Annotated in this window: 52 protein-coding genes and 2 tRNA genes (2 of these 54 running past the window's edge); 19 read left to right on the plus strand and 35 right to left on the minus strand. The window is 69.2% G+C overall.

Annotation, left to right across the window (positions count from 1 at the left end):
• From FHX78_RS16940 to FHX78_RS16960, 5 genes are all read right to left on the minus strand, one after another.
• Positions 1-61: the 5' portion of a class E sortase gene (locus tag FHX78_RS16940; RefSeq protein ID WP_229923912.1), read on the minus strand. 683 nt of this gene lie to the left of the window's left edge; only the first 61 of its 744 coding nucleotides appear in the window; its start codon is at positions 59-61; its stop codon lies off the left edge, out of view.
• A gap of 13 nt (positions 62-74) precedes the next feature.
• On the minus strand, positions 75-1,208 hold the full coding sequence (locus FHX78_RS16945; RefSeq protein WP_145868293.1) for a class E sortase: 1,134 nt from the start codon (positions 1,206-1,208) through the stop codon (positions 75-77).
• The gene (locus tag FHX78_RS16950; RefSeq protein ID WP_145868294.1) at positions 1,205-1,843 is read right to left on the minus strand and encodes an aminodeoxychorismate/anthranilate synthase component II; all 639 of its coding nucleotides are present in this window, start codon (positions 1,841-1,843) and stop codon (positions 1,205-1,207) included. Before FHX78_RS16950 ends, FHX78_RS16945 begins: the two co-directional genes overlap by 4 nt.
• Positions 1,840-2,001, minus strand: a complete 162-nt coding sequence (locus FHX78_RS16955) for a hypothetical protein (RefSeq protein ID WP_176726179.1) — start codon at positions 1,999-2,001, stop codon at positions 1,840-1,842. Before FHX78_RS16955 ends, FHX78_RS16950 begins: the two co-directional genes overlap by 4 nt.
• Positions 2,002-2,220: 219 nt before the next feature.
• A complete protein-coding gene (locus FHX78_RS16960; RefSeq protein ID WP_145868295.1) occupies positions 2,221-3,000 on the minus strand; it encodes a DUF881 domain-containing protein in 780 nt (259 codons plus the stop codon).
• Between the two features lie 141 nt (positions 3,001-3,141).
• On the opposite strand from FHX78_RS16960, the gene crgA reads away from it, so the two are divergent.
• Entirely contained in the window at positions 3,142-3,396 is a 255-nt protein-coding gene (gene crgA / locus FHX78_RS16965; protein ID WP_145868296.1) for a cell division protein CrgA, read from the plus strand.
• Positions 3,397-3,675: 279 nt separating this feature from the next.
• On the opposite strand, the gene FHX78_RS16970 is transcribed toward crgA, so the two are convergent.
• Complete coding sequence (locus FHX78_RS16970; RefSeq protein WP_145868297.1) at positions 3,676-4,563, minus strand: rhomboid family intramembrane serine protease; 888 nt, start codon at positions 4,561-4,563, stop codon at positions 3,676-3,678.
• Positions 4,564-4,667: 104 nt separating this feature from the next.
• Positions 4,668-5,195, minus strand: coding sequence for a peptidylprolyl isomerase (locus FHX78_RS16975; protein WP_145868298.1), 528 nt, complete (start codon positions 5,193-5,195; stop codon positions 4,668-4,670).
• 338 nt (positions 5,196-5,533) lie between these two features.
• Between FHX78_RS16975 and FHX78_RS16980 the strand changes: the two genes are divergently transcribed.
• On the plus strand, positions 5,534-6,235 hold the full coding sequence (locus tag FHX78_RS16980; protein ID WP_145868299.1) for a DUF5324 family protein: 702 nt from the start codon (positions 5,534-5,536) through the stop codon (positions 6,233-6,235).
• A gap of 144 nt (positions 6,236-6,379) precedes the next feature.
• Here the strand turns inward: FHX78_RS16980 and FHX78_RS16985 are convergent, their stop codons facing one another.
• The gene (locus FHX78_RS16985; protein WP_308439672.1) at positions 6,380-7,984 is read right to left on the minus strand and encodes an MFS transporter; all 1,605 of its coding nucleotides are present in this window, start codon (positions 7,982-7,984) and stop codon (positions 6,380-6,382) included.
• Between the two features lie 62 nt (positions 7,985-8,046).
• Between FHX78_RS16985 and FHX78_RS16990 the strand changes: the two genes are divergently transcribed.
• Complete coding sequence (locus FHX78_RS16990; protein WP_229923913.1) at positions 8,047-8,412, plus strand: winged helix-turn-helix transcriptional regulator; 366 nt, start codon at positions 8,047-8,049, stop codon at positions 8,410-8,412.
• Positions 8,413-8,425: 13 nt separating this feature from the next.
• On the opposite strand, the gene FHX78_RS36800 is transcribed toward FHX78_RS16990, so the two are convergent.
• Both FHX78_RS36800 and FHX78_RS16995 read right to left on the minus strand, forming a co-directional pair.
• Positions 8,426-8,581 carry a hypothetical protein gene (locus tag FHX78_RS36800; RefSeq protein ID WP_167531780.1) on the minus strand — a complete coding sequence of 52 codons (156 nt, stop codon included), beginning with the start codon at positions 8,579-8,581 and terminating at the stop codon, positions 8,426-8,428.
• Between the two features lie 390 nt (positions 8,582-8,971).
• Positions 8,972-9,044: transfer RNA gene (locus FHX78_RS16995), tRNA-Ala, on the minus strand.
• Between the two features lie 181 nt (positions 9,045-9,225).
• Between FHX78_RS16995 and FHX78_RS17000 the strand changes: the two genes are divergently transcribed.
• Both FHX78_RS17000 and FHX78_RS17005 read left to right on the plus strand, forming a co-directional pair.
• Entirely contained in the window at positions 9,226-9,774 is a 549-nt protein-coding gene (locus tag FHX78_RS17000) for a helix-turn-helix domain-containing protein (protein ID WP_145868300.1), read from the plus strand.
• Positions 9,775-9,942: 168 nt separating this feature from the next.
• Positions 9,943-11,526, plus strand: coding sequence for a serine/threonine-protein kinase (locus tag FHX78_RS17005; protein WP_145868301.1), 1,584 nt, complete (start codon positions 9,943-9,945; stop codon positions 11,524-11,526).
• Between the two features lie 63 nt (positions 11,527-11,589).
• Here FHX78_RS17005 and FHX78_RS17010 read toward each other — a convergent pair whose 3' ends face one another.
• On the minus strand, positions 11,590-13,038 hold the full coding sequence (locus FHX78_RS17010) for a hypothetical protein (RefSeq protein ID WP_145868302.1): 1,449 nt from the start codon (positions 13,036-13,038) through the stop codon (positions 11,590-11,592).
• A gap of 139 nt (positions 13,039-13,177) precedes the next feature.
• Positions 13,178-13,306: a DLW-39 family protein gene (locus tag FHX78_RS17015; RefSeq protein WP_003999697.1), complete on the minus strand. Its 129-nt coding sequence runs from the start codon at positions 13,304-13,306 to the stop codon at positions 13,178-13,180.
• A 339-nt stretch (positions 13,307-13,645) separates the two neighbouring features.
• Here FHX78_RS17015 and FHX78_RS17020 point away from each other — a divergent pair, with 339 nt between their 5' ends.
• Positions 13,646-14,014 carry a DUF6344 domain-containing protein gene (locus tag FHX78_RS17020; protein ID WP_145868304.1) on the plus strand — a complete coding sequence of 123 codons (369 nt, stop codon included), beginning with the start codon at positions 13,646-13,648 and terminating at the stop codon, positions 14,012-14,014.
• Between the two features lie 266 nt (positions 14,015-14,280).
• Positions 14,281-14,469 (plus strand): hypothetical protein, encoded by a 189-nt coding sequence (locus FHX78_RS17025; protein ID WP_145868305.1) that lies wholly within the window; start codon positions 14,281-14,283, stop codon positions 14,467-14,469.
• 97 nt (positions 14,470-14,566) lie between these two features.
• Here the strand turns inward: FHX78_RS17025 and FHX78_RS17030 are convergent.
• From FHX78_RS17030 to dnaA, 9 genes are all read right to left on the minus strand, one after another.
• Positions 14,567-14,643, minus strand: a tRNA-Ile gene (locus tag FHX78_RS17030).
• Between the two features lie 121 nt (positions 14,644-14,764).
• Entirely contained in the window at positions 14,765-15,511 is a 747-nt protein-coding gene (locus FHX78_RS17035; protein ID WP_145868306.1) for a DUF3566 domain-containing protein, read from the minus strand.
• Between the two features lie 18 nt (positions 15,512-15,529).
• The gene (gene gyrA / locus FHX78_RS17040) at positions 15,530-18,127 is read right to left on the minus strand and encodes a DNA gyrase subunit A (RefSeq protein ID WP_145868307.1); all 2,598 of its coding nucleotides are present in this window, start codon (positions 18,125-18,127) and stop codon (positions 15,530-15,532) included.
• A gap of 42 nt (positions 18,128-18,169) precedes the next feature.
• On the minus strand, positions 18,170-20,230 hold the full coding sequence (gene gyrB, locus FHX78_RS17045) for a DNA topoisomerase (ATP-hydrolyzing) subunit B (RefSeq protein ID WP_189908566.1): 2,061 nt from the start codon (positions 20,228-20,230) through the stop codon (positions 18,170-18,172).
• A 433-nt stretch (positions 20,231-20,663) separates the two neighbouring features.
• Positions 20,664-21,206 carry a DciA family protein gene (locus FHX78_RS17050; RefSeq protein WP_145868309.1) on the minus strand — a complete coding sequence of 181 codons (543 nt, stop codon included), beginning with the start codon at positions 21,204-21,206 and terminating at the stop codon, positions 20,664-20,666.
• Positions 21,203-22,324, minus strand: coding sequence for a DNA replication/repair protein RecF (recF, locus tag FHX78_RS17055; protein WP_145868310.1), 1,122 nt, complete (start codon positions 22,322-22,324; stop codon positions 21,203-21,205). Before recF ends, FHX78_RS17050 begins: the two co-directional genes overlap by 4 nt.
• Before the next feature lie 73 nt (positions 22,325-22,397).
• The gene (gene gnd, locus FHX78_RS17060) at positions 22,398-23,273 is read right to left on the minus strand and encodes a phosphogluconate dehydrogenase (NAD(+)-dependent, decarboxylating) (protein WP_145868311.1); all 876 of its coding nucleotides are present in this window, start codon (positions 23,271-23,273) and stop codon (positions 22,398-22,400) included.
• Positions 23,274-23,401: 128 nt separating this feature from the next.
• Positions 23,402-24,532, minus strand: a complete 1,131-nt coding sequence (dnaN, locus tag FHX78_RS17065) for a DNA polymerase III subunit beta (protein ID WP_145868312.1) — start codon at positions 24,530-24,532, stop codon at positions 23,402-23,404.
• Between the two features lie 1,156 nt (positions 24,533-25,688).
• Positions 25,689-27,671 (minus strand): chromosomal replication initiator protein DnaA, encoded by a 1,983-nt coding sequence (gene dnaA, locus FHX78_RS17075; RefSeq protein WP_145868313.1) that lies wholly within the window; start codon positions 27,669-27,671, stop codon positions 25,689-25,691.
• Between the two features lie 375 nt (positions 27,672-28,046).
• On the opposite strand from dnaA, the gene rpmH reads away from it, so the two are divergent.
• From rpmH to FHX78_RS17125, 9 genes are all read left to right on the plus strand, one after another.
• Entirely contained in the window at positions 28,047-28,184 is a 138-nt protein-coding gene (rpmH, locus tag FHX78_RS17085; RefSeq protein WP_003956500.1) for a 50S ribosomal protein L34, read from the plus strand.
• Between the two features lie 21 nt (positions 28,185-28,205).
• Positions 28,206-28,577, plus strand: a complete 372-nt coding sequence (gene rnpA / locus FHX78_RS17090; RefSeq protein WP_145868314.1) for a ribonuclease P protein component — start codon at positions 28,206-28,208, stop codon at positions 28,575-28,577.
• On the plus strand, positions 28,574-28,948 hold the full coding sequence (gene yidD, locus FHX78_RS17095; RefSeq protein ID WP_145868315.1) for a membrane protein insertion efficiency factor YidD: 375 nt from the start codon (positions 28,574-28,576) through the stop codon (positions 28,946-28,948). Before rnpA ends, yidD begins: the two co-directional genes overlap by 4 nt.
• 3 nt (positions 28,949-28,951) lie before the next feature.
• Positions 28,952-30,229 carry a membrane protein insertase YidC gene (yidC, locus tag FHX78_RS17100; protein WP_145868316.1) on the plus strand — a complete coding sequence of 426 codons (1,278 nt, stop codon included), beginning with the start codon at positions 28,952-28,954 and terminating at the stop codon, positions 30,227-30,229.
• A gap of 15 nt (positions 30,230-30,244) precedes the next feature.
• Positions 30,245-30,757 (plus strand): Jag family protein, encoded by a 513-nt coding sequence (locus FHX78_RS17105; protein ID WP_145868317.1) that lies wholly within the window; start codon positions 30,245-30,247, stop codon positions 30,755-30,757.
• Positions 30,758-30,877: 120 nt separating this feature from the next.
• The gene (gene rsmG, locus FHX78_RS17110) at positions 30,878-31,597 is read left to right on the plus strand and encodes a 16S rRNA (guanine(527)-N(7))-methyltransferase RsmG (protein ID WP_145868318.1); all 720 of its coding nucleotides are present in this window, start codon (positions 30,878-30,880) and stop codon (positions 31,595-31,597) included.
• A gap of 334 nt (positions 31,598-31,931) precedes the next feature.
• A complete protein-coding gene (locus tag FHX78_RS17115) occupies positions 31,932-33,008 on the plus strand; it encodes a ParA family protein (RefSeq protein WP_145872031.1) in 1,077 nt (358 codons plus the stop codon).
• Positions 33,005-34,105: a ParB/RepB/Spo0J family partition protein gene (locus tag FHX78_RS17120; RefSeq protein ID WP_145868319.1), complete on the plus strand. Its 1,101-nt coding sequence runs from the start codon at positions 33,005-33,007 to the stop codon at positions 34,103-34,105. Before FHX78_RS17115 ends, FHX78_RS17120 begins: the two co-directional genes overlap by 4 nt.
• Before the next feature lie 310 nt (positions 34,106-34,415).
• On the plus strand, positions 34,416-35,033 hold the full coding sequence (locus tag FHX78_RS17125; RefSeq protein WP_145868320.1) for a GNAT family N-acetyltransferase: 618 nt from the start codon (positions 34,416-34,418) through the stop codon (positions 35,031-35,033).
• Positions 35,034-35,118: 85 nt separating this feature from the next.
• On the opposite strand, the gene trxA is transcribed toward FHX78_RS17125, so the two are convergent.
• From trxA to FHX78_RS17160, 7 genes are all read right to left on the minus strand, one after another.
• The gene (trxA, locus tag FHX78_RS17130; RefSeq protein WP_004985946.1) at positions 35,119-35,451 is read right to left on the minus strand and encodes a thioredoxin; all 333 of its coding nucleotides are present in this window, start codon (positions 35,449-35,451) and stop codon (positions 35,119-35,121) included.
• A gap of 44 nt (positions 35,452-35,495) precedes the next feature.
• Positions 35,496-36,464, minus strand: a complete 969-nt coding sequence (trxB, locus tag FHX78_RS17135) for a thioredoxin-disulfide reductase (protein WP_145868321.1) — start codon at positions 36,462-36,464, stop codon at positions 35,496-35,498.
• A 182-nt stretch (positions 36,465-36,646) separates the two neighbouring features.
• Positions 36,647-37,564, minus strand: a complete 918-nt coding sequence (locus tag FHX78_RS17140) for an anti-sigma factor family protein (protein WP_145868322.1) — start codon at positions 37,562-37,564, stop codon at positions 36,647-36,649.
• Positions 37,561-38,286 (minus strand): RNA polymerase sigma factor SigM, encoded by a 726-nt coding sequence (gene sigM / locus FHX78_RS17145; RefSeq protein ID WP_145868323.1) that lies wholly within the window; start codon positions 38,284-38,286, stop codon positions 37,561-37,563. Before sigM ends, FHX78_RS17140 begins: the two co-directional genes overlap by 4 nt.
• Positions 38,287-38,315: 29 nt before the next feature.
• Positions 38,316-40,007, minus strand: a complete 1,692-nt coding sequence (locus tag FHX78_RS17150; RefSeq protein ID WP_145868324.1) for a protein kinase family protein — start codon at positions 40,005-40,007, stop codon at positions 38,316-38,318.
• Between the two features lie 141 nt (positions 40,008-40,148).
• Positions 40,149-42,470, minus strand: coding sequence for a murein biosynthesis integral membrane protein MurJ (gene murJ / locus FHX78_RS17155; RefSeq protein ID WP_145868325.1), 2,322 nt, complete (start codon positions 42,468-42,470; stop codon positions 40,149-40,151).
• 44 nt (positions 42,471-42,514) lie between these two features.
• On the minus strand, positions 42,515-44,902 hold the full coding sequence (locus FHX78_RS17160) for a DUF6049 family protein (protein ID WP_145868326.1): 2,388 nt from the start codon (positions 44,900-44,902) through the stop codon (positions 42,515-42,517).
• A 198-nt stretch (positions 44,903-45,100) separates the two neighbouring features.
• Between FHX78_RS17160 and FHX78_RS17165 the strand changes: the two genes are divergently transcribed.
• Positions 45,101-46,567, plus strand: coding sequence for a CCA tRNA nucleotidyltransferase (locus tag FHX78_RS17165; protein ID WP_229923916.1), 1,467 nt, complete (start codon positions 45,101-45,103; stop codon positions 46,565-46,567).
• Positions 46,568-46,675: 108 nt separating this feature from the next.
• Here FHX78_RS17165 and FHX78_RS17170 read toward each other — a convergent pair whose 3' ends face one another.
• From FHX78_RS17170 to FHX78_RS17185, 4 genes are all read right to left on the minus strand, one after another.
• The gene (locus FHX78_RS17170) at positions 46,676-47,182 is read right to left on the minus strand and encodes an LppU/SCO3897 family protein (protein WP_145868327.1); all 507 of its coding nucleotides are present in this window, start codon (positions 47,180-47,182) and stop codon (positions 46,676-46,678) included.
• Between the two features lie 124 nt (positions 47,183-47,306).
• On the minus strand, positions 47,307-48,569 hold the full coding sequence (locus FHX78_RS17175; RefSeq protein ID WP_145868328.1) for an MFS transporter: 1,263 nt from the start codon (positions 48,567-48,569) through the stop codon (positions 47,307-47,309).
• Between the two features lie 78 nt (positions 48,570-48,647).
• Positions 48,648-49,730, minus strand: coding sequence for an inositol-3-phosphate synthase (locus FHX78_RS17180; protein WP_145868329.1), 1,083 nt, complete (start codon positions 49,728-49,730; stop codon positions 48,648-48,650).
• Positions 49,731-49,777: 47 nt separating this feature from the next.
• A complete protein-coding gene (locus tag FHX78_RS17185; RefSeq protein WP_145868330.1) occupies positions 49,778-50,461 on the minus strand; it encodes a PadR family transcriptional regulator in 684 nt (227 codons plus the stop codon).
• Positions 50,462-50,857: 396 nt separating this feature from the next.
• On the opposite strand from FHX78_RS17185, the gene FHX78_RS17190 reads away from it, so the two are divergent.
• Together FHX78_RS17190 and FHX78_RS17195 are read left to right on the plus strand one after the other, a co-directional pair.
• Positions 50,858-53,476 (plus strand): transglycosylase domain-containing protein, encoded by a 2,619-nt coding sequence (locus tag FHX78_RS17190; RefSeq protein ID WP_373313018.1) that lies wholly within the window; start codon positions 50,858-50,860, stop codon positions 53,474-53,476.
• Between the two features lie 98 nt (positions 53,477-53,574).
• A complete protein-coding gene (locus FHX78_RS17195; protein WP_145872034.1) occupies positions 53,575-55,083 on the plus strand; it encodes a glycosyltransferase family 87 protein in 1,509 nt (502 codons plus the stop codon).
• A gap of 91 nt (positions 55,084-55,174) precedes the next feature.
• Here FHX78_RS17195 and FHX78_RS17200 read toward each other — a convergent pair whose 3' ends face one another.
• The 3 genes from FHX78_RS17200 to FHX78_RS17210 all read right to left on the minus strand — a co-directional run.
• Positions 55,175-56,206 (minus strand): alanine racemase, encoded by a 1,032-nt coding sequence (locus tag FHX78_RS17200; protein WP_145868331.1) that lies wholly within the window; start codon positions 56,204-56,206, stop codon positions 55,175-55,177.
• Between the two features lie 85 nt (positions 56,207-56,291).
• The gene (gene femX, locus FHX78_RS17205; protein ID WP_145868332.1) at positions 56,292-57,413 is read right to left on the minus strand and encodes a peptidoglycan bridge formation glycyltransferase FemX; all 1,122 of its coding nucleotides are present in this window, start codon (positions 57,411-57,413) and stop codon (positions 56,292-56,294) included.
• A 165-nt stretch (positions 57,414-57,578) separates the two neighbouring features.
• Positions 57,579-57,671, minus strand: the 3' end of a protein-coding gene (locus FHX78_RS17210; protein WP_145868333.1) for a hypothetical protein. 222 nt of this gene lie beyond the right edge of the window; the window shows 93 of its 315 coding nt (coding positions 223-315); its start codon lies off the right edge, out of view; it ends in the stop codon at positions 57,579-57,581.

The following is a 57,671-nucleotide window of genomic DNA, read 5'->3' on the forward strand; positions in this document are numbered from 1 at the left end:
GGCGGCGCGCCGCGGGCGGTGGGGACGCGGGCGTGTCGGTGTGTTCTGCGGTCGCTGCCACGTTTCCTCTGCCCTTAACTGACGAGCGCATCCGGCTTGCCCTTGCTGCGCGGCCGTTCCTCGTCCATCTTGCCCCAGACGATCATGCGGTACTTGCTGGTGAACTCCGGCGTGCAGGTGGTCAGCGTGATGTAACGGCCCGGGCCGGTGAAACCCGATCCCTGGGGGACCGGCTCCAGCACGCTGATGTTGCTCGGCGAGGTGACCGGCAGGATCGACGCCATCTTGTAGACGTAGTAGGTGTCCTGCGTCTCCACGACGATCGGGTCTCCCGGCGCCAGCCGGTTGATGTAGCGGAAGGGCTCGCCGTGCGTGTTGCGGTGGCCCGCGAGCCCGAAGTTGCCGGTCTTCGCGTCCGGCATCGCCGTCTTCAGCGCACCCTCCGCGTAGTGGCCCACCATGCCGCGGTCGAGCACCCGCTTGCTGTCGATGCCCTCCGCGATCGGCACCACCACGTCCAGCTTGGGGATGTGCAGCAGCGCGAAGCCCTGACCCGGCTCGAAGGCCCCCGGCCTGCGCTCGCCGCTCGCCCAGTCGTCCTGGAGGTCGCTGACCTCCTTGCCGGCCTGCGCGTGGGCCCGCACGTTCGTCCACCACAGCTGGTAGGTGACGAACAGCAGCATCAGCACGCCGGTGGTGATGAACACCTCGCCGATCGCCCGGCTCGCGAGGACCGCGGGGCTCGCCTTGCGGGCCCGTGCCTGCCGACGCGCCTCGACACGGGACAGCGGCGCCCGTGACGCCCCTCCAGACGCCTCTGAGGCCCCCTCGCGGCCCTCGGGCACCCCGGGCCCCCCGTCGGCCTTGCGAGAGCCTCCACGGCGCCCGTGACGCTTCTTGGCGGCCTTCCGGCGGGCCGCCCGGCCACCGGGCGCCGCCGCGGCAGACGGCGCGGCGGCCTCACGCGCCCCGCGCTCCGGCGGCTCGGGGATGCGCAGCGCCACGGTCTCCTCGTCGACCGGCGGCAGATACGCGGTGCTGTCGGCGGCGCCCGTGTAGGGATCGGGGGCGGGCGCCGCGCCGTCGTACCAGCCGTCCCCCAACGCACCCGGCTCCCCGTACGGCGGCCCGCCGTACGAGGTGCCCTGGTCACCGGCGCCGCCGTAGGCGTCCGCGCCGGACTCGCGCTCGGGGCGCAACGCGGTCACGCCGTGGCCCTGCCCACCACCGGGGCGAGCCCCGCCGACCTCGCCACCGCGCCCGCGTCGCCGCACTCCACCAGCCAGTTGGCCAGCATCCGGTGCCCGTGTTCGGTCAGTACCGACTCGGGATGGAACTGCACGCCCTCGACCGGGAGTTCACGGTGCCTCAGGCCCATCACGATGCCGTCCGGCGTCCTGGCCGTGACCTCCAGCTCCGCCGGTACCGTGGCCGGCTCGGCGGCCAGCGAGTGGTAGCGGGTCGCCGTGAACGGTGAGGGCAGGCCCGCGAAGACGCCCTTGCCCCCGTGTTCCACCGGCGAGGTCTTGCCGTGCAGCAGCTCGGGGGCACGGTCCACGACACCGCCGTACGCCACCTGCATCGACTGCATGCCGAGGCAGACGCCGAAGACCGGCACGCCGGTCGACGCGCAGTGCCGCACCATGTCCACGCAGACCCCGGCCTCCTCCGGAGTGCCCGGGCCCGGGGAGAGGAGCACCCCGTCGAAACCGTCCTGGGCGTGTGCCGTCGAGACCTCGTCGTTGCGCAGGACCTCGCACTCGGCGCCCAGCTGGTACAGGTACTGGACCAGGTTGAAGACGAAGCTGTCGTAGTTGTCGACGACGAGAATGCGCGCGCTCACTGGTTGTCCACCGTCACATCGTTGAAGGGCAGCAGCGGCTCGGCCCACGGGAAGACGTACTGGAAGAGGACGTAGACCACGGCGATGATCAGTACGAGTGAGATGAGTGCCCGCACCCATCCGTTACCCGGCAGATGCCGCCAGATCCAGCTGTACATGCCGTCCCTTCCGTCGTACCACGGCACCAGACCCACGCCGTACGCCACCAGACTAACGGCGCAACGCCTCCGGTTTCCCGGCCTCCACAGGCTCCGTGGGGCCGGACGGGACCGGTCTTGGGCACCCACTGGTACGTGGCCGCGGGCCGATCGCCTCGATGTCCGGCGTTGTTCCACGTGAAACATGACCGCGGGCGGCATGAGAGCGCGGTGCGGCGGCTAATCCTTGGGCTGGGCGTAGTGCAGGTCAACGGTTCCCGAGTAGCCGGGCAGCGTCACCGGCCCGTTGTCCTCGACCTTCCAGCCGAGCCCGTAGACGTTGACGTAGACCATGTAGTTCTGGATCGCCGGCGAAGCGCTGAGCGCCTTCTTCAGCTTCTCCGGATCACCGACCGCCGTGATCTTGTACGGCGGTGAGTAGACCCGGCCCTGGAGGATCAGGGTGTTGCCGACGCAGCGCACGGCGCTGGTGGAGATCAGCCGCTGGTCCATGACCTTGATGCCCTCGGCTCCGCCCTGCCACATGGCGTTCACCACGGCCTGGAGGTCCTGCTGGTGGATGACCAGATAGTCGGGCTGGGGCTCGGGGTAGCCGGGGAGCTTGGCGGTGGCGTCCGGCGGGGCGTCGTTGAGGGTGACCGTGATCGCCTCGCCCTTGAGCTTCTGGGTGCCCGCGCGTTTCTCCAGCTCGGCGAGTTTGTCGTCCTCGGCCTTGGTGCTGCCGTCGTCGCGCTCGGCGAGGGCCTCTATGTCCTTGCGCAACACGCCGTTGGACTCGTCGAGCTCGCCGTTCTTCCGGCTGCGCTCGTGGATCAGGTCGGAGAGCTTCAGCAGCGAGTCGTCCGTGCGGATGTTGGTGCCCTTGGCCGTGTCGAAGCTGGTGAAGAAGATGAGTCCCGCGAGGGCGAAGACGCCCGCGGTGAGGATCCGCACGGGCCGGAAACGGCGTCGGCGGCCGGGACTGGATTCCCTCCCGGGGAAGTCGGCAGAATTGCTCAACGTACCCTTATCTCCTTCGGCGCCGCGGAAGCACTACGCTAACGGACGCCCGGGGGAGCGCTCAGAGTCCCCTTGTACGCTGCCCCGAGCCCGACCCAGTTCCCTGCGCGGCCACGCAGCGCATCGACAGGAGAGACCCTCGTGCCGAAGTCACGTATCCGCAAGAAGGCCGACTACTCGCCGCCGCCGGCCAAGCAGGCGACGGCCCTGAAGCTGACCAACCGCGCCTGGGTCGCACCGGTGATGCTCGCCCTGTTCCTCATCGGCCTGGCCTGGATCGTCGTCTTCTACGTCACCGACGGCTCGCTGCCGATCGATGCTCTCGGCAACTGGAACATCGTGGTGGGCTTCGGGTTCATCGCCGCCGGCTTCGGCGTCTCGACGCAGTGGAAGTAGCGACCTCCGCACAGTGAGCACCGCCCTGCCCAGAGCTGCCGTCAGCTCTGGGCAGGGTTATCCCCTGAGTTATCCACAGCCGTTGTCCACATGTGGACAGGCAGCTCGATCTGTGGATAACCCTTCAGAGGTTGACGCTGGTGTGACAGAAACACCGGCAACCGAATTCCTGTTCGCCAATGGCCTGACCTGCGGAAACAGCGGTCGACGGCCGCGCGGACGGATGTTCCCGCACCGTGTGCACAAGATCCGCCACCGTCTGTGGACAAACACCGGTGCTCAGGTGAGCTGGGCCGTCCTCAGCAGGGTCATCAGGACGACCAAGACCAGCACCAGCGCACAGGTGCCGTACTGCACCAGCGCCCGCCGCTCACGCGGGGCATGGACCATGGCGTACCCGATCACGACACCGGCGACGAGCCCACCGATGTGGGCCTGCCAGGCGATGTTGCTCCAGCCGAAGGTGAAGATCAGGTTGATCACCAGCAGGGCGATGATCGGCCGCATGTCGTAGCGGAGCCGCCGCATCAGTACGGCGGTCGCGCCGAACAGCCCGAAGATGGCGCCGGACGCGCCGAGCGAGGCCGTGGTCCCCGAGGCGAGCAGATAGGTCAGCCCGCTGCCCGCCAGGCCCGAGATCAGGTACAGCGCGAGATAGCGGGCACGGCCGAGCGCCTGTTCCAGCGGTCCGCCGAGCCACCACAGGCTGAGCATGTTGAAGCCGATGTGCCAGATCTCCTCGTGCGCGAACATCGAGGTGACCAGGCGGTACCACTCGCCCCCGGCCACGCCCTCGGTCGGCAGGAACGGCGCCGGCGGCCACTCGCCGATGAGGTAGAGGTCGCGCAGCAGCGAGGGCCTGATCTGCACGGCGATGAACACCGCGACATTGATCCCCAGGAGGACCTTGGTCAGCAGCCGGGGGTCGGCGGCGACGGTGCCGCCGGCGATCGTGCGCGGCATGGCGGCGTCGGGCGCGTGCCCCGTGCCCGAACCTCCGCGGACGCAGTCCGGGCACTGGAAACCGACCGAGGCGTCGACCATGCACTCGGGGCAGATCGGCCGCTCGCACCGGGTGCAGCGAATGCCGGTCTCACGATCCGGGTGGCGATAGCAGACCGGGACGCTCCGGGCGTCCTGCGGGCTGCCGGCAGCCTGGTCGTCCATGGGATCCCCTAGGTCGTGTGGAAAAGCCCCGCCCCGCCCATCCTTACGGATGAGCGGGGCGATTGGTTCCCTTCGGGGTGCTCTCGCGCTCCGGGGACGAGGGCTCAGCCCTCGCGGATCTCGACCGACTCGATCACCACGTCGTTCACCGGACGGTCGGTGCGCGGGTTGGTCTGCGTGGCCGCGATGCTGTCGATCACCTTCTGGCTGGCGGGGTCGGCGACCTCACCGAAGATGGTGTGCTTGCGGTTCAGCCACGCCGTCGGGGCGACGGTGATGAAGAACTGCGAGCCGTTGGTGCCCGGGCCGGCGTTGGCCATCGCCAGCAGGTAGGGCTTGTCGAAGCGCAGGTCGGGGTGGAACTCGTCCTCGAACTGGTAGCCGGGACCGCCGGTGCCGTTGCCCAGCGGGTCACCGCCCTGGATCATGAAGCCACTGATCACCCGGTGGAAGACCGTGCCGTCGTAGAGCTTGTCCGTGGACTTCTTGCCGGTCTGCGGGTGCGTCCACTCCCGCTCGCCCTTGGCGAGCTCGACGAAGTTCTTGACCGTGATGGGCGCGTGGTTCGGGAAGAGCCGGACCTCGATGTCGCCGTGATTGGTCTTCAGGGTGGCGTTGAGCTGCTCAGCCACGATGTGCCTTCCGTTGTCTTTCCGTGACTCCCTGATCCTCGCACGGACGGGGCGCTCAGTCGCCCGGCGCCCGTTGACTGGGGGGCAACCGGGCCCTTCCTGTTGCGGAAAACGGGCCGATCGCACCCGGGGCGGGGGCGTATGGCGGCGATCCGTGGCATTGTCGACGACAAGCTCCTGTTGTCCGTGGTTCATCCGCTATTGCACCTGATGCCACGATCGATCAACTTCATCGGCACCCGTATGCCCGTCCGCGCATGCCCCGTGGCGACGCGACAGGCATGATCCGTAAAAGGGTGGAAAGTCGAAATACCGTACGCCACCGAGGAGGAGGAACCGTGACCCGCATTGACAGCGTGCGCGCCGCGACCGGTTCGGCGAAGGACAGCGTGCTGCACGCCGCGGAAGTGGTGGCGCCCTACGCCGACACGGCCAAGATCAGGGCCGCGCACTACGCACAGGAGGCCCGCGTACGGCTGGCGCCCAAGGTGACGCAGGCCGCCGGCCAGGCCCGCCTCCAGTACGGCGCCCACGTACAGCCCTATCTGAACCAGGCCCGGACGCATGTGCCGTCCAAGGTCGACAAGGCCGCCCAGCAGGCCGCCGTCCGCACCCGTCAGGCCGCGCGGCAGGCGGCGGACTACTCCCGGCCGAAGATCGAGCAGGCCGTGGCCGCCGCCGGGCCCGCGACGGAAGAGGCCGCAGCGCGCAGTGCGGCCGCGCTGGCAGCGCTGCGCGGCCAGGTCTCGGCCCGGCAGATCCAGAAGCTGGTGCGCAAGCAGCAGCGTCGGGCGAGGGCCGGCCGTGCCGCGAAGGTGGTCCTGCTGGTGGGCGCCGTGGCCGGAGGCGCCTTCGCCGCCTGGAAGTGGTGGGACAAGCAGGCCAACCCGGACTGGCTGGTGGAGCCGCCCGCGGCGACCGACGCCTCGGGTGCGACCCAGCTGACGTCCGTGGACGGCACCGACCGGTCCACGCTCGACCCCGAGGTCGAGGCCAAGGAGGCCGAGGAGGATGCCTCCCGGCGCGACGAATCGCCCTGACACGCAGTAGCGCCAACGGCGCGGTGGGGCAGAAGACGTGAGCGTCTTCTGCCCCACCGCGCCGTTTCACGTGAAACAGAACGGGTGCGGAGCCCAGGGGAGCCGCCCCCGGCCGCTGAGGCGCCTGCCTGGCCGGTGCATCCGTCAGTCCTCGGCCGCGCGCTTCCCCACCTCACGTGGGCGCAGCAAGACAGCTGCCATGAAGGCGGTGACGATGAGGCCACCCGCTGCGATCACCGCTACGGCCGTGAAGCCGCGGTCGTACGCCTGTCGGGCGGCGTGCAGCACGGCGTCCGCGGTGTGGGACGGCAGGTGTGCCACGAGGTCCTCCGCTGCGGCGAACGACTCCTCGGCGGTGGCGTGTTCGTCCGGTCCGAGGCCCGGTACCGCGGGCAGGCCGGTGCGGTAGACGGCGGACAGAACGGTGCCGAGGACGGCGACGCCGAGGCCCGCGCCGAGTTCGAAGGACGTCTCCTGGATGGCGGCCGCCTCTCCGGAGCGCTCGGGCTGTGCGGCACTCATGATGGCGTCAGCACCCAGGGTCATCACGATGCCGGCACCGTATCCCGCGCCGAGCAGGGGCAACAGGAGCATGCCGTAGTGGGCGGTGTCGCCGACGACGGCGACGGCCGCGAAAGCGGCGGCGAAGAGGGAGAGAGCTCCGGTGAGAGCCCAGCGGTCGCCCCACCGGTTCGCCGCCCAGGGCGCTGTGATCGCACCGATGGCGTTGGCGGCGGCCAGGGGCATCAAGGAGAGTCCGGCGTCCAGCGGCGAGTAATCGCCCACCTGTTGCAGCCATTGGGTGAAGAAGAAGAGCAGGGCGACATAGCTGCCGAAGCAGCCGATGACGCACAGGGCGGCGGTGCTGAAGCGGCGTTCGCCGAAGAGGGAGAAGTCCAGCAGCGGCTCCGCCAGGCTCCGCTGACGGCGTATGAAGGCGTACAGCAGTGCGGTCCCGCCAACGGCCGTGCCGAGGACGGCGGTGTTCACCCCCGCGTGTTCACCGGCCTGCTTGAGCGCGTACACCACGCCTGCCAGGCCGGCGACGGACAGCACCACGCCGACGAGGTCCCAACGGCGCGGGACGGGGTTCCTCGACTCCGGGATGACGCGGGCGCCGACGGCCAGGATGACGACGATCACGGGGACGTTGACCAGGAAGACGGCGCCCCAGCCCCACCTCTCGGTGACCAGCCCGCCGACGAGCGGCCCGATCGTCGCTCCCACGCTGTGCGCGGAGGTCCACACCCCGATGGCGAGGGCCCGCTCGCGGTCGTCCGTGAATACGACCCTGATGATCGCCACGGTAGAGGCCATGATCATCGCCGCGCCCGCGCCGAGTGCCGCGCGCGCGGCGACGAGTTGCACGGTCGACGTCGAAAAGGCGCACGCCGCCGAGGCGAGGGCGAAGGTGAAGAAGCCGCTCAGCACCATGCGGCGCCGGCCGATGCGGTCCCCCAGCGTGCCGCAGGTCACGAGCAGCGCGGCGAGCGCCAGCGAGTACACATCGACGATCCAGAGCAACTGCGCGGCGCTGGGCCGGAGGTCCCGGCTCATGCTCGGTACGGCGACATGCAGCACAGTGAGGTCGATACCGCACAGCAACAGGCTGCCCGACACCACGGCCAGGACCAGCCACCGCTGCCCCGGCGAGTTCTCAGATGGTTTACCCGGTGCCTTCCTTGTTGCGCGCTCCGGTACCGACGCTTCCCCGTTCACCACGATCTCAGTTTCAGTACGTACCGACACCGGCTACAAGTACGGTCTTTTTCGTCCCCTAGTACCACTCCGTATACCCATGGAGGTCAGCTGTGCGTTCCAGCGTCGAAGACGCGCCGGACTACTGTGCGATCGAGTTCGCCATGGAAGTTCTCGGGGGCCGTTGGAAACTGGCCATTCTGAAGCAACTGGCCTCAGGAACACACCGCTTCGGTGAACTGAAGCGCGCGATGCCGGCCATCACCCAGCGCATGCTGACCCGTCAGCTGAGGGAACTGGAGGCCGACGGCCTGGTGACGCGGACCGTGTACCGGGAGGTTCCGCCGCGGGTCGAGTACACGCTGACTGACGTGGGGCACAGCCTGGACTCCATCACGGAACAGTTGGACACATGGGGCCGTTGGTACCGCGAGACGGTGCGCCGTGAGGACCCGCCCGGCCCTCGCCCGGCTGCGTGAGCAGGGGGCCACGTCACAGCGTCGTACGCATCTCGTCGTACGCGAGGCGGGCCGCGTGGCCGCGGACCGGCTCGGCGGGTCTACCGATGTTCACGTCGAGCAGCGCGGACCAGTGACCGTCCGGGAAGAATGCGCCGACGGGCCCAAGCAGCAGGAACCTGCACGGCACCGACCGATCGTCGCCATGGCGTCGTGGCCGTCGCCGCAGTCGGCGGTATCGGTCCTTGGGGCAGCTTCCTCTCGGCGGGCGCAGGGGCCACCAAGGGTCCCGCAACACCGACTGTCCATGCTGACCGGTCGGTGCACACGCTCACCGTCACCGACCCGGGTCCGGGGTTTCCGCGCACCGTGCAGACCGCGCGGTTCCACCGGTGACGCCGGTCATCGCCCGTCCGTAGGAGCCCAGGGGATCACCGGGAGAGCACGGAGGGATCGATGATCGTCTACACCCCGTGAAGATCAGGACCTCCGCCGCCCGCCGCTTCCCTCGTGGTGCGCCCACGTACGCACGACAACGCCCCCTGAACCACGTTTCCGCAGATCAGAGGGCGTTCACCGGTGGAGCCTAGGGGAGTCGAACCCCTGACATCTGCCATGCAAAGACAGCGCTCTACCAACTGAGCTAAGGCCCCGGAGGAAAGCATCCACCTGGGAGAACGACATCCTGGTGGGCGCCCGAGACCAGAGTACCGGGTCCCCCCGGGGATTCCGCAAAAAGATTGGGGGTCCCCGTGACCGACCACTCTCCGTAAGATGCTCGGCGTGGTTCGCTACAGCGAACCGCGGTTCATGGGGAAGCGATGGGGAGACGCAATGGACGCCGCACAGCAGGAAGCCACCGCCAGGGCGCGGGAACTGCAGCGGAATTGGTATGGGGAGCCACTGGGGGCGCTCTTCCGTAAGCTCATAGACGACCTGGGTCTCAACCAGGCGCGTCTCGCGGGGGTACTGGGACTGTCCGCACCGATGCTGTCCCAGCTGATGAGCGGCCAGCGGGCGAAGATCGGCAATCCCGCGGTGGTCCAGCGGGTGCAGCTGCTGCAGGACCTGGCGGGGCAGGTCGCGGACGGCAGTGTCAGCGCGGCCGAGGCGACCGAGCGCATGGAGGAGATCAAGAAGTCCCAGGGGGGATCGGTGCTGAGCAACACCACGCAGACGACGAGCAGTTCGGGAGCGCCCACGGTCAAGCGGGTGGTCCGCGAGATCCAGTCCCTGCTGCGCTCCGTCGCCGCCGCCGGCGACATCATCGAGGCGGCCGACACCCTCGCCCCCACCCACCCCGAACTGGCAGAGTTCCTCCGGGTCTACGGCGCCGGGCGTACCTCCGACGCGGTCACGCATTACCAGTCCCACCAGAGCTGATCCCTTACCGCGCGGCCGGATGGGGGTTCGGCCGCACGGGACGCGTGGACGACGGGCGACGCGTCGGCGGACCGGGGAGACGGGGGATTCAGGGGAACGGGGGAGTCGTGGCGCGCGTCGAGGGGGAGTCACAGGGGGACACCGCAGGGGGAGGAGCGACGCACAGCCATGGGTGAGGTCTTCGCCGGCCGGTACGAACTGGTCGACCCGATCGGACGCGGCGGCGTCGGCGCCGTCTGGCGCGCCTGGGACCACCGCCGCCGCCGTTACGTGGCCGCCAAGGTCCTGCTGCAGAGCGACGCCCACTCCCTGCTCCGCTTCGTCCGCGAGCAGGCCCTGCGGATCGATCACCCCCATGTCCTCGCCCCATCCAGCTGGGCCGCCGACGACGACAAGGTCCTGTTCACCATGGACCTGGTCACCGGCGGTTCGCTGGTCCACCTGGTCGGTGACTACGGCCCCCTGCCACCGGCCTTCGTCTGCACCCTGCTCGACCAGCTGCTGGCGGGGCTCGCCGCGGTGCACGCGGAAGACGTCGTGCACCGCGACATCAAACCCGCCAACGTGCTCCTGGAAGCCACCGGCACCGGCAGGCCGCGGCTGCGGCTGTCCGACTTCGGCATCGCGATGCGGATGGGCGAACCCCGGCTGACCGAGACCAACCTCGTGGTGGGCACGCCCGGTTATCTCGCGCCGGAGCAGATGATGGGCTCCGAACCCGACTTCCCCGCCGACCTGTTCGCCGTGGGCCTGGTGGCGCTGTATCTGCTGGAGGGCGCCAAACCGGACGCCAAGGCCCTCATCCAGTACTTCGCCGACCACGGGACACCGCGCGCGCCCCAGGGCATCCCCGAGCCGCTGTGGCAGGTCGTGGCCACGCTGCTCCAGCCGGATCCGCAGGCGCGGTTCCGCACGGCGACGGGGGCGCGCAAGGCGCTCGCCGCGGCCACGGAGCTGCTGGCGCCGCCCGGCCCCGACGACGAACTGATCGAGATCTTCGACCAACTGGGCCCGCTCCCCCCGGGCTTCGCCGAGGACGGTCCGCTGAAGAGGGCCTCCGGTGTACGGCCGGGCGGGGCCGGTACGGCCACGGGGGGACACCATCCGGGGGACGAGCGGGACTCCCTGCCGGGCACCGGCCGGACGGACAGCCGGGGAGCGGGCCCGGTGTCCGGACCGGCCGGGAGGGACGACGCCGTCTCCGTGCCCGCCCGGGGCATGGGTCCCGCGCACGCCTTCGACGACATGAGCGGGGGCCGGGTCGGCGACGGGAGCGGGGGCGTCGCACCGCCCGATCCGCGTCAGAGCACCGCCTCCTCACCGCAGCCGGCCGGCATGTCGGACACCGGCAGCTTCCATCTGCCGCCGCCCCAGGCCACGATCACCTCTTCGCCGGTGCCCGCGCCACCGGCCCCCGCGCACGCCCCTCCGGCACCGGAGCAGGGCCCGCCGGTCCAGCACCAGCCGCACGGCGACGCCCTCTACCCCTCCCCCCACGACCCCACTCATCCGCCGCGCTCCCCCCTGCCGCGCCCGGCAGCGCTTCACGACGCCTCGACTGCCGAATACACCGCCGGTGCCCCGCATCTTCCGCCTCCGGGCGGGGCGGTGCCGCATCATGGGCCCACCCGCCGGCCCCACCGCCGACGCGGCCGCCGCCGCCCCGGCCCTCCGGCGAGCGTGGTCGTCCCCCTGCTGCTCCTGGCCCTGGCCTGTTACGCCGTGGGCTTCTGGGCCCTCACCCGCATCTGAATCCCCCGCCGCCCCCGGGACGCCCGGCCTCCGGGGCCCCCTGCGGAGCCCTCCCGCCTCCCCTTACGGAAGGCTGCCCCGCCGACGCGCGACCAGCGTCCACGCGCCGAGCCCCACCAGCAGCGCGCTCCCCATCCCGATGCCGCCCACCGCGAGCGCCCTGAACGCGGTGTCGTCGCCCGCGGCCGCGCCCTCGGACGCCGCCCGGCGGTCCTCCCCCGTGACCGAGAAGACGCCCGACGGCACGGACTCCCCCGCGTACCCGGGCCCGTCCTGCGCCGTCCCGCTCAGCCCCACCCGCAGGGTCAGCGGCACGGGTCCGTCACCGAAGTCGTCCGCCACCCCCGCCGAAAGGTGCGCGACGAGGTAGTAGGAACCGGCGAACCGCATCGCCCCGACCTGGCGGCTGACGGCGTGCCGATTGACGTACGCGACCGGCGGCAGGGGAGCGAGGCTCTCCGCCTTCTGGGTGCCGTCGTAGCCGAGGCCCGCGTCCGCGACGGGACCGCGGGCGGGGTTGTAGAGGTCCAGGTCCAGCGCGGCGGCGACGTAACCGCTGCCGCCCGAGCCGGAGCCGCCCAGTTCGGCCGTGGCGTGGAGCTGCCGCCCCCAGTCGACGGGAACCTTGTAGAAGAGTGTCTGCCCGGGGCGGATGTCGTCCCGCCAGACGCCGTGGCCGACGGGGGTGGCCCGGGCGAAGCCCGCTCCGCCGGGGCGGCGTTCGGGCTGCCCCGCGACGGGGCGGGGCGGGGCCGAGTTCCACTCCCGCGGGGCGGTCGTCGCAGTGGCCCTTTCGAGCGGCGGCTCCGTCATCGCGGTGAGTTCCATCTCCCAGGGGTCGGGTGAGGAACCCTTGCCGTCCGGGTCGACGCGTTCGACGGCCACGTAGTACGCGCCGGCCTCCTGGCAGAGGGACCTCCTGGGGGAGATCTCCCGCATGGCCCACGCGGCGACCGGATGCGGGCTGCCGGCGGCACCGAAGCTCGCCGTGTCCACGTCGCAGGCGCGGCCCTCGCCGTCCTCCACGGTCACCTTGACGCCGTCGATGACGGAGGCGGTGCGGCCGGCGGGGGGCACGGCGGTGGCGGAGGCGTAGATGTTGGTGGTGGCGTCGAGTTCCAGGCGGTAGTAGACCTTGCCCCGGGCCGGAAGGGTGCTCCGGTAGGTCCGGCCGGGCACCAGTTCCTCGGCGTCCGCGGCGCTCACCGTCCCCTCGACGCTCCCCGCGTCCTCGGCGAAGGCATACGTTCCGGGGACCACGGGCGCCGAACGAAGGGTCCCGGCAGCCTCGCCGGGCCCGGCGGCACCCGCGGCACCGGCAAGGGCGGCGCGGTTCGCTGCTGCCCCGGCGGGCTCACCGGCGGCCTCCCCGGCGAACGCGCCCGGCGGTACGCCCAGCCCCAGCACCGCCACGGACGCGAGCACCACCACGGCCACCCGTGCGGCCCCCGTGACCCCGGTGGTGCCCCCAGCCCTCGCGCGCCACCGCGCCGTACACCGCCGTGCCCTCACGCGCCACCCCTCGTCTTCGCCCGGACGTCGCACCGTCGCTCATCCTGCCCCGCGGACAAGGTCCCCGGGCAAGGTCCCGCACACACAAAACCCCGACCGCGAGGGCGGCCGGGGTCTGTTCAGCGTCGGTTGTCGGTACTCACGAACCCGTGGGCACGGAGTCAGTCGCCTCCGTCCACAGATCCTGCTCGGCGCGATCCGCCTGGATCTGGCGGTACACGAGGAGCCCGCCGATGGCGGCCAGTGCGACCAGGAGAAGCTTCTTCACCGCGCGACCTCGTCTTTCCTTGACGTTGGGGACCTCTGCCGCCCGACTATACACACCGGTCGATACCGGTCGGTGACCTGTGTCGGCGCCTCCAACTGCCCTCCGGTACCGCGCAGTAGACGCCGGGTACGGCGATCCGATCGGAGGGTGATCACACCTCCACGGACGGTGACTTTGCACCCTCACCTCCCGCCTTCTCCCCTTTTCCACCCTCTTGCGGCCATTCGAGTGGTGTTCATCTGAACATCCACGCGCCACGGGCGCGGATCCACCACTTCGAGGTCCACATACACATCATGAGGAAAGTACGCAAATCGCCCGACCCGAAAGAGAGGGACCATGGCCCGGAACAAGGTCATGAAGCTGTGGACCGCCGTCGTCACCGCCTTCCTCGCGCTGTGCACGGCGCTCGGACTCATCACCACGGCCGCCACCACCGCCTCCGCCGCCGTACCGCAGACCGAGCCGGCCCGCAACAGCGAGAGCCGCCCGAGCGTGGCGGAACAGGCCCCTCTCCTCTGGGCCCTCCTCAGTGCCCTGCCTCCCACGATGAAACAGCGCATCCACGCCGAGGCCCACGGCACGTCCCCCAGCTGCCGGCACCGACTGCTCCCGGATCCGGCGCCCGAACCGGGCACCGAGAACTGCTCCGACAGCGCCACGACCCCGACGGAGTCCCAGCCCGCCGACGCCCCGCAGCGGAATTGACCAGAGGCCGAAGCCCCCGCCTCGTGCCGTACCGGCTCCCTTGAGTCCTGGCGAACTTGCGTACAGCCCCACGCGGCACGCGCAGGCCCGGCCCGCTCGCACCAGAGCGGCCGGGCCTTCCCTATGCCCGAAACCTGCTCGGCGCGGCAGGTTCCCTTCCCTGTGGCGCCCATCCCTCGTCACTCTCTCCCAGGCGCCCGCCCGGTCCGGGCCCTCGTGGCTGCTGTAGTTTTCCGCTGCGGGGCGATCGAGTGGCCGGGAGAGACATGGCAGCGCTGGGGTTCTTCTTCGTCTCCCTGCCGTGCCTCGCCATCGTCGGCTTCACCTGCTTCGCGGCGTTCAGGGCCCAAAAGCACAAGGTCTTCAAGGTGCTGGCCCATCTGTGCCTGGCTTTCGGCCTCGTCTGCGCCCTGGTCCCCGTCGGGCTCGTGATCTGGCTGTCGTCCTACCTGTAGACGAACCCGTGGACGACAAGGCGCGCGTCCAGGCACCGGAACAACCGCCACGAAACGGCGAAGACCCCCAGCCGAATCCGGCTGGGGGTCTTTTCGCTGGTGGGGCTAACAGGATTTGAACCTGTGGCCTCATCCTTATCAGGGATGCGCTCTAACCAACTGAGCTATAGCCCCGCCGCGCTCTGCGGTGTGTGTCCCGCGCGCTGACTCCTGAAGATTAGCGCACGACGGCGGGAGTCCCAAAATCGGTTGTCGGGAGCCCGTCAGGACGGGCCCCGCAAGGCCGGTGAGCAGCTCACTCGTCCTCGGCCAGCGTCAGCTCCACACCGCCCACGAAGCCGGCGGAGAGGTTGTAGATGAACGCGCCGAGCGTCGCCAGGGCCGTCGCCAGGACGACGTCGATGACCGCGATGATCGTCGTGAACATCAGGACGTTGGGCAGCGACAGGAACGACTGGAGGTCGAAGCCGTTCGACTCGTTGGAGCCGGTCGCCTCGGCGATCGTGCCGCCGACCGTCGAGAACACGCCCATGGCGTCCATGACCATCCACAGCACCGCCGAGGCGACGATGGTGCAGATGCCGAGCGCGATGGAGAGCAGGAAGCTGACCTTCATCACCGACCACGGGTCGGCCTTCGACACCCGCAGACGTGCCTTGCGCACGCGCGGAGTGGTGCGCGCCCCGGTCCGCGGGCGGCGCACCGCGCCGGTCTGGCCGGCCGCCGCGCCGTCCTCCGCCGAGTAGGCCTGCGGCGGGTGGTACGGGCCCGCCTGCTGCTGCGACTGCCGCTCTCCCGGCAGCGGTGAGGCCGACTGAGCGGCGGCGCCCTTCCTCGACGCTGCCTGCTGCGGGCCTCGGGTGTCCGTCACGGTTCCCCCCTGGGATCCCTGCCTGTCGGACGAGGTCACGTCCTTGGCGGGCGACTTGATCGCCTTGAGATTGGTCGTGTGCGGATCTGTCGCCCGCGCGGCGGAGCCACGGCCACCGCCGTCCGTTCCCGTGTTGGTTCCGGCCGGTCCGGCGCCCGTGGCTCCGCTCACGCTGACTCACTCCTCGTGCTACTCGGCCGAGGGCGCCTCACCCTCGTCCGTGCCGGTGGTCGCGGCCCCGTCCGCGGTCTCGTCCACGGCCACGTCGCCGTCGACTTCCTCCGCCTCGCGTCCCGCCTCGGCATTACGGGCGATGCCGACCACGGCATCGCGCTTGCCCAGATTGATCAGTTGAACGCCCATGGTGTCACGGCCGGTTTCCCTGATCTCGTTGACTCGCGTACGAATCACTCCGCCCGACAGCGTGATGGCGAGGATCTCGTCGGTTTCCTCGACCACCAGCGCGCCGACGAGGGATCCGCGGTCCTCGACGATCTTGGCGGCCTTGATGCCGAGGCCGCCGCGGCCCTGGACGCGGTACTCGTCGACAGCGGTCCGCTTCGCGTACCCGCCGTCTGTGGCAGTGAACACGAACGTACCGGGTCGAACAACATTCATCGAGAGCAGCTCGTCCCCCTCGCGGAAACTCATGCCCTTGACACCCGAGGTCGCACGGCCCATGGGACGCAGCGTGTCGTCCGTGGCGGTGAACCGGATCGACTGCGCCTTCCTGCTGATCAGCAGCAGGTCGTCGTCGGACGAGACGAGCTCGGCTCCGATCAGTTCGTCGTCGGACCCGTCCTCCTGCTCGCGCAGGTTGATCGCGATCACGCCGCCCGAGCGCGGGGAGTCGTAGTCCTTCAGCGGCGTCTTCTTCACCAATCCGCCCTTGGTCGCCAGGACCAGGTGCGGGGCCGCCTCGTAGTCGCGGATCGCGAGGATCTGGGCGATCGCCTCGTCCGGCTGGAAGGCCAGCAGGTTGGCCACGTGCTGCCCGCGCGCGTCCCGGCCGGCGTCGGGAAGCTCGTACGCCTTCACGCGGTACACGCGGCCCTTGTTGGTGAAGAACAGCAGCCAGTGGTGCGTGGTGGAGACGAAGAAGTGGTCGACGATGTCGTCTTCCTTCAGCTTCGCTCCGCGTACGCCCTTGCCGCCGCGCTTCTGGGCCCGGTAGTCGTCGGTCTTGGTGCGCTTGATGTAGCCGCCGCGCGTGACCGTGACGACGATGTCCTCTTCGGCGATCAGGTCCTCGATGGACATGTCGCCCTCGTACGGGATCAGCTTGGTCTTGCGGTCGTCGCCGAACTTCTCGACGATCGCGGCCAGCTCCTCGCTGACGATGCCGCGCTGGCGGACCGGGGAGGCCAGGATCTCGTTGTACTCGTTGATCTTCGCCTGGAGTTCGTCGTGCTCCTGGACGATCTTCTGGCGCTCCAGGGCGGCCAGTCGGCGCAGCTGCATCTCGAGGATGGCGTTGGCCTGGATCTCGTCGATCTCCAGGAGGCTCATCAGGCCCCCGCGCGCGATCTCGACCGTGTCACTGCGCCGGATGAGCGCGATGACGTCGTCGATGGCGTCCAGGGCCTTCAGCAGGCCGCGCAGGATGTGCGCCCGCTCCTCGGCCTTGCGCAGCCGGAAGCGCGTGCGGCGGACGATGACCTCGATCTGGTGCGCCACCCAGTGCCGGATGAACGCGTCCAGGGAGAGGGTGCGCGGCACACCGTCGACCAGGGCCAGCATGTTGGCGCCGAAGTTGCTCTGCAGGTCGGTGTGCTTGTAGAGGTTGTTCAGGACGACCTTGGCGACCGCGTCCCGCTTCAGCACGATGACCAGGCGCTGGCCGGTGCGCGAGGAGGTCTCGTCGCGCACGTCGGCGATGCCGCCGATCTTGCCGTCCTTCACCAGGTCGGCGATCTTCTGCGCGAGGTTGTCCGGGTTGGTCTGGTACGGCAGCTCCGTGACCACCAGGCACTGGCGGTTCTGGATCTCCTCGACCTCGACCACCGCGCGCATGGTGATCGAGCCGCGCCCGGTGCGGTAGGCCTCCTCGATGCCCTTGCGGCCGACCACGAGGGCACCGGTCGGGAAGTCGGGGCCCTTGATGCGCTCGATCAGCGCGTCGAGCAGCTCCTCGTGCGAGGCCTCGGGGTTCTCCAGGTACCACTGGGCGCCGGCCGCGACCTCGCGCAGGTTGTGCGGCGGGATGTTGGTCGCCATGCCGACCGCGATGCCGGCCGAGCCGTTGATCAGCAGGTTCGGGAAGCGGGCGGGCAGGACGGTCGGCTCCTGGGAGCGGCCGTCGTAGTTGTCCGTGAAGTCGACGGTCTCCTCGTCGATGTCGCGGACCATCTCCATCGACAGCGGCGCCATCTTGCACTCGGTGTAGCGCATGGCCGCCGCCGGGTCGTTGCCCGGCGAACCGAAGTTGCCGTTGGAGTCCACCAGCGGCATCCGCATCGACCACGGCTGCGCGAGGCGGACCAGCGCGTCGTAGATCGAGGAGTCGCCGTGCGGGTGGTAGTTGCCCATGACGTCGCCGACGACGCGGGCGCACTTGTAGAAGCCGCGCTCGGGGCGGTAGCCGCCGTCGTACATGGCGTACAGCACGCGGCGGTGGACGGGCTTGAGGCCGTCACGCACGTCCGGCAGCGCACGCGAGACGATGACGGACATCGCGTAGTCGAGGTACGAGCGCTGCATCTCCGTCTCGAGCCCGACGGGCTCGACACGCATTCCGGTCGCCTCCACGTCCTCGACGGGCGTGACGGGAGTGTTCTCGTCGGTCATTGCTGGTGAAGATCCTTTCCGGTGCGGTCAGCTGAGACCGACTCAGATGTCGAGGAAGCGGACGTCCTTGGCGTTGCGCTGGATGAACGCGCGGCGGGCCTCGACGTCCTCGCCCATCAGGACCGAGAACAGGTCGTCGGCCTGGGCGGCGTCGTCCAGGGTGACCTGGCCGAGGACCCGGTGCTCCTGGTCCATCGTGGTGATGCGCAGCTCCTCGGCGTTCATCTCACCGAGACCCTTGAAGCGCTGGACGGAGTCCTCGCGGATGCGCTTGCCGGCGTTGCGGCCCATCTCGATCAGCGCGTCGCGCTCGCGGTCGGAGTACGCGTACTCGAAGTCGTCCCTGCCCCACTTGATCTTGTAGAGCGGCGGACGGGACAGGTACACGTGTCCGGCCTCGACCAGCGGCCGCATGAAGCGGAACAGGAACGTCAGCAGCAGGGTGTTGATGTGCTGGCCGTCGACGTCGGCGTCCGCCATCAGGATGATCTTGTGATAGCGGAGCTTCTCGATGTCGAAGTCCTCGTGCACGCCGGTGCCGAACGCGGAGATCATCGCCTGGATCTCCTGGTTCTGCAGGATCCGGTCGATGCGCGCCTTCTCGACGTTGAGGATCTTGCCCCGGATCGGGAGGATCGCCTGGTACTGCGGGTTGCGGCCGGACTTGGCCGAACCGCCGGCGGAGTCACCCTCGACGATGAAGATCTCGCACTTGGTGGGGTCGTTGGACTGGCAGTCGGAGAGCTTGCCCGGCAGGGACGCCGACTCCAGCAGACCCTTGCGCCGGGTCAGGTCGCGGGCCTTGCGGGCCGCCACCCGCGCGGTGGCCGCGGCGATGCCCTTGCGGACGATGTCCGCGGCCTCGTTGGGGTTGCGGTCCAGCCAGTCGTTGAGGTGCTCGTAGACGACCTTCTGGACGAAGGTCTTGACCTCGGTGTTGCCCAGCTTGGTCTTCGTCTGGCCCTCGAACTGCGGCTCGCTCAGCTTGACCGAGATGATCGCGGTCAGACCCTCGCGGATGTCGTCACCCGTGAGGTTGTCGTCCTTCTCGCGCAGCAGCTTCTTGTCGCGCGCGTACTTGTTGATGAGCGAGGTGAGCGCCGCGCGGAAGCCCTCTTCGTGCGTACCGCCCTCATGGGTGTGGATGATGTTGGCGAAGGAGTACACGCCCTCGGTGTAGCCGCCGTTCCACTGCATGGCGACCTCGAGGGACAGGTGCCTGTCCTTGTCCTCGGCCTCCAGGTCGATCACGGTGGGGTGCACCGGGTCGCCCTTGCGGGAGTTGAGGTACTTCACGAAGTCGACGATGCCGCCCTCGTAGTGGTACGAGGCGGACTTGACCTCGTGCTTCTCGTCCTCGCCCGCCTCGTCCGCACCGGCGGTGGCCTTCGCCGACTCGCGCTCGTCGGTGAGGTTGATCCGCAGGCCCTTGTTGAGGAACGCCATCTCCTGGAAGCGCCGCGAGAGCGTCTCGAAGGAGTAGTCGGTGGTCTCGAAGATGTCGCCGTCGGCCCAGAAGGTGACCGACGTACCGGTCTCCTCGGTGGCCTCGTGCTTGGCCAGGGGCGCGGTGGGGACACCCAGCTTGTAGTCCTGCGTCCAGCGGTGGCCGTCGGTCTTGACCTCGACGGCCACCCGCGTCGACAGCGCGTTGACCACGGAGACGCCCACGCCGTGCAGACCGCCGGAGACCGCGTAGCCGCCGCCACCGAACTTGCCGCCCGCGTGCAGCACGGTCAGGACGACCTCGAGGGCGGGCTTGCCCTCGGAGGGGACGATGCCCACCGGGATGCCACGGCCGTTGTCGACGACGCGGACGCCGCCGTCCGCCAGGATCGTGACGTCGATGGTGTCCGCGTGACCGGCCAGCGCCTCGTCGACCGAGTTGTCGACGACCTCCTGCACGAGGTGGTGCAGTCCCCGCTCGCCGGTCGACCCGATGTACATACCGGGTCGCTTACGGACCGCGTCCAGGCCCTCGAGGACGGTGATGGCACTGGCGTCGTACGACGCGGCGGCCTCTTCGGTCGAGGCGCTCGCCGCGTCGGTGACGCCGGTGTCGGTGGACGGGATGTTCTCGTTGGGGTTGCCGGAATCGGCCACGAAGCGCCCTTTCTGGCACAGCACGAGCCGGGCTCGTCGGCAGGTTGCCGGAGCGGCTGCGGCATGTTGCGTTGGTCAGCCTTGATCAGCGTTGCTCAGCTTTTCCCGGGCGGTCCCCACAATCGGGGCGGGATTGTCTTCCAGTCTACCGGTAGCGCTGACATCGATGGGGGTTTGCGGGCACCTGAGTCCGCATGTGCCGCCCTCAACCGGTCTCGTCCGACTCCCGATATGCGGATGGGGGCTCCAAGAGCCCCACGAGGGCACTCAGCGCTTCCGGCCGTCAACCCTTGGCTACTTAGGAGTCAGGTGCCGATACGCACCCGCGCGAAGGCGTGCGAAGAGAGGGGCACCGACGGTCCGCACACACCCCTGAGAAGCAGTGATGTGATGTCGGTCACTTGTGGCTGGAGTGCCGGAAAGAGGGGTCCGGTCACCCGTATGTGTCCCCCGGACCGGTGCTTCCGGGGGCGCGCAGGGGCCCGAAGCGACGGGCGGGACCGCCGGGACCGATCACCTTGATCAGCTTCACGGTGCCGTGGCCGAGGTCCTCGTTGAGGCGTGCGACCAGAGTGGGCGCGAGCAGCCGCAGATTGGTCGCCCAGGCCGTCGAGTCACAGCGCACGACCAGCACCCGCTCGTCCTCGTCGTAACGCTCCGGCTCGCAGTGCTTGGCCACGTCCTCGCCGACGATCTCGGGCCAGCGCCCCATCACCCCGCCCACCGCGGCCGGGGCCTCCCAGCCGCGCTCGGTGAGCAGCCGGTTGATCGCCGGACCGAGCGCCATCGGGTCGCGCCGGTCGGCGCGCGCGCCGGAGCGCAGGCCGCCGCGCCGCGCCTGCTTCCTCTGCTGCGCCGCGTCCCCACGCGCGCGTGCCGCCTTCCTGGCCGCGTGCAGCGCCACGCGCGCGAGATCGGCCCCGGTGGGCTCGGGGGCCTTCGGGCCGTCGCTCCCCGGCGTCCCGGCCTGGCTCATACGCGTTCCACCGTTCCCTCGGCCACCGTGAACCGGGTTCCGGCCAGCACATGGGGCACGTCGTCGTCGACGGCGGCGGTCACCAGGACCTGCTCGCCGGGGGCGACCAGCTCGGCCAGCCGCTCACGGCGGCGCGCGTCCAGCTCGGCGAAGACGTCGTCGAGCACCAGCACCGGCTCGTTGCCCTCGGCGCGCAGCAGGTCGTACGAGGCCAGGCGCAGCGCCAGCGCGTAGGACCAGGACTCGCCGTGGGAGGCGTAGCCCTTGGCGGGCAGCTGGCCCAGCTTGAGGAGCAGGTCGTCGCGGTGCGGGCCGACCAGGGTGACGCCCCGCTCGATCTCCTGCTTGCGGGCCTCGGCGAGCGCGGCCATCAGCTGCCCGTACAGGTCCTCGCGGGTGTGGGCCTCGCCGGGCGCGGACGGCTTGTACTCCAGGGTGACCGGTCCGCCGCCGGGCGCGAGCTGTTCATAGGCCTTGTCGGCCAGCGGCTGGACCGCGGCCACCAGGTCGAGGCGCTGCGCCAGGAGCTCGGCGCCCGCCCGCGCGAGGTGCTGGTCCCAGACGTCGAGGGTGGAGAGGTCCAGGGTGCGTCCGCCGTGCCGGCGGGCCAGCGCGGCCGACTTCAGCAGGGTGTTGCGCTGCTTGAGCACCCGGTCGTAGTCGGAGCGGACGCCGGCCATGCGTGGGGAGCGTGCGGTGACCAGCTCGTCCAGGAAGCGGCGCCGCTCCCCGGGGTCGCCCTTGACCAGGGCCAGGTCCTCGGGAGCGAACAGCACGCTGCGTACGATCCCCAGTACGTCCCGGGGCCTGACCTGCGAGGACCTGTTGATGCGGGCGCGGTTGGCGCGGCCGGGGTTCAGCTCCAGCTCGATCAGCTGCTGCCGCTCGCCCTGGCGGACCTGGGCCCGGATGATCGCGCGCTCGGCCCCCATGCGGACCAGGGGCGCGTCGGAGGAGACACGGTGGCTGCCGAGGGTGGCGAGATAGCCGACCGCCTCGACCAGGTTCGTCTTGCCCTGTCCGTTGGGGCCGACGAAGGCCGTCACCCCCGGGTCGAGCGGGACCTCGACCCGGGGATAGGAGCGGAAGTCGGCCAGCGACAGATGCGTGACGTGCATGGTCGTTTCGCCGACCTCCCCCGGCGTGGTGGACCGCCCCGCGGTCCTGTGGATGCGTGGCGTGCCCTGTGGACTACTTCTTCTCGACCGCGTGGCCGCCGAACTGGTTGCGCAGCGCCGCGATCATCTTCATCTGCGGCGAGTCCTCCTGACGGGAGGCGAACCGCGCGAACAGCGAGGCGGTGATCGCCGGCAGCGGGACCGCGTTGTCGATGGCGGCCTCCACAGTCCAGCGTCCCTCACCGGAGTCCTGTGCATAACCCCGGAGCCCGTCCAGGTGCTCGTCCTCGTCGAGGGCGTTGACCGCGAGGTCCAGCAGCCAGGAGCGGATGACGGTGCCCTCCTGCCAGGAGCGGAACACCTCCCGGACGTCGGTCACCGAGTCGACCTTCTCGAGCAGCTCCCAGCCCTCGGCGTAGGCCTGCATCATGGCGTACTCGATGCCGTTGTGGACCATCTTCGCGAAGTGCCCGGCGCCGACCTTGCCGGCGTGCACCGAGCCGAAGTCGCCCTCCGGCTTGAGGGCGTCGAAGACCGGCTGCACCTTGGCGACGTTCTCCTTGTCGCCGCCGTACATCAGCGCGTAGCCGTTCTCCAGGCCCCAGACGCCGCCGGAGACGCCGCAGTCGACGAAGCCGATGCCCTTGGCCGCCAGCTCCTCGGCGTGCTTCTCGTCGTCGGTCCAGCGGGAGTTGCCGCCGTCCACGACGACGTCACCCGGCTCGAGCAGCTCGGCGAGCTCGTCGATGGTGGACTGGGTCGGCTCACCGGCCGGGACCATCACCCACACCACACGGGGGCCGCTGAGCTTGTCCACAAGCTCCCGCAGGCTGTGGACGTCGGCGAGGTCCGGGTTGCGGTCGTATCCGAGGACGGTGTGGCCCGCGCGGCGGATCCGCTCGCGCATGTTGCCGCCCATCTTGCCGAGGCCGACGAGACCGAGCTCCATCAGTTGTGTTCCTTAGGTATGCGACGTGGCGTGACGGCACTTGCGTGCCGGCGTCCGAGCCTAAACCCGGACGCCCGCGCACATCTGTGGGCATACGCCCTCACCTGCGACTTTGCTCGGACAGTCGCTCAGCCGCTGAGGCGGACCGGCATGATCAGGTACTTGTAGGCCTCGTTGGCCTCCGCGTCCACCGCGGGACGGCCGCTGAGCAGCGCCGGCTTGGTGGACGTGGTGAAGGACAGCTGGGCCACCGGGGAGTCGATGGCGCTCAGGCCGTCCAGCAGGAACGTCGGGTTGAAGGCGATCGAGATGTCGTCGCCCTCCAGCTGGGCGTCGACCCTTTCCACAGCCTGTGCGTCGTCGCTGGAACCGGCCTCCAGGATGAGCACGCCCTGCTCGAAGCTCAGCCGCACCGGGGTGTTGCGCTCGGCGACCAGGGCCACGCGCTTGACGGCCTCCACGAAGGGGGCGGTCTCGATCACGGCGATGCTGTTGAACTCGGTCGGGAACAGCGTGCGGTACTTCGGGAGGTCGCCCTCCAGCAGCCGCGTGGTGGTGCGGCGGCCGGCGCCCTCGAAGCCGATCAGGCCCTCGCCCGCGCCGGAGCCGGACAACGCCAGGATCACCTGGTCGCCGCTGGTCAGCGCCTTGGCGGTGTCCAGGAGCGTCTTGGCGGGCACCAGGGCGACCGCGGAGGCGTCCGGGTTCTCCGGCTTCCACAGGAACTCGCGGACCGCGAAGCGGTACCGGTCCGTGGAGGCCAGCGTGACGGTGTCGCCCTCGATCTCGATGCGCACACCGGTGAGCACGGGCAGCGTGTCGTCACGGCCGGCCGCGATGGCGACCTGCTGCACGGCGGAGGCGAAGACCTCACCGGGGACCGTGCCCGTCGCGTTCGGCATCTGCGGCAGGGCCGGGTACTCCTCCACGGGCAGGGTGTGCAGGGTGAACCGCGAGGAGCCGCACACCACCGTCGCCCGTACACCGTCCGTGGAGATCTCCACCGGCCGGTTGGGGAGGGCGCGGGAGATGTCGGCCAGCAGCCGGCCGGAGACCAGGACGGTGCCCTCCTCCTCGACCTCCGCCTCCACCGAGACCCGCGCGGAGACCTCGTAGTCGAAGCTGGACAGGCTCAGCTGGCCTTCCTCGGCCTTCAGCAGGAGGCCGGCGAGGACAGGGGCCGGCGGACGGGCCGGGAGGCTGCGCGCCGCCCAGGCCACTGCCTCCGCGAGTACGTCGCGTTCCACCCGGATCTTCACTGTTGCCGCCTCCTGCTGTTGCCGGCGCTTCTCGCCCTGCCTGGCTTTCGTCGTCTGACTCGGTGTCGTCGGCCCCTGTGAGGGGAAGGACTCCGGGGACCAGTCTGACGCACCGCACTGACAGTAGGTGCCCCTCGGGGTCAAGTCGTGCCGAGTGGCAGTCGGGGTCGAGACGCCGAGTTGTGCACAGGACCCGCTTCGAAACGAATTCCTCGCTCTCTCTAGTCGGGAGTAGTAGTAGGGCCTGTGGATACCGTGGATAACCTCGTTTGCCCAGCTCAGGCCGGTGATTTTGTCCACGGGCCCTGTGGGCGGAGGCAGTGGACAACCAGGTGTATCTGTGGAGAACGGAAAGTTCTGCACACCTCGTGCACAGGCAGGGGCGACTTCTCCCCAGCTCCGTCCCCAGCTTTGCGGCTCTTTCCCACAGCCCCCTTCGGCAACGTGATGTGACGCCTTTCACTCGCCCCGGTGAGGGAGCGCGTCGCGTTGCCGAACAGTGGACAGCCATGTGGAGAAGCGGGTGATCGCTGGGGACAACCGGCCCCAGCCTGTGGGAAGCCCGTGGACAACTTGATGCACAGGCTGTGGACCGGCTCGTTGTCCACAGCCTGTGGAGATCGTTTGTCCACGAATCCACAGCCGGTTGACCTGGCTTGATCGTTCCTCACCAGGCTGCCCTGTGGACAGGATCGGGACAACTTCGCGGTCCCCAGCATGTGGACGCGAAAAAGTCGCCGAATCTGTGGAGGGAGGCCGTAACCCGACCCGGAAATCGAACAGCAGCGGGCGGCGGGGTGGACGGCGTGGTGGCCGGTGACGGTGCGGCGGCGGGTGACGAGGGGCGGCGAGAGCGCAGCAAGAGGGCGGAGAGAGGTCTCGGGCCGGGTGGGAGGCGCCGTGACGGAGCACGGTGCGCACAGTGGGCAGGGCGCGCTGGGCCCGTGGGCGGCAGGTGGCGGCCGTGGACGCCGCGCGAGGGCACCGCTGGGCCGCCGGCGGGCCGCGGGGAAGCCAGGAGACAGGCCGCGGAGCGGCAGGGCGGCTGGGGAGCCGTAGGGCGGCTGGCGGAGGCGACCGGGCGGGAGTACGAGGAAGGGCGCCTCCGGATCTGATCGCTCCGGAGGCGCCCTTCGACGCAGGGACCGGCGGGTCCTCAGCCGGCCTTGATGCGGTTGGTGAGCTCGGTGACCTGGTTGTAGATGGAGCGGCGCTCGGCCATCAGATTGCGGATCTTGCGATCCGCGTGCATGACCGTCGTGTGGTCGCGGCCGCCGAACAGCGCGCCGATCTTCGGCAGGGACAGGTCCGTCAGCTCCCGGCACAGGTACATGGCGATCTGCCGCGCGGTCACCAGCGCGCGCCCGCGTGAGGTGCCGCACAGATCCTCGACCGTGAGGCCGAAGTAGGCGGCGGTCGCGCTCATGATGGCCGTCGAGGTGATCTCCGGAGCCGAGTCGTCGCCCCCGGGCATCAGGTCCTTCAGGACGATCTCCGTCAGCCCCAGGTCCACCGGCTGCCGGTTGAGCGAGGCGAACGCCGTCACCCGGATCAGCGCGCCCTCCAGCTCACGGATGTTCCGCGAGATCCGGGACGCGATGAACTCCAGTACCTCCGGCGGTGCGTTGAGCTGTTCCTGCACCGCCTTCTTGCGCAGGATCGCGATGCGCGTCTCCAGCTCCGGCGGCTGGACGTCGGTGATCAGACCCCACTCGAAACGGTTCCGCAGCCGGTCCTCCAGGGTGACCAGCTGCTTGGGCGGCCGGTCGCTGGACAGCACGATCTGCTTGTTGGCGTTGTGGAGCGTGTTGAAGGTGTGGAAGAACTCCTCCTGCGTCGACTCCTTGTCCGCCAGGAACTGGATGTCGTCGACGAGCAGGATGTCCATCTCGCGGTAGCGCTTGCGGAAGCTGTCGCCCTTGCCGTCGCGGATGGAGTTGATGAACTCGTTGGTGAACTCCTCCGAGCTCACGTACCGCACGCGGGTGCCCGGGTAGAGGCTCCGCGCGTAGTGCCCGATCGCGTGCAACAGGTGCGTCTTGCCGAGCCCCGACTCCCCGTAGATGAACAGCGGGTTGTACGCCTTCGCCGGCGCCTCGGCGACGGCGACCGCGGCCGCGTGGGCGAAGCGGTTGGACGCGCCGATGACGAAGGTGTCGAAGAGGTACTTCGGGTTCAGCCGCGCCGTCGGCTCACCGGGGCCGGTCGCCGGCGCGGGCTGGGCGGCCAGCGGGCCGGGCGCGCCGGTGGTGGGCAGGTTCGGGCCCACGGGACCGCCGCGGTGGACGTGGCCGGAACCGGACGGCGGCTCGGGCAGCTCGCGGCGCCTGGCGTCGCGCTGGTCGTAGTCGCCCCGAGGACTGTCGTAGTCGGAGCGCTGCTGGTCGTAGGACGGTCGGTCCATCGGCTGCGGGCGGTAGTCCTGCATGGGACCGCCGTAGCCGTCCTGGCCGCCGTACGCGTCCTGCGAGCCGTATCCGTCCTGCGACGGCGAGGCGTAGGGGTCCCGCTCCGGAAAACCGAGGCGCTGCTGCTGCCAGCCGTACTCGTCCTGGGCCGGCCGCGGCCAGGCGCCGGGCTCCGGGCGCTGGTACTCCGACGGGTAGGCGGGGCGGGCGGTGGGGAGCTGGTCGCCGGCCGGACCCGACTGCTGATCGGCACGGTGACGGCCGTAGCCGCCGTCGTACCCCTCGTACGCCTCGCGCTCCTGCCTGTCCTGCCTGTCCTGCCTGTCCTGCCTGTCCTGTCGTTCGTGCCGCTCGTGGTGGTCCGAGCGGCCGGGGCGGTCCTGGCGGACGGCCGGAAGCTCCGGCTCCTCGTAGCGCGGCTGGGCCCGGGGCACCGGCGGGGCCGCCGGCTCGCCGACGGTGTCGTCCACGGTGATCGCGATCCGGATCGGACGACCGCACTCCCGGCTCAGGCTCTCGCTGACGACGGGGGCCAGGCGGCCTTCGAGCACGCCCTTGGCGAACTCGTTCGGTACGGCGAGCAGGGCGGTGTCGGCGACCAGGGCCAGCGGCTGGCAGCGGCGGATCCAGTGCTCGTCCTTGCCCTCGACCCCCTGCCCGCGCCCCTCACCGAGAAGCTGCTCCAGTACGCGTGGCCACACTGCGGCAAGATCGGCAGGTACGTCAGCCACAGGGCACGCTCTCTCACAGGTCCCTCGATCGTGTGATGCGAGGGAGGGATCGGGATGTAAATCGGGTGGTGGAGGGTCAAGGGAACGAATCGGAGTCCAGTCACGGTAGTCAGGGCGGCCGGTACGGTTCAAGTTGTTGTCCCCAGCCTGTGGACAAGTGTCTCCCGGCGACCGCTGGTTTGACCGAATGGCGCAGCCGCGCGTACCGTAACCAGGTCGAGTTGTCGATGGCTGCTGCCGCCTGCCTCCGATGGGCACAGATCGCGCAAGGTGATCGGTCAGCGGTGCACTGGGGCGTAACGCGAGCTACTCGTGGGCGCACGGTGACAGCCAGGACGGCACCCCGCAAACACCGATTTCTTCTGGAGCCCCCGAGTGAGCAAGCGCACCTTCCAGCCGAACAACCGTCGTCGCGCCAAGACCCACGGCTTCCGGCTGCGTATGCGCACCCGTGCCGGCCGCGCGATTCTCGCGTCCCGCCGTAGCAAGGGTCGCGCCCGTCTGTCCGCCTGATCCCGGTCAGGTCATGACGTCGTGCTGCCCACCGAGAACCGGCTGAGGCGGCGCGAGGACTTCGCGACCGCGGTACGACGAGGGCGCCGGGCCGGGCGCCAGCATCTCGTCGTACACCTTCGTAGCGGTGCCACGGACCCGCATGCGCCTGGGGAGAGCGCTCCCCCGACGCGTGCGGGTTTCGTCGTGAGCAAGGCCGTGGGAGGCGCGGTGGTGCGCAACAAGGTGAAGCGCAGGCTTCGCCATCTGATGCGCGAGCGAGTCGACCTGCTGCCCCCCGGTAGCCTGGTAGTCGTACGAGCGCTGCCCGGAGCGGGCGACGCCGACCATGCACAGCTGGCCCAAGACCTGGACGCCGCCCTGCAGCGGCTACTGGGAGGGGGCGCGCGATGAAGTACCCGCTGCTGGCTCTGATCAAGCTCTACCAGTGGACGATCAGTCCACTGCTGGGGCCGGTGTGCAAGTACTACCCGTCGTGTTCCCACTACGGCTACACGGCCATCGACCGGCACGGTGCCGTCAAGGGCACAGCACTCACGGCCTGGCGCATCCTGCGGTGCAATCCGTGGTCGCTGGGCGGTGTGGACCATGTCCCGCCGCGTAAGCGTCCCCGGTGGCACGAAATGCTGCGCAACGCCTGGCGTGCACGCAAGGGCGGGACCTCCGCCGCCGAACCGGCCACCGAAGGACAGACTTCTCCCACAAGTCCGACGAGTCCTTCGAGCCCGGCCGCAGAGACCTCGTCCCATGCCCAAGGAGCATGATTAGTGGACACGATTGCCAGCCTCTTCAGCTTCATCACGACACCTGTGTCCTGGGTCATCGTCCAGTTCCACAGCGTGTACGGCGCCCTCTTCGGCCCTGACACCGGATGGGCCTGGGGCCTGTCCATCGTGTCCCTGGTGATCCTGATCCGTATCTGCCTGATCCCGCTCTTCGTGAAGCAGATCAAGGCGACGCGCGCGATGCAGACGCTCCAGCCGGAGATGAAGAAGATCCAGGAGCGCTACAAGAACGACCGGCAGCGCCAGTCCGAAGAGATGATGAAGCTGTACAAGGAGACGGGCACCAACCCGCTCTCCTCGTGCCTTCCCATCCTGGCGCAGTCGCCGTTCTTCTTCGCCCTGTACCACGTGCTCAACAGCATCGCGTCGAACGACACCGTCGGTGTGATCAACGACCGGCTGCTGGAGAGCGCCCAGAAGGCGCACATCTTCGGTGCCCCGCTCGCCGCGAAGTTCACGGACAGCTCGGACAAGCTCGAGGCGCTCAACTCCTCGCTGACCGATGTCCGCATCGTCACGGCGATCATGATCGTCCTGATGTCGCTGTCGCAGTTCTACACGCAGCGCCAGCTGATGACGAAGAACGTCGACACCACGGTGAAGACGCCGTTCATGCAGCAGCAGAAGATGCTGATGTACGTCTTCCCCGTCATCTTCGCCGTGTTCGGCATCAACTTCCCGGTCGGTGTCCTCGTCTACTGGCTGACCACCAACGTGTGGACCATGGGCCAGCAGATGTACGTCATCCACAACAACCCCACGCCGGGTTCCAAGGCCCAGGCCGCCTACCTGGAGCGCCTGTCCAAGCACGTCACCCGCCACGGCAGGACCCGCAACCGCCGTGAGCGCGCCATCGTCAAGGCGATCGTCGCGAAGGGCCGCGACCGCAACGAGTACGAGCGCAAGTTCATCAACGGCCTGAACAAGGCGGGACTCGCGGCTCAGACCGACGGCATGGTGATCAAGAGCGAGGGCACCGCCGCCGCGCAGGCCGAGGACGGCACGCCGGCCACCACCGCGGCCTCGGGCCCCAGGCGGCAGCAGCCCAAGCGGCAGAGCAAGTCCCAGCGCCAGTCCGGAACGGCCAAGGCGGCCGGGGAGCCGACCTCGCTGACCAAGTCCGACGAGCCCCAGGACGACACCAAGCCCGCTGCCGCTGCCAAGAAGGGCAACGCCAAGCCCGCCGGCAGCACGCGCAGCAAGGCCCAGTCCGGACAGCGCAAGGGCCCGCAGCGGCCCAAGTCCCCGTCCAAGAAGTAAGAAGGAGTCCATCCCGTGACGGAAGGCACCACCGCCGCCGCTGCCGAGGGCGCAGACACCCTGACCCGCCTGGAGCAGGAGGGCGAGATCGCGGCGGACTATCTGGAGGGTCTGCTCGACATCGCCGACCTCGACGGTGACATCGACATGGACGTCGAGGCCGACCGCGCCTCCGTCTCGATCATCAGCGACGCGGGCAGCCGTGATCTTGAGAAGCTGGTCGGTCGTGACGGTGAGGTGCTGGAGGCGCTCCAGGAGCTCACAAGGCTGGCCGTGCACCGGGAGACCGGGGACCGCAGTCGGCTGATGCTCGACATCGCCGAATACCGCGCCAAGAAGCGGACCGAGCTCTCGGAGCTGGGTGCGAAGGCCGCGGCCGAGGCCAAGAGCAGCGGCAAGCCCGTGAACCTCGACCCGATGACGCCGTTCGAGCGCAAGGTCGTGCACGACGCGGTCAAGGCAGCCGGCCTGCGCAGCGAGTCCGAGGGCGAGGAGCCGCAGCGCTTCGTCGTCGTGCTTCCCGCCTGATCGGCTCCACGTTCCACCGGCCCCGTCTGTTGAGCAGGCGGGGCCGAACTTTGTCAGCCTGGTAGTTCTGGTTCTGGTGTCGGCGCTCCGAGTCGGCACGGTACGGAAGGACGGTCCCCCGTGACGGAGGCAGCGGAGCTTCCCCCCGCGCCCGAGCAGGCACGTGAGGTGTTCGGTGAGCGTTTCACGGACGCGGTCCGATACGCCGAGCTGCTCGCCGAGGCGGGTGTGCAGCGCGGCCTGATCGGTCCGCGCGAGGTGCCCCGCCTGTGGGAGCGGCATCTGCTGAACTGCGCGGTGCTCTCCGAGGTCGTGCCTGAGGGCGTGACGGTGTGCGATGTCGGCTCGGGTGCGGGGCTGCCGGGCATCCCCCTGGCGCTGGTCCGCGAAGACATCAAGATCACACTGTTGGAACCGCTGCTGCGGCGCACCACCTTCCTGACCGAGGTGGTGGAGTTGCTCGGCCTGGACCACGTCACGGTCGTGCGTGGCCGGGCCGAGGAGGTCATGGGGAAGCTGCCTCCCGTGCATGTGGTGACGGCACGCGCCGTGGCGCCGCTGGACCGTCTTGCCACGTGGGGCATCCCCCTCCTGCGGCCGTACGGCGAGATGCTCGCACTCAAGGGCGACACCGCGGAGGAGGAGCTGAAGAGCGCAGCCACGGCGTTGAGCAAGCTCGGTGCCGTGGCCACGTCCATCGTGCACGTGGGCGATGGTGTCGTGGACCCGATGTCCACGGTCGTGCGCGTCGAGGTCGGGGAGAGCCCGGGGGGTGTGCGGTTCGCTGCCAAGCGTGCGAAGGCCGCGCGTACGGGACGGGCTCGACGCCGACGCGGATAGGCGACCGGTGCCGCTCAGCGTGCGCGGGCCGCAGGGCCCGCGCTGAGGATCGGACGTACTCCACACAAGCTGCCAAACCTATGCATGTCGGAGTGTCGCGGCAGCGCCGCCTCGGCTGCTGTGCATCGTGTTTCACGTGAAACGTCGCTCACTGCTGCACGGCATCATCAGTCGGGGCCGCGCTGCGGCCGAACCCCGTGACCGCAAGCCTCTCGGTTCGCTCGGAGGAGGTCCTCCTCATGAGACACCGACCTCCGCTGGGGGTACGGAGTTGTCCACAGAGGTGGATTTCTCCACAGAACGTCAGGCCTCACTGGTTCACGACCCCGAAGGCATGGGAGGCTCTGTTCATTGCGAGCCTGAAGTCGAGGAGAGTGAATCCTTGCGGTCCGACGCCAACATCGCGGGACCGATGACCGATCCGGTCCCCGGTCCCCGTACCGAATCGATGGGGGCGGATGTTTCACGTGAAACACCGCCTCCGATGGACGACACTCCCATCGGTCGTGCTGCCCAACTGGCGGTGGAGGCTCTGGGTCGTGCCGGTGAGGGCCTGCCGAGGCCGGATCAGACCCGCGTCATCGTGGTCGCCAACCAGAAGGGAGGCGTGGGCAAGACGACGACCACCGTCAACCTTGCCGCGTCCCTCGCTCTGCACGGCGCCCGTGTCCTGGTGATCGACCTCGACCCTCAGGGCAATGCGTCCACGGCCCTGGGGATCGACCATCATGCCGAAGTGCCCTCCATCTATGACGTGTTGGTGGAGAGCAGGCCGCTCGCCGAGGTGGTTCAGCCGGTCCCGGACGTCGAGGGGCTCTTCTGTGCACCCGCCACGATCGATCTCGCCGGTGCGGAGATCGAGCTGGTGTCACTGGTGGCGCGAGAGAGCCGGCTGCAGCGGGCGATCCAGGCCTACGAGCAGCCGCTGGACTACATCCTCATCGACTGCCCGCCTTCGCTGGGCCTGCTGACGGTCAACGCCTTGGTGGCCGGCCAGGAGGTCCTGATCCCGATCCAGTGCGAGTACTACGCGCTGGAAGGTCTGGGGCAGCTCCTGCGTAACGTCGACCTGGTGCGGGGACATCTGAATCCGTCCCTGCATGTCTCGACGATCCTGCTCACCATGTACGACGGCCGGACGCGGCTCGCGTCGCAGGTCGCGGACGAGGTGCGCACCCACTTCGGTGACGAGGTGCTCCGGACGAGCATTCCCCGCTCGGTCCGTATCTCGGAGGCGCCGAGCTATGGGCAGACGGTACTGACTTACGATCCTGGATCGAGCGGTGCCCTCTCCTATCTTGAGGCGGCACGAGAGATCGCGCTCAGAGGTGTCGGCGTCAGCTATGACGCATCGCAGGCACACCTCGGCGCACAGCAGAATGAACCGAACATGGTGGAGGGCGTTCAGTGAGTGATCGACGGAGGGGACTGGGCCGTGGTCTCGGTGCACTGATCCCTGCTGCCCCGACAGAGAAGACGGTGCCGCCGACGGCGGTGTCAAGCACGGCTTCCACATCTCCTGCGGCGGTCCCGGTGCTGCCGAATGAGCGCGGGGTGGCTGCCGCGAAGGTCGCCACGCTGCCGTCTGTTTCACGTGAAACAGAGGATGCCTCGGTGATGGGCGCTGCGGCGATGCCCGCCCCGCCCATGGGTGCTCACTTCGCCGAGATCCCGCTCGATGCCATCACGCCGAATCCCCGGCAGCCTCGTGAGGTCTTCGACGAGGACGCGCTGTCCGAGCTGATCACCTCCATCAAGGAGGTCGGTCTCCTTCAGCCGGTCGTCGTACGGCAGGTGGGGCCCGGGCGCTATGAACTCATCATGGGCGAGCGCCGCTGGCGCGCTTGCCATGAGGCGGGCCTTGAGGCCATTCCGGCGATCGTGCGGGCCACGGACGACGAGAAGCTTCTCCTGGACGCACTGCTGGAGAACCTCCACCGTGCCCAGCTGAACCCGCTGGAAGAGGCCGCCGCCTACGACCAGTTGCTCAAGGACTTCAACTGCACGCACGACCAGCTGGCGGACCGCATCGGCAGGTCTCGCCCTCAGGTGTCCAACACGCTGCGTCTGCTGAAGCTCTCGCCCACCGTCCAGCGTCGAGTCGCCGCCGGTGTGCTGTCCGCGGGGCACGCCCGTGCGCTGCTGTCCGTCGAGGACTCCGAGGAGCAGGACCGGCTGGCCCACCGCATCGTGGCCGAAGGGCTGTCGGTGCGGGCTGTCGAGGAGATCGTGACCCTGATGGGCTCACGGCCGCAGAAGGCTCAGCGTTCGAAGGGACCGCGAGCAGGAGCTTTGGTCTCCCCGGCACTGTCAGATCTGGCGACGCGCCTTTCGGACCGCTTCGAGACGCGGGTGAAGGTCGATCTGGGGCAGAAGAAGGGCAAGATCACCGTCGAGTTCGCCTCCATGGAGGACCTGGAGCGCATTCTCGGCACCCTGGCTCCGGGTGAGGGACCTGTTCTGCAGAAGGGCCTGGTGGACGACGACTCCGAAGAGGCCGAGGCCTGAGCCGTCGGCCGATGCAGCCGAGCAGGGCGGGCCGTGTCCGGTGGGTACCGGACACGGCCCGCCCTTTGCCTTGTGTCGGTATCGAGGGAATGGCTCCCTGGATACGATGCGTTTGGATATGGCGCATCCACCTCGGCACTACCTCTGAGAGCAAGGCAGGGGCCATGCGAATGACGAGCCGCATCGGACTGGTGAGCGCGGGGCTGGGGGTGGGCGCCGTCAGCGGCTTCATCGGCAGCCTGCTCAGGGAACGGAGCACTCTGACCGCCGCCCGTGAGGCAGCGGGTGAAGGAAGCGAGGGACAGCTTCTATGGGCCGTAGGCTCGTACCGCTCACGCTGGACAACCTTCAGGACCTCCCCCAGCGCTGCCGCTCGTGCGTCTTCTGGGAGCTCGACCCCGTCAGCGGTGAGGCAGCGGTAAAGGCAGGCACCGCCGCCCTGGAGAAGGAGTCGTGGATCTCGGCCGTTCTCCTGGACTGGGGATCCTGCGGCAGAGTCGTCTACGTCGATGACGTCCCCGTGGGCTTCGTCCTCTACGCTCCGCCTGCCTATGTGCCGCGCTCCACGGCGTTTCCCACAAGCCCCGTGTCCCCCGATGCGGTGCAACTGATGACCGCGTTCATCCTGCCGGGGTACCAGGGGCAGGGGCTGGGCCGGGTGATGGTGCAGACCGTGGCGAAGGACCTGCTGCGCCGGGGCTTCAAAGCGATCGAGGCCTTCGGTGACGCCCGCTGGAAGGAGCCGGCCTGCCTGCTGCCCGCCGATCATCTACTGGCCGTGGGCTTCAAGACAGTCCGCCAGCATCCCACATACCCCCGGCTGCGGCTGGAGCTGCGGACGACGCTCTCCTGGAAGGAAGACGTGGAGATGGCGCTGGACCGGCTGCTCGGAGCTGTGCAGAAGGAGCCGGCACTGCGTCCGCTGTGAGGACCTACACGAATGGGCCAGCCCTGCCGGGCTGGCCCATTCGTGTTTCACGTGAAACGCGTGCCGCCGAGGGGGCGGCCCGTCGTCACTCGGAGATGAACTCCTCGAGGTCGCGAACGATCGCGGCCTTCGGCTTCGCACCGACGATGGTCTTGGCGACCTCACCACCCTGGTACACGTTCAGGGTCGGGATCGACATGACGCCGTACTTGGCGGCCGTACCCGGGTTCTCGTCGATGTTGAGCTTGACGATCTCGATCTTGTCCCCGTACTCGGAGGCGATCGCCTCGAGCGACGGAGCGATCTGACGGCAGGGGCCGCACCAGGCGGCCCAGAAGTCCACCAGGACGGGCTTGTCGCTCTTGAGGACGTCCTGCTCGAAGGAATCGTCGGTCACGTTCTTCAGGGTGCCGGCCACGGAGGGCTCCTTAACTGATTGGTGCGTGGGGCGGGTGATGGGGGTCAGACAGCGGTCTTCTCGGGCTCGGCCTTCTCCTCGTCGGCGAGAGCCGCGAGGAAGCGCTCGGCGTCGAGGGCGGCGGAACAGCCCGTACCGGCCGCGGTGATCGCCTGGCGGTAGGTGTGGTCGACGACGTCACCGGCACCGAAGACGCCGGTGATGTTCGTGCGCGTCGAAGGTGCATCGACCTTCAGGTAGCCCTCGTCGTCCAGCTCGAGCTGGCCCTTGAAGAGCTCCGTACGCGGGTCATGGCCGATCGCGATGAACAGGCCCGTCACCGCCAGGTCCGAAAGCTCGCCGGTCTTGACGTTGCGCAGCTTCAAGCCGGAGAGCTTCTGGTCGCCCTGGACCTCGGCGACCTCGCTGTCCCAGACGAACGAGATCTTCGGGTCGGCGAAGGCGCGCTCCTGCATCGCCTTGGAGGCGCGCAGGGCGTCACGGCGGTGGACGATCGTCACGGACTTGGCGAAGCGCGAGAGGAAGGTGGCCTCCTCCATCGCGGTGTCGCCACCGCCGATCACAGCGATGTCCTGGTCCTTGAAGAAGAAGCCGTCACACGTGGCACACCACGAGACACCGCGGCCGGAGAGCGCGTCCTCGTTCGGCAGGCCGAGCTTGCGGTGCTGCGAGCCGGTGGTGACGATGACAGCCTTCGCCCGGTGGACCGTGCCGGCGGTGTCCGTGACGGTCTTGATCTCACCGGTCAGATCGACGGTGACCACGTCGTCCGGGATGAGCTCGGCACCGAAGCGCTCCGCCTGGGCGCGCATGTTGTCCATGAGCTCGGGGCCCATGATGCCGTCCTGGAAGCCGGGGAAGTTCTCGACCTCGGTGGTGTTCATCAGTGCACCGCCGGCGGTGACAGCGCCCTCGAACACCAGGGGCTTCAGCGACGCACGGGCGGTGTAGAGCGCCGCCGTGTAGCCGGCGGGCCCGGAGCCGATGATGATCACGTTACGGACGTCGCTCACGGCTTGGTTCCTCGTCTCTGGTCAGCGTCGGTCGACCGGGGGAGCTTCTTTCAGGACTCTCACCCCACCCAACGGATCCTAAGGGGCCAGCATTCCCGCTGTGCCCGGGCACGCGATCACGACCCCATGGCGGCGTGGTCGGCCGCACACCGTAAGGGATGCGCGATACCAGGCGTCGGCCGTCAGGAGCGGGTGTAGGAGTGCTTCAGCAGGACCTCGCCCGCTGCGTCCGCTGAGGGGTTGTCGACGCACGTCGCCTCGACGATGTACGCGGTCACCCGGGTGTCGTCTGCGGCATCGGGAAGCACGACGAGCAGTGCTTCCTTCCCCTGGTACGTGCCCTCCTCGGTCGCGAGCGCGGCGTCATTGCGGCCGATGCCCTCGCGTACGCAATCCGGCACCGTGGGCTGCTTGAGGACCTTGGGGTTCGCGGCGCCGGATTCCGACTCCATCCCGAAGGGGTGAGCCGAGCCGGAGCCCTTTTCCGACCCCGTGCTCTGTGCCAGGAGATCCGTGACCTGCTTCTCCAGTTTCCCTTCGGAGAAGGTGTCCGATGAGGTCGCCCGGTGTCCCTCCTCGGGCCCGGTCCCCTCGTTGAAGGAGGACAGGACCACGGAACCGAGCCCCAGAGCGGCGACGGTGAACACGGTCCCCAGAACGGCGACCCGTCGGCGTCCGCCTCGCAGTCGGCCCTTGCGACCCGGTCCCGTCGTGCCGGAGCGGGGGCGCCCGGTCGGCCGGTCGAGAGGCGTCGATGTTTCACGTGAAACATGCGTCTGATCGTCGTCGGATGATGCGAGAGCGGTGGCGGAGGGCTCCTCGGCAGCGTCGGGCTCCGGCGCCGTGGCATGGAGCAGAGCCTCGGCGGCCAGCGCGGCGTCGATGCGGCCCGCCACCTCGGCGGGCATGTGGGGGGGACCAGGCGCCGTGCCGAGCAGGTCCCGGATCTCTTCGAGTGAGGCATGGACGTCCGCGCAGAGCGCGCACTCGTCCAGATGCCGGCGTACGTCGGCGCTCCGGGCGGACGGGAGGAGCCCTTCGGTGAGGTCGGAGATCTCCGCGACGTCCGGGTGCTCCGCCATGTCTGTCGTCGACGTCACGCTCGCCCACCTCCGCCCTTCACTGCAGCCGGGTCGTTCGATCCTGGGTCCGGTGGATCCGCTTGCCGCGGACCCGCTGCGGGTGGGACGGACGTCCCCTGCGTCCGGTTCCGTCCCTCTCCCTGTTTCCTGCTCCCACCGGGGCCGTCCGGCCGTAGATGAGTGAGCAGGGGCAGGAGCCTGGCTCTGCCCCGCGCGCAGCGGCTCTTCACCGTGCCAGTGGGCACATCGAGGATGCGGGCGGCTTCGGCGACCGGATAGCCCTGCATGTCCACGAGGACGAGCGCGGCCCGCTGATCGGGCGGGAGAGTGCCCATGGCTTCGATGAGCTGGCGGTGCAGATCGTTGCGCTCCGCGGGTGCCGAGGCGGACTCGTGGGGTTCGAGCAACTGCTCCAGACGCTCCGTGTCATCGACCGGAGCGGTCTTGCGGGAGGCCGCTTTGCGAGCACGGTCCAGACAGGCGTTCACCGTGATCCGGTGCAGCCAGGTCGTGACGGCCGACTGACCCCGGAAGGTGTGGGCGGCCCGGTAGGCGGAGACGAGGGCGTCCTGGACGGCGTCAGCGGCCTCCTCGCGGTCACCCAGCGTCCGGAGGGCCACGGCCCAGAGCCGGTCGCGGTGACGGCGCACGAGCTCACCGAAGGCGTCGGGGTCGCCCTCCACATGGCGAGCGAGCAGATCCTGATCACTCGTCCCGTCGTACCGGCCACCGTCCGCCATCGGCCCGCCTCCCCTCGTCGCAGAAGGCCTTAGCTGCTCACCTTGACGTCCACGACCCGTCCACGGAAGTTCCCGTCACTGGTCTGTGGCAGTTCGGTCAGCCACACCAGAAGGTACCGGGACTCGACCGCCTTGCCGGGCTTGAGGGTCACACTGGTTCCCGACCCCTCGGCGACCTTGGTGTAACCGTCGAAGGACGCGGGCTGAACCCCGTCGTCACCGGCGGCACGCAGCTCGACGGAGGTGTTCCCCACGAAGGAGACGGTGACCTTCCCGACCTGCTGGACCTTGCCGAGGTCGAGAATGACACCGACTCCGGGCTTGAGCCGGCCGAAGTCCGTACTCAGGTAGAAGTCCGTCTGCCAGTACGAGCCGGGCGTGCTGTCGTACACCTTGCCCACGTCACCCGGCTTCTCGGAGCCGTCGCTGCCGAACGGGTCGAAGTCCTGCGCACCCTGAATGGCTATCGGCTTGCTGACCGGTTTCCGGGGGCTCTTGTCGTCCCCGTCCGTCGTCTGGGTCTTGTTCGTCCCGTCCGTCTCGCCGCCCTGCTCCAGGAGCGCGTCCGCCAGCTGCCAGCTGCCCAGGCCCAGCGCGGCGATCAGCAGGGCCGAGACGGCCCACTTCAGCGCCTTGCCCGTGCGGCTCTGCAGCGGGGGAGGCGGCACCGGGGTCGGCTGGGTGATGCCGGGATGCGGGGCGGGGCGGCCGTAGGTGCCCTGCTGGTACGTGGTGCGCTGGTAGTCGGGCGGGCTGGTGAACGCGGGCTCCGGCGGGCGGATGCGGGGCATCTCGCCGATCGCCTTCACCAGTTCTTCCGGCGTGGTGCACGGGGACTCGTGGCGGGAGGCGGTGGCCCCGTCGTTGGCGAGCGCGCGCATGGCCAGCTCGGACAGACCGCGGTGGACGCCCGCCCGCACCTGGTCGGGCGGGATCAGCCCGATGTCCTTCGGCAGCCCGGACAGCCCGTAGGCGTCGTTCTCGTACGGCCAGCGCTGGGTGAGCGCCGCGTACAGCAGGGCACCGATGGACTCGGTGTCGGTGCGCTGCGGGGTGTCGGAGCTGATGCCGCGCAGCGCCGCGTTCACGGCGAGGCCCCGGATGCGCCATTGGCCCGTCGAGGTGCGCAGGACGGCGTTGGGGTTCAGACGCAGGTGGGCGAGGCCCTCACGGTGTGCCGCGGCCATGGCGGCGGAGGTCTGGCTGACCATCTGGTAGGCGTCGTACGCCTCCAGGGGCCCGGCGGCCAGGAGCGTGGTCAGCTCGGTGGCGTCGGGGAGCCATTCGTGCACGACGTAGACGACGTCGTTCTCCTCGACGGCGTCCAGGACCTGGACGAAGCGGGGGTCGCCCAGCAGGGCGGAGGAGCGGGCCGCGGCCAGGACGGACCGGGCGCGCGAGTGGTCCGCGGGCAGGATGTGCACGCCGACGGCACGACGGAGCTTCTCGTCCACGGCGCGCCAACTGCTGAAGCCGTCCAGACGGGTGACGCACTCCTCCAGGCGGTAGCGCCTGGCGAGCTTGTGGCCGCTGTGCAGTTCGGGTGGCGAGGTCTTCCCGGAACCGTCGGCCCCGGCGCTCTCCTGTGCCTCGTCGCTGTCCGTGTCCCGCTCCCGGTTCTTGGCCACCCCGTCGGCCGTGGACTGGTCCGCCTGTGCGGTCAGCGGCTGCTCGCCGCTGGTGTCTGCCACGTCGACGGCAGCTGTGCTCCGTTCCGCCACCGTCGTTCCCTGCCTCCCCATCCCATGCGCGTCGGCCGGCGTCCGTCGCGCGCCGTCCGACGCCGAAACCAATTGTGCCCACAGTCCGCCGCTATGCACGACACGCAGCGGCTGATGATGGTTGTGCGCCTACCCCCCGCCTCAGCGTCCCAGGCGTCCGCGGACCATACCGACCAGAGAGTTGACCTCCTCGATACGCATCCGCCGGGCGGCCACGTAGAAGACCCCGAGGAGGACGGCCCCGCCGGCCAGCAGCGCCGCGAACGACCCCGCGACGCCCTGGCCGAGTGTCTGCACGACTCCGTAGCAGGCCGCGCCGCTGAGCAGAGCGGCCGGCACGGAGGCGATGCACAGTCGCGCGTACGTCCGCAGCACCCGGGCACCGTCCAGGTCCCCGCCGAGCCGCTTGCGCAGTCGGCCCCAGGCGACGCCGACACCGATCACGTACGCCAGGCCGTACGAGGCGGCCATGCCCACCACGGCCCAGCGGGCCGGGAGCACGACGAAGCAGACGGCCGAGGCGATCGCGTTGCCCGCGGCCACGATGACCGTGTTGTAGAAGGGGGTTCGGGTGTCCTCGTACGCGTAGAAGGCCCGCAGGACGACGTACTGCACGGAGTAGGGGATCAGGCCGAGGCCGAACGCCATCAGCATGTAGCCCATGTTGGTGGCGGCTCCGGTGCCCGAGGAGCCGAAGATCAGCGTGCACATGGGGATGCCGAGCGCGACGAATCCGAAGGCGATCGGCACGATCGCGACCGCCGTGGTGCGCAGGCCCTGGGAGATGTCGTCGCGGACGGCTCCACCGTCGTCCTCGGCCGCCGAGCGCGAGATGCGGGGCAGGAGGGCGGCCATCAGGGAGACGGTGATGATCGCCTGGGGCAGCCCCCAGATGAGCTGGGCGTTGGCGTAGGCGCTGAAGCCCGTGCCGTTGACTCCACTGGCCTTGACCGAGGCGGTCGCCAGTTGGGTGACCACCAGCGCGCCGGCCTGGTTGGCGAGGACGAAGAGGATCGTCCACTTGGCGAGCATGGCGGCCTTGCCGAGACCGTGGCCCCTCCAGTCGAAGCGCAGGCGGATGCGGAACCCGGTCTCGCGCAGGTACGGGATCATCGCCAGCGCCTGGACCACCAGGCCGAGGAGCACGCCCACGCCGAGCAGTCGCTCGCCCTCCGGCGGGATGTTCTCGACGGTCATCCGGGAGTCCGCGGCGGTGCCGTAGACCCAGATGAACGTGCCGAGCGTGACGATGATGACGATGTTGTTGAGGACCGGAGTCCACATCATCGCGCCGAACCGGCCTCGCGCGTTGAGGATCTGACCCATCACCACGTGCACGCCCATGAAGAAGATCGAGGGCAGGAAGAAGCGGGTGAAGGTCACCGCGACGTCATTCGCGGCGGGGTCGGTGGCGACGGAGACCGACAGCGCGCGGACCAGCATCGGGGCGGCCAGCCATGCGAGGGCGGTGAGCGCGGCCAGAGCCACCATCACCAGTGTCAGCAGACGGTTGGCGTAGGCCTCGCCACCGTCCTCGTCGTCCTTCATCGCCCGCACGAGCTGCGGCACGAAGACCGAGTTGAGACCACCGCCGACGGTGAGGATGTAGATCATCGTCGGCAGCTGATAGGCGATCTGGAACGACTCGCCCAGCAGGGCGAGGCCCAGCGCGGAGACGATCATGGCGGAGCGGACGAACCCGGTGAGGCGGGACACCATCGTGCCGGCCGCCATCACCGCGCTCGACTTCAGCAGTCCCCCGGCACGGCCGCCCTTCTTCGGGGCGGGGGCGGGAGTCGGCTCGGGTACGGGAGGTTCGGCGGCGGGCGGTGGTGTGGCCCCCGCGTAGTGGCCGGGCGCGGAGGACGGTCCGGGCACGGGCGCGGCCTCGTAGGGCTGCCGGGCCCCCGTCTGCTGCGGGCCCGGGTATCCGGTTCCGTGGTGGCCGGGGTATTCCCCGGCCTGCTGCTGGTCCGGGAACGCGCCGTTCTGCTGCTGGTCACGGAAGAGGTGAGCGAAGGCGTCCGGCTCCTGGTGCTGCTCCCCCGCGTGGCCGACCAGGTCGTCCACGCCCACGAACTGCGTCGTGCGGGGATCGTCGCCGTACGGCAGGTACTGCGTCGGACCGTCCGGTTCCGGCGCGGGGGTGGGGGCCCAGACCCGGGGGTCGGGAGCGTACGGCGACTGGGGCGGCTGACCGTACAGCGGCTGCTGGGGGGTGTACGTGCCGGGAGGGGGCGGCGGGTGGGCGGCGCGGTCGTAGAGCGCCTCGGCGACCGGGTCCTGGGCGGCGATGTCCTGCGCCCGGTAGGGATCCTGGTCGTAGGCGTCTTGAAGGTAGGGGTCGACGGGCGGCTGCGGCACCTGGCCGTGCCCGGGCGGCGGACCCTGCGGCGGGTCCGACTCGGGGTGGCCCGAGTTGCCCGCGGCATGGCCGCGGTCACCGTCGTACGGCGCGTTCATGGTTACCCCACCTCATCGTCCCGGGCCCACCGGCCACGACATCCTCAACGGTCCACTCTCTCACCCGTGCCGGACGGGTCGGTGCTTTCCGGAGCGGTGTCCGGTGCCGGGTCACTCGGCTGCTCTTGGCCGTCGGTCCGGGAGTCGGCCTCGGGCTCCCGGGTGGGACGCTCCTCGGCGGCGTCCGGGTTCTGCGGGCCGTCGGCGTCCTCGCCCGCCTCGTTCTCCTGCTCCGCTGCCTCGCGGGCCGCGGCGCGCTTGCGCTGGGTGTACATCCGGAAGCCGGCGAGGACGAGCAGCAGCACGCCACCGCCGATGACCAGCATCACCGTGGCGGTGATCTCGGTGACCTTCACGTCGAACGTGACGGGCTCGCCGTACTTCTGGCCGTCCTGCGTGTACAGCTGCGCGACCACCGTCGCACGGCCGTTGGCGTTGGCGGACGTGGTGAACTTCACCGACTGGCTGTGGCCGCCGGAGACCGCGACGGGCTGCTCCTCGTAGGAGTTCCCGCCGATCTCGAGACGGGTCGGGTTGGTCGAGGTGAGCCGGAGCACCAGGTGCTCGACGCCCTGTACCAGGTTGTTCTGGACCGTCACGGGGATCGTGGCGCTGCGGCCGGAGAGTTTCGTCTCCGACTTGTCGATGAGCCTCACCTGGCCGAGCAGGTCGTCCAGGTACGCCTCGACACCACTGCGGTAGATCGCCGCCTCGGACTGCCGGCCGCGCCACGACGCGGACATCGCCCGGTTCAGGGCACGCCCGAACGGGGTCACCACCCGGGACTGGTCGGAGAGGATCACTTTGAACTTGTCGAGCTTGGCCTGCGTCCTCGCGATCTGCTCGAACGTCGACCGCGGCAGTTCCCGCTTGCGCAGCGAGGAGGGGTACGAGGAGGCCGAGGGGATCCTGGTGGCGGCCGCGGGGTCCGGTTTGGCCTTGGCGGCCGAGGTGAGGTCCTGCGGCTCGGACCAGGTCCCGTCCTGGAGGACGGAGAGGGCCTCGGCCATCGTCCGCGCCTGGCTCGCGGTCGGCGTCCGCTGCGGCGCGACGACGACGCTGCGCTGCTGCCCCGTCTGCAGGCCGAGGGTCAGGCTCTGGGCCAGGAACCGCTGCACCGCGAGTGTGGCCGCGGAAGCCGTGGTCAGGTCGCCCTGGAACGCGGTGGACAGCCGGGCGTCGGCGACGACGGCCGTGGTGCCGCCGCCGACGGGCCGGGGCGCGGAGGGCGTGTAGGACAGCCCGCTGGTCTCCTCGAAGGTGTCGCTGCGCGCGATGACCTTGTCGGCGCCGGCGGAGGTGGCGACCTTCACGATGGAGGGATCGAGGGCGCCGTCGACGGGCCAGGCGAAGTCCGTGGTGGGTTCCACGTGGAGGATCGACTCCACCGTGTCGGAGGCGACGTCGGAGGCTTCCTTGAGGTGGCTCAGCGAGCCGGTGACGGACGTGCCGCTGTGAGCCAGGGACGCCAGGTCGGGGTCTCCGAACGGCAGCGCGACGACCTCCCTGTCCGCCACCGCCTTCTGCACCTCGGTGAGCCAGCGCTTGGCGACGTCCTGGTGGCCGCCGACGACGGTGTCGTCACCCTCGCCGGTGATCTCGTAACGGTCGGTCATCGCCTCGACGGACGCCAGCAGGTCCGGGTCGATCACCCAGGTGACGTCGAGGTCCTTGCCCAGCGCGACCATACGGTCCAGCCGGCCGCCCGGGGCGATCTCCTTGGCGAGCTCGTCGTCGTGGAAGACGGGTGTCTGCTGCTCGTCCGAGCCCGTCTCCGCCGTCATGTGGACGGTGGAGACCAGAGGCCACATGAACGTCGTCTTCGTCCTGGTGCCGGCCTCCTCGGGCTGCCACGGCAGGAACGTCCGCTGGACGCCGAGGGTCTGCTCCCACGGCTGCGCGGGGGTCTGTCCGGCGAGGGAGACGGCCAGCTGGTAGACGCCGTCCTTGCCGAGGTCCAGCTCGTCCACCGGCACGGAGAGGGTGAAGGACTGCGAGACGCCCGGGGTGAGCTTGTCGAACTCCTCGGAGTACTTGTCGTCGACCTCCGGGCCGATCGCGCCCTGTACGTCGTCGCTGTTCTTGGCGACGGTGTCGATCGACGAGCGGGTGTTCAGCAGGGGCCCGACCCGCAGGTCCACGTGGGCGTCGGTGACGGTCTGCCTGCCCTTGTTGGTCACCGTTCCGGACACGGTCACGGTGTCGCCCTCGGCCGGGGCCTCGGGCGTGAGGGAGTTCACGGACACGGAGACCGAGCCCGCGCCGGAGGCGGCCTGCGCCCCGTCGGGTGCGGCTGCTTCCGCGGGCGACGCGGCCGGCAGCTGCATGAGCCCGGCCAGGAGCGGCGCTCCGGCCAGCAGGGCTCCGGTGCGCCGCAGCCAGCGGCGGGCAGGTGAGGGAGGTGTCCCCTGGAAGTCTGCCGCCTCGGCCACGCGCTCGCCCGTCCCTCGTCGTCGTCAGTGGTCGTCGGAATGTGCGTCCACGCATGGTAACGATGCTCGCTGAGGGGAAGTGCCGCGGACCGGTCCACAAGATCGGAGGGCGCGGTCCTTGTCCCTGTATCGGCAGGGGTGTCCACGCCGCGTAATCGGTGGGCTTCCGGCGGTTCGGGCCACGTACCCTCTTCTGTTGTGCCGAACGCCAACGAAGAAACCAGTGCCCTGAGCCAGGTGCAGGACCGTGCAGTGAACGAACTGCTGCGGATCGCGCCGGTCGCCGATGACCTCGCCCGCCGATTTCAGGAGGCCGGGTTCTCACTTGCCCTGGTCGGCGGCTCGGTACGCGACGCGCTGCTCGGCCGTCTCGGCAATGACCTCGACTTCACGACCGATGCCCGCCCGCAGGACGTGCTGAAGATCATGCGTCCCTGGGCGGACACCGTCTGGGACGTCGGCATCGCCTTCGGTACGGTCGGCGCCCAGAAGAACGCCCGCGTCGGGGACGTCGACCGCAGCTTCCAGATCGAGGTGACCACCTACCGGTCGGAGGCCTACGACCGCACCTCGCGCAAGCCCGAGGTGTCGTACGGCGACTCCATCGAGGACGATCTGGTCCGCCGTGACTTCACGGTGAACGCGATGGCCGTCGTGCTCCCGGAGAAGCGGTTCGTCGATCCGCACGGCGGTCTCGGCGATCTCGCGGCGCGGGTGCTGTGCACGCCGGGCACTCCCGAGGCGTCCTTCTCGGACGATCCACTGCGAATGATGCGGGCCGCCCGGTTCGCCGCCCAGCTCGACTTCGTGGTGGCACCCGAGGTGGTCACGGCCATGAAGGAGATGGCCGGACGCATCGACATCGTCTCCGCCGAGCGTGTACGGGACGAGTTGAACAAGCTCATCCTTTCTCCGCACCCCCGCAAGGGGCTGGCGCTGCTCGTGGACACGGGGATCGCCGAGTACGTCCTGCCCGAGCTGCCGGCCCTGCACCTGGAGCGGGACGAGCACCACCGGCACAAGGACGTCTACGAGCACACGCTGATCGTCCTGGAGCAGGCGATGGCCCTGGAGGAGGACGGTCCTGACCTGACCCTCCGCCTGGCTGCCCTGCTGCACGACATCGGCAAGCCGCGTACGCGCCGCTTCGAGGACGACGGCCGGGTCTCGTTCCACCACCACGAAGTGGTCGGCGCGAAGATGACGAAGAAGCGGATGACGGCGCTCAAGTACTCCAACGAGCTCGTGAAGGATGTCTCACGTCTCGTTGAGCTCCATCTGCGCTTTCACGGCTACGGCACCGGGGAGTGGACGGACTCCGCCGTCCGCCGCTACGTCCGTGACGCCGGACCGCTCCTCGGTCGGCTCCACAAGCTGACCCGCTCGGACTGCACCACACGCAACCGGCGCAAGGCCACCGCGCTCTCACGCGCGTATGACGGCCTGGAGCAGCGGATCGCTCAGCTCCAGGAACAGGAGGAGCTGGACGCCATCCGTCCGGACCTCGACGGCAACCAGATCATGGAGATCCTCGGCGTCAAGCCTGGCCCGGCCGTCGGTGAGGCGTACAAGCACATGCTGGAGCTCCGGCTGGAGAACGGTCCGATGGACCACGACGCCGCGGTGGCGGCGCTCAAGGAGTGGTGGGCCGGCCATCAGGGCTGAGAACGTGAAGCGGGGTCATGTTTCACGTGAAACATGACCCCGCTTCACGCGCGAAGGGCGGTGTTTCACGTGAAACACCGCCCTTCGTCGTCTGAGGCGACCGCCCTCCTACATGTCCTTCAGGCAGAGCAGGAAGTCCTTGCCGTCACCGCTCTCGGTGTACGTGTACTGGAAGTCCTTGGCCTCGGCCTCGCACTTGCTCGACGCCAGGGTCTCGGTGAGGAACGAGCCCTCGATCTTCGCCAGCACCTTGTACTGCGCCTTCGTGTCGGCGCAGTCGACGACCTCGAGGTCGGGGTTGTTGTCATCCGTGCTGCCGCGGTGCATGCAGTCGCCGACGGCGGCGGTCTGGGCGTCGTCGCGGCTGGAGATGTAGCCGCCGATGGCCACACCGGCGACGATCAGCACGATGACGATGTTCTTGATCGTCTTGAAGCTGAGCTTGCGGCCCTGCTGCTGCGGGGGAACGGGAGCACCCGGCGGGGGGAACCCGGGCTGACCGGCCTGCTGGGGGAAGCCCCCCTGAGGCGGGTACGGAGCCTGGCCCTGGGGCTGGCCGTAGGGCTGCTGCTGGCCCTGTGCGAACGGGTTGCCCTGGGGCGGCGGAGTGGTCACTTGGGGGTCCCCCTAGAACATAGGTGCGTGACGCGAAAGACGCGTTGATAAGACGCACGTAAGTTACCGGCCTCCACTGACAACTCAGTAGCGCGAAAAATGCTCTGTGGCATTGATGTGACACTTACTGAAGCTCAAAACGGGCCATAGCCGCAGCTACTGCTCCGTAGATAACGGCGATTGTTACCACGAGCGGGACCGACCGGCCGTCCGGCGGGAGCATCAGGGCGGCCACTCCGGCGGCGCTGACGAAGGCCACGTTGAACAGGACGTCGTACACGGAGAAGATCCGGCCGCGGAAACCGTCCTCGACGCAGGACTGAACGATGGTGTCCGTAGCGATCTTCGCGCCTTGGGTCGTCAGCCCCAGGACGAACGCGCCCGCCAGAAGCGGGCCGGTGGTGAACGGCAGGCCGAGCGCGGGCTCCAGCACCGCGGCCACCGCGGCGCACACCACGATCCAGCGGCCCGGCCCGAGCCGTCCGGCCGCCCAGGGCGTCATCACGGCCGCGGCGAAGAAGCCCGCGCCCGACGCCCCCAACGCCAGCCCCAGCAGCGCGAGTCCTTCATCCGTGGTCGACGTCAAGGTGTACCGGCACAGCATCAGCAGCAGGACGAGCATGGCGCCGTAGCAGAACCGCATCAGCGCCATCGCGGTGAGCGCCCAGGCGGCCTCCCGGCGCGGCGGCGCGGCGAGGTGGCGCACCCCGGCCCGCAGGTCGCGAGCGGTGCCGGAGAGGGCCGTGGTCAGCCGGGGTCGGATCAACGCCCGGTCCGGACCCAGTAGTTCCCTGGCGATGCGCAGCGATGCCACGGCGGCACACAGGTACAGCGCGGCGCCCACGAGCACCACGGCCGCGTCCGAGTCGGCGACCACCAGGCGGACGACGAAGGCGAGACCGCCGCCTGCGGTCGCGGCGAGCGTTCCCGCCGTGGGGGAGAGCGAGTTGGCGATGACCAGCCGCTCGGCGTCCACGACGCGTGGCAGCGCGGCGGACAGCCCGGCGAGGACGAAGCGGTTGACGCCGGTGACGCACAGAGCCGAGAGGAACAGCAGCCAGTCGGGCACCTGGCCGAGGATCAGGAGGGCGGTCACCGAGGCCATCAGGGCACGCAGGAGATTGCCGTAGAGGAAGACCTGGCGGCGGCGCCAGCGGTCCAGCAGCACTCCGGCGAAGGGGCCGACCACGGAGTAGGGGAGCAGCAGGATCGCCATGGCGGAGGCGATGGCCGCGGGGGACGTCTGCTTCTCGGGGGAGAAGACCACGTAGGCGGCGAGAGCGACCTGGAAGACGCCGTCGGCTCCCTGGGAGAGCAGCCGGACGGCGAGCAGGCGTCTGAAGCCCTGGAAACGCAGCAGAACGCGCAGGTCACGGACGACGGCCATGGGGCACAGCCTCACATATGAAGAGGGTCTCCGGGACATACGACCCGGAGACCCTCAACTGCCCACAGCGGGGAGGTCTTAGCGCTCGACCTCGCCCTGGATGAACTTCTCGACGTTCTCGCGGGCCTCGTCGTCGAAGTACTGCACCGGCGGGGACTTCATGAAGTACGAGGACGCCGAGAGGATCGGGCCGCCGATGCCCCGGTCCTTGGCGATCTTCGCGGCGCGCAGGGCGTCGATGATGACGCCGGCGGAGTTCGGGGAGTCCCAGACCTCGAGCTTGTACTCGAGGTTCAGCGGGACGTCACCGAAGGCGCGGCCCTCGAGACGGACGTAGGCCCACTTGCGGTCGTCCAGCCAGGCGACGTAGTCGGACGGGCCGATGTGGACGTTCTTCTCGCCGAGGTCCCGGTCGGGGATCTGGGAGGTGACGGCCTGCGTCTTGGAGATCTTCTTGGACTCGAGGCGGTCCCGCTCGAGCATGTTCTTGAAGTCCATGTTGCCGCCGACGTTCAGCTGCATCGTGCGGTCCAGGACGACACCGCGGTCCTCGAACAGCTTCGCCATGACGCGGTGCGTGATGGTCGCGCCGACCTGGGACTTGATGTCGTCACCGACGATCGGGACGCCCGCCTCGGTGAACTTGTCCGCCCACTCCTTGGTGCCGGCGATGAAGACCGGGAGGGCGTTGACGAAGGCGACCTTGGCGTCGATGGCGCACTGGGCGTAGAACTTCGCCGCGTCCTCGGAGCCGACGGGCAGGTAGCAGACGAGGACGTCGACCTGCTTGTCCTTGAGGACCTGGACGACGTCGACCGGCTCGTCGGCGGACTCCTCGATGGTCTCGCGGTAGTACTTGCCGAGGCCGTCGAGCGTGTGGCCGCGCTGGACCGTCACACCGGTGCTGGGGACGTCGCAGATCTTGATGGTGTTGTTCTCGGAGGCGCCGATGGCGTCCGCGAGGTCGAGACCGACCTTCTTGGCGTCCACGTCGAAGGCGGCGACGAACTCGACGTCGCCCACGTGGTAGTCGCCGAACTGGACGTGCATCAGGCCCGGCACCTTGGACGCCGCGTCGGCGTCCTTGTAGTACTCGACTCCCTGCACCAGCGATGCGGCGCAGTTGCCCACGCCGACGATGGCTACGCGAACCGAACCCATTCCGGTTGCTCCCTGTGTGTACGAGTGAGGCCGCCCTTCGGCGGATCTCACGTGGCGGTGTCGTCGGGCGAATCCGGCCCGGGGTCGTCCCCGGGCCGGGGCAGGCCGCCCGTCGCTCCAGATGTGGTGTCCTGCTGAGCGGAGCCTCCGCTGGCGGACCCCTTCAGGTCCCGCCCGGCCCGCTCGCTCTCGATGAGCTCGTTCAGCCAGCGCACTTCGCGCTCCACGGACTCCATCCCGTGGCGCTGGAGCTCAAGCGTGTAGTCGTCGAGGCGCTCCCGGGTCCGGGCCAGGGAGGCGCGCATCTTCTCGAGGCGCTCCTCCAGCCGGCTGCGGCGGCCCTCGAGCACGCGCATGCGCACGTCGCGCGACGTCTGCCCGAAGAAGGCGAACCGCGCGGCGAAGGTCTCGTCCTCGTACGCGTCCGGCCCCGTCTGGGAGAGCAGCTGCTCGAAGTGCTCCTTACCCTCCGCCGTCAACCGGTAGACGATCTTCGCGCGGCGCCCCGTGAGCGGAGCGGCCAGAGCGTCCTCGGTGGTGTTCCCCGGTTCCTCGATCAACCAGCCGTTGGCGACCAGCGTCTTGAGGCAGGGGTACAGCGTTCCGTAGCTGAAGGCGCGGAACACACCCAGTGACGTATTGAGTCGTTTGCGCAGCTCATAGCCGTGCATCGGAGATTCGCGGAGCAGGCCGAGTACGGCGAACTCGAGGATCCCGGAACGCCGGCTCATCGTCGCCTCCTCTCTGCCGCGGTCATGCCGTGACGGGCTCGTGTACGGCTCGTCGCCGTCCTTATGCCGAGCTGATGTATCGACTCGATACATCACGACGATAGAACGGCCTCCGGGGTGCGACAAGAGGGAGAAGGGTGAACGGGGTCACATCACGGATTCATCGCGAGCAAGTTGCCTGATTTGAGGTGAACTTCTGTGCTCGGAGGGTTTTGGCGGTGCGTAGTCTGTGCGCCATGCACACCACCGGGAACCAAGTGACGCCCGGGGGCGTCTGTGTCCCCGGTGTAGTACGGGTGAATGCGGAATCCTCCGCATCCGTACTTCGGGGGGACCGGAAACCAGCCGCCGTTTCCAGGCGCGCAAGGGTGCGCCTGCCCGAGGAGTAGTCGTTCGATGAGCGAGCACCGTCGCAAACCGCCGCAGCCGCAGGGAGGCGGACGTGCCGCGGCCCGACGCGGCCAGTCCGGCTCGTCCTCCGGCCGCCGCGCGGCTCCGCGAGGCGCCACCGGGTCTCCGTCCCACTCCCATGGGTCGGTCTCCCACGGCTCGGGGGGTGAGGAACGTACGTACGGCAGTCGCGCCGAGGCGCGGCGCGCCGCGCAGAGAGGCGGAGGCCGCCGCGCGGGTGCCACCGGCCCCGGGCGTGGCAGGGGGCGCGGAGCTCCTCCCGGCAAGAAGCGGATCATCGACTATCCGCGCCACAACAAGGACGGCTGGCAGCGCTGGATGCCGTCCTGGAAGCTCGTGTCCGGTCTGTTCATCGGGTTCTTCGGGAGCCTCATCGCCGTGGCCGGCATCGGGTACGCCCTGGTGAGCGTGCCGAGCGAGGAGAACGCCGCGGCGCTGTCGGAGAACAACGTCTACTACTGGGCCGACGGCAGTCAGATGGTCGCCACCGGCAGTGGCCAGAACCGGCAGAACGTGACGATCGAGCGGATCCCCGAAGCCATGCAGTGGGCGGTGATCTCGGCCGAGAACAAGAGCTTCTATCAGGACAAGGGCGTCGACCCCATGGGTATCGCCCGGGCGCTCGCCAACATGGCGCGGGGCGGTGACACGCAGGGTGGTTCGACGATCACCCAGCAGTTCGTGAAGAACACCTACCTCAGCCAGGAGCAGACGGTCTCCCGAAAGTTCAAGGAGATGTTCATCTCCATCAAGGTGGGCACGAAGCTCACCAAGGCCGAGATCCTCCAGGGCTACCTGAACACCTCGTACTACGGCCGGGGTGCCTACGGCATCCAGGCCGCCGCGCAGACGTACTACGGCAAGGACGCGGTCGACCTCACGCCCAGCGAGTGCGCGTTCCTCGCCGCACTGCTCAAGGGCCCGACGTACTACGACCCCGCGGGCAACCAGAACCTCGACAGCTCAGCCTCCGCCGACGCCAACCGCAAGCGTTCCGAGGAGCGCTGGGGCTGGATCCTCGAGCAGATGCACGAGGACGAGCACCTCTCGGACGCCGAGTACCAGGAGGCGATCAAGGAGTACCCCATGCCCCAGGGCCGCAAGGCGACCAAGGGCATGACCGGCCAGATCAGCTATCTGGTGGACACGGCGAAGCGGTACGTCATGAAGAACTCCGACATCCCGGAGGCGCAGTTCGACCAGGGCGGCTACCAGATCTACACGACCTTCGAGAAGGACAAGGTCGAGGCACTGGCCAAGGCCGTGAAGAAGGTCGAGCAGGAGAAGATCGACCCGGAGAAGCGCGAACTGGACAAGCACGTTCAGTTCGGTGCGGCGTCGGTGAAGCCCAACGACGGCGCGATCGTCGCTCTCTACGGCGGAGCCGGCTTTGAGAACGGTCACTTCAACAACAACGCCGACACCTCGGGCGTCCCCGTCGGTTCGACCTGGAAGCCGTTCGTGCTCGCCGCCGCCATGGAGCACGGCACCTACAAGACCAATGGCCAGGGTGTCTCACCACAGAGCAAGTACAACGGTGACGACCACCTGCAGATCAAGAACAACGACGGCTCCCTCGTCCTCAAGAAGGACAACACGCCCTTCTACCAGGAGAACGAGAGCGACTACCCGTGGGGTTACATCACCCTGCACAAGGCGATGGAGCAGTCCGTCAACACCCCCTTCGTCCAGCTCGGCATGGACGTGGGGATGAAGAACGTGGCGGACGTCGCCGAGAAGTCCGGCATCCTCAAGGACAGCTTCGCCGGGCTGAACGCCTCGTTCGCCCTGGGTACGTCGACCCCGAGCGCCATCCGCATGGCGGACGCCTACGCGACCTTCGCGGCCTCCGGCAAGCAGGCCGACCCGTACTCGGTGACCGCGGTCAAGCACAAGGGGTCGGAACTGCCCGGCTTCGAGAAGCCGCGGGTCAAGCGGGCGATGCCCGAGAACGTGGCGCACAACGTCACCAACGTCCTCGAGAACGTGATCGAGAACGGTACCGGTAAGAACGCGCTGGAGCTGGGGCGTACGGCCGCGGGCAAGACGGGTACGACGGACGAGAACAAGTCCGCCTGGTTCGTCGGCTACACCCAGCAGCTGTCGACCTCGGTCGCCATGTTCCGCGAGGACCCCAAGAGCCACAAGCTGCTCTCCATGAACGGCACCGCGGGTGAGGACTCCATCCACGGTGGTGACGTTCCCACGGAGGTGTGGACCGAGTACATGAAGGCCGCGCTGAAGGGAGAGCCCGACCCGGGCTTCCCCGAAGCCGAGGAGATCGGCGAGATCGCGGACGGGATCGGCGCGCCGTCCCCGACCCCGACCATCACGGAGACCGAGGAGGCGACCCCGTCGGAGTCTCCGACGCCCACCGAGTCCGAGACCACTCCGACGCCGACCGAGTCCACCACGTGTGAACCGTTCGACTTCAACTGCGAGGACGAAGAGGAGACGGGTGGAACCGGTCCGGGAGGCACCGACACCGGTGGCACGGACGGAGGGGTGACCAGTTCACCGGAGCCGACCGAAAGCGGTGACCCCGGCACCAGCAACGGGAACGGCAACGGCAATGGCGGCCTCTTCGGGGGCCCCGCCGGTTAGTCGGCCTATCGCCCGGCTTGGGTGTTTCACGTGAAACATGGGCCGCCGCACCTCCGGGTGCGGCGGCCCTCGGCGTATCCCCGGACATGTACGGCAGGATGTGCGGCATGCCCAGTGGAGAATCGACGCGAGCGAGCGTCCACGAGCCGGAACGGGTGCGGCCGACCGAGGAGGACCCGGTCGCGGCGGCCGGCAGCGAGCTGATCGGCGGTCCGCTCGGGCGGCGTGCCCTGAGTGGCGGATCCTGGTGGATCCCGGTGCGCGTGATCGCCCTCGTGGCGATCGGAATGTTCGCGCTCGGTCTGATCCAGAAGGCACCCTGCTACAACGGCGCCTGGTTCTTCGGTGCCAGCTCGCAGTACACGCACGCGTGCTACTCGGATATTCCGCACCTCTACCAGGGGCGCGGCTTCGCCGACGGGCTGGTGCCGTACTTCGACAAACTCCCCGGGGACATGCAGTACCTCGAGTACCCGGTGCTGACCGGCGTGTTCATGGAGGTCGCCGCCTGGCTCACGCCCGGCAGCGGCAGCATCCAGGACCAGGAGCAGTGGTACTGGATGGTCAACGCCGGGATGCTCATGGTCTGCGCGGCCGTCATCGCCGTCTGCGTGACCCGCACCCACGCCCGGCGACCCTGGGACGGTCTGCTGGTCGCGCTGGCACCGGCCTTCGCGCTCACCGCGACCATCAACTGGGACCTGCTGGCGGTCGCTCTGACGGCCGCCGCGATGCTGATGTGGTCACGGGGGCGTTCCCTCGCCTTCGGCGTCCTGCTGGGGCTCGCCACGGCCGCCAAGCTCTATCCCGTGCTGCTGCTCGGGCCACTGCTGGTGCTCTGCTGGCGCGCGGGGCGATGGCGGGCGTACGGGACGGCTCTCGTCGGGGCGGCGGCCGCCTGGCTCGTCGTGAACGGACCCGTGATGCTGTTCGCGTACGACGGCTGGTCGAAGTTCTACGCCTTCAGCAAGGAGCGCGGCGTCGACTTCGGATCCTTCTGGCTGATCATGGCGCAGAACTCGGACGACCCGCTGAGCACTGACACGGTCAACACGCTCGCCACCCTGTTGATGGCGCTGTGCTGCGCGGGCGTCGCGGCGCTCGCGCTCATGGCTCCGCGCCGGCCGCGCTTCGCCCAGCTCGCCTTCCTGGTCGTCGCGGCGTTCATCCTCACCAACAAGGTCTACTCGCCGCAGTACGTCCTGTGGCTGGTGCCGCTGGCGGCTCTCGCCCGGCCGAAATGGCGGGACTTCCTGGTCTGGCAGGCCTGTGAGGTGGCGTACTTCCTGGGCATCTGGATGTATCTCGCGTACACGACCAGCGGGGACGCCCACAAGGGCCTGCCCACCGACGGCTACCATTGGGCCATCGGTGTCCACCTGCTGGGGACGTTCTACCTGTGTGTCATGGTCGTGCGCGACATCCTGATGCCGGAGCGGGATCCGGTGCGCCGGTCCGGTGACGACGACCCGTCGGGCGGGGTGCTGGACGGAGCCGAGGACTCCTTCGTGCTCGGCCCCGCGGCCCGTCCCGCGCGCCACGCGGCCCACTTCGACGGGCCACAGGTCGAGTGGGGCAGGGCGGGAGCCGCGAGCGGTTCGCTCTGAGCGAACGCCGTCGGGAAATCCCGGGCCATGGCGCCCTCAAGGCGGGAGAAAGGCCGTACACGGGCAACCGTGTACGGCCTTCTCGCGCTGCTCAGCGGTCGACGAGCCGGTCGAACTGCGTGGTGGTGTGACGCAGATGAGCGACCAGTTCCTCGCCGACGGTCGGTTCCGGCGCGTCCGAGGGCACGAAGAGGATCGACACCTGCATGTGCGGCGGCTCGGCGAACCAGCGCTGCTTGCCGCCCCAGACGAACGGCGAGAGGTTCCGGTTGACCGTGGCGAGGCCGGCGCGGGCGACGCCCTTGGCGCGCGGCATGACGCCGTGCAGGGCCTTGGGGGCCTCCAGGCCCACCCCGTGCGACGTACCGCCCGCCACGACGACCAGGTAGCCGTCGGAGGCGGCCTTCTGCTGCCGGTAGCCGAACCGCTCCCCCTTTACGACGCGCGTGACGTCCAGGACCGCGCCGCGGTACTCGGTGGCCTCGTGGTCCCCCAGCCAGAGCCGGGTGCCGATGCGGGCGCGGAAACGGGTCTGCGGGAACTGCTGCTGGAGCCGCGCGAGTTCATCGGCCTTGAGATGGCTCACGAACATGGTGTGCAGCGGCAGGCGGGCCGCCCGCAGCCGGTCCATCCAGCCGATGACCTCCTCGACGGCGTCCGAGCCGTCGGTACGGTCCAGGGGCAGATGGATGGCGAACCCCTCCAGCCGGACGTTCTCTATCGCGGCGTGCAGCTGGGGCAGGTCCTGCTCGCCGATGCCGTGCCGCTTCATCGAGGACATCACCTCGATGACGACGCGGGCGCCCACCAGGCCGTACACGCCGTCGATCGACGACACCGAGCGGATGACCCGGTCGGGCAGCGGTACGGGCTCCTCGCCGCGCCGGTACGGCGTCAGCACCAGCAGGTCACCGCCGAACCAGTCCTTGATCCGTGCGGCCTCGTACGTCGTGCCGACCGCGAGGACGTCCGAGCCCAGCCGTGTGGCCTCCTCGGCCAGCCGCTCGTGGCCGAAGCCGTAGCCGTTGCCCTTGCAGACGGGGACGAGTCCCGGGAACTGCTCCTGCACGTGCTTGTGATGCGCCCGCCAGCGCGCGGTGTCGACGTAGAGCGTGAGCGCCATGGCCGGACCTGGAACCTTTCTCGTGGTTGCGGTGTGTCAGAGGTGGGGGGAGCGAACGAAGCCGTCAGGGCGGCGAAGACCGGGCTCAGCGGCGCGACATGTAGATGTCGAGCGCCTTGTGGAGCAGCTTGTTCAGCGGGAAGTCCCACTCACCGAGGTACTCGGCCGCCTGGCCGCCGGTGCCCACCTTGAACTGGATCAGACCGAAGAGGTGGTCGGTCTCGTCCAGCGAGTCGGAGATGCCCCGCAGGTCGTAGACGGTGGCGCCGAGCGCGTAGGCGTCGCGCAGCATCCGCCACTGCATCGCGTTCGAGGGCCGGACCTCGCGGCCGATGTTGTCGGAGGCGCCGTAGGAGTACCAGACGTGCCCGCCGACGATCAGCATCGTCGCCGCGGACAGGTTCACGCCGTTGTGCCGGGCGAAGTACAGCCGCATGCGGTTGGGGTCCTCGGTGTTGAGGGCCGACCACATGCGCTGGAAGTACGACAGCGGGCGGGGCCGGAAGTGGTCGCGCACCGCGGTGATCTCGTACAGCCGCTGCCACTCGGCCAGGTCCTCGTAGCCGCCCTGGACGACCTCGACGCCGGCCTTCTCCGCCTTCTTGATGTTGCGGCGCCACAGCTGGTTGAAGTTCTTGTGGACGTCTTCCAGGGCGCGGTTGGCCAGCGGCACCTGGTAGACGTAGCGGGGCTGGACGTCGCCGAAGCCGGCGCCGCCGTCCTCGCCCTGCTGCCAGCCCATGCGGCGCAGCTTGTCGGCGACCTCGAAGGCACGGGGCTCGATGAAGTCGGCCTCCAGGTCGCGCAGACGCTTCACGTCCTGGTCCTGGATGCCCTTCTTGATGGTCGTGGCCTCCCAGCGCCGGATGATCACCGGCGGGCCCATCTTCACCGAGAAGGCGCCCTGCTGCTTCAGGTGCGCGAGCATCGGCTCGATCCAGTCCTGGAGATTCGGCGCGAACCAGTTGATGACCGGGCCCTCGGGCAGATAGGCGAGGTAGCGCTTGATCTTGGGGAGCTGCCGGTAGAGGACGAGGCCGGCCCCGACCAGCTCACCGGTCCGGTCGTCGAACCAGCCGAGGTTCTCCGAGCGCCACTCCGCCTTGACGTCGGCCCAGGCCGGGACCTGCATGTGACTCGCCGACGGCAGGCTCTGGATGTAGGCCAGATGCTGCTCTCGGCTGATGGTCCTCAGGGTCAGGCTCATTCGGGGCGCTCCTCGGGCTGGTGTGTCCCCATGGGTTCAGGGGCTCCGGCTCTCGCGCGAAGCCTACTGCGCCTTGGGGGCGCCCCGGTTGGGCGCACGGGACCTTCGCCCCGGCCGGTGGCCGGCCGGGGCGTTCGACGCTCTTCACGAAGGGGGTGGTCCGTGTCAGTCGAAGAGCCCACCGAAGAGGCCGCCGTGCGCCATGCCCAGGAAGAAACCGATCGCCGCGGCACCGATGCCCAGGATGAGGCCGAAGCG

This window comes from Streptomyces capillispiralis, from assembly GCF_007829875.1.
In the GTDB taxonomy this organism is placed as follows: domain Bacteria; phylum Actinomycetota; class Actinomycetes; order Streptomycetales; family Streptomycetaceae; genus Streptomyces; species Streptomyces capillispiralis.

What these genes read in the sequence shown, in the direction of transcription:
- gyrA (WP_145868307.1), bottom strand. Translation starts at nt 18,127, where the DNA reads ATGACCGACGAGAACACTCCCGTCACGCCCGTCGAGGACGTGGAGGCG.
- FHX78_RS17000 (WP_145868300.1), top strand. Translation starts at nt 9,226, where the DNA reads ATGGACGCCGCACAGCAGGAAGCCACCGCCAGGGCGCGGGAACTGCAG.
- FHX78_RS17050 (WP_145868309.1), bottom strand. Translation starts at nt 21,206, where the DNA reads ATGAGCCAGGCCGGGACGCCGGGGAGCGACGGCCCGAAGGCCCCCGAG.
- FHX78_RS17020 (WP_145868304.1), top strand. Translation starts at nt 13,646, where the DNA reads ATGGCCCGGAACAAGGTCATGAAGCTGTGGACCGCCGTCGTCACCGCC.
- FHX78_RS17200 (WP_145868331.1), bottom strand. Translation starts at nt 56,206, where the DNA reads ATGGCGCTCACGCTCTACGTCGACACCGCGCGCTGGCGGGCGCATCAC.
- FHX78_RS17180 (WP_145868329.1), bottom strand. Translation starts at nt 49,730, where the DNA reads ATGGGTTCGGTTCGCGTAGCCATCGTCGGCGTGGGCAACTGCGCCGCA.
- FHX78_RS17125 (WP_145868320.1), top strand. Translation starts at nt 34,416, where the DNA reads ATGGGCCGTAGGCTCGTACCGCTCACGCTGGACAACCTTCAGGACCTC.
- murJ (WP_145868325.1), bottom strand. Translation starts at nt 42,470, where the DNA reads ATGAACGCGCCGTACGACGGTGACCGCGGCCATGCCGCGGGCAACTCG.
- femX (WP_145868332.1), bottom strand. Translation starts at nt 57,413, where the DNA reads ATGAGCCTGACCCTGAGGACCATCAGCCGAGAGCAGCATCTGGCCTAC.
- FHX78_RS17185 (WP_145868330.1), bottom strand. Translation starts at nt 50,461, where the DNA reads ATGAGCCGGCGTTCCGGGATCCTCGAGTTCGCCGTACTCGGCCTGCTC.
- gnd (WP_145868311.1), bottom strand. Translation starts at nt 23,273, where the DNA reads ATGGAGCTCGGTCTCGTCGGCCTCGGCAAGATGGGCGGCAACATGCGC.
- FHX78_RS17195 (WP_145872034.1), top strand. Translation starts at nt 53,575, where the DNA reads ATGTGCGGCATGCCCAGTGGAGAATCGACGCGAGCGAGCGTCCACGAG.
- recF (WP_145868310.1), bottom strand. Translation starts at nt 22,324, where the DNA reads ATGCACGTCACGCATCTGTCGCTGGCCGACTTCCGCTCCTATCCCCGG.
- FHX78_RS17175 (WP_145868328.1), bottom strand. Translation starts at nt 48,569, where the DNA reads ATGGCCGTCGTCCGTGACCTGCGCGTTCTGCTGCGTTTCCAGGGCTTC.
- FHX78_RS17005 (WP_145868301.1), top strand. Translation starts at nt 9,943, where the DNA reads ATGGGTGAGGTCTTCGCCGGCCGGTACGAACTGGTCGACCCGATCGGA.
- FHX78_RS16970 (WP_145868297.1), bottom strand. Translation starts at nt 4,563, where the DNA reads ATGGACGACCAGGCTGCCGGCAGCCCGCAGGACGCCCGGAGCGTCCCG.
- yidD (WP_145868315.1), top strand. Translation starts at nt 28,574, where the DNA reads ATGAAGTACCCGCTGCTGGCTCTGATCAAGCTCTACCAGTGGACGATC.
- FHX78_RS16955 (WP_176726179.1), bottom strand. Translation starts at nt 2,001, where the DNA reads ATGTACAGCTGGATCTGGCGGCATCTGCCGGGTAACGGATGGGTGCGG.
- FHX78_RS17190 (WP_373313018.1), top strand. Translation starts at nt 50,858, where the DNA reads ATGAGCGAGCACCGTCGCAAACCGCCGCAGCCGCAGGGAGGCGGACGT.
- FHX78_RS17025 (WP_145868305.1), top strand. Translation starts at nt 14,281, where the DNA reads ATGGCAGCGCTGGGGTTCTTCTTCGTCTCCCTGCCGTGCCTCGCCATC.
- FHX78_RS17115 (WP_145872031.1), top strand. Translation starts at nt 31,932, where the DNA reads ATGGGAGGCTCTGTTCATTGCGAGCCTGAAGTCGAGGAGAGTGAATCC.
- sigM (WP_145868323.1), bottom strand. Translation starts at nt 38,286, where the DNA reads ATGGCGGACGGTGGCCGGTACGACGGGACGAGTGATCAGGATCTGCTC.